Here is a 55,102-nt window from a genome sequence, read left to right on the forward strand (position 1 = left end):
GCAATCGTCCCGCAGGGCGGGACGGGTGGGCACACGGGACGGCGCCCTAAGCCGGGCCTAGGCTCCCGCGCCTGGACCCGCACACGCGGGACCCGCACGTGTCGGGACCCCGCACGCGACTGGACCCGCACGCGAAGGTGCGGGTCCAGGGGGAGGGCCTCAGCCCAGGTCGACACCCGACGCGCGGAGCATGTCCTCGCGCTCCACGATCTTCACCCGCTCACGCCCCTGCTCGGCACCGAGCGCCTTCTCGGCCGCGTCCAGCGCGTACCACCCCTCCCACGTGGTGTACGTGATGCCCTTGCCCTCGAGGAAGGACACGACCGCGTCCTGCTCCGGGGTCTCCGGGGTGAGGAGGCGACCGTTGGCGAAGTCGTCGAGGAGGTTCGCGACGGTCTCGTTGGCGTCGCCCTTGGTGTGGCCGATGAGGCCGACGGGGCCACGGCGGATCCAGCCGGTGCAGTAGGTGGAGGCCATGTGCGCGCCGGTCTCCTCGATGACGCGGCCGCCCTCGTCCGGGACGGTGCCGGAGACGGCGTCCCAGGGGAGCTTGGGCAGCTCGTCGGAGAGGTAGCCGACCGCGCGATAGACGGCCTGGACGTCCCAGTCGGTGGTGGCGCCGGTGCCCTTGACGTTGCCCGTGCCGTCGAGCTCCGTGCGCTCGGTGCGCAGGCCGACGACCTGACCGTCCTCGCCGAGGATCTCGACGGGGGACTCGAAGAAGTGGAGGAAGAGCTTGTGCGGGCGGTCGCCGATGTCGCGGATCGCCCAGTTCTCCAGCGTCTTGGCGACCATGTCGGTCTGCTTGTTCTTGCGGCGCTCGGCGATCGAGCCCTCGTCGTAGTCGATGTCCTCGGGGTTGACGATGACCTCGATGTTCGGCGAGTGGTCGAGCTCGCGCAGCTCCATGGGGCTGAACTTCGCCTGCGCCGGGCCGCGGCGGCCGAAGACGTGGACCTCCAGGGCCTTGTTGGCCTTGAGGCCCTCGTAGACGTTCGCCGGGATCTCGGTCGGGAGGAGCTCGTCCGCCGTCTTGGCGAGGATGCGGGCGATGTCGAGCGCCACGTTGCCGACGCCGAGGACGGCGACCTTCTCGGCCTTCAGGGGCCAGGTGCGCGGCACGTCCGGGTGGCCGTCGTACCAGGAGGCGAAGTCGGCGGCGCCGTACGAGCCGTCCAGCTCGACGCCGGGGATCTTCAGCTCGCGGTCGGCCATGGCGCCGGTCGAGAAGATCACCGCGTCGTAGAAGGCGCGCAGGTCGTCGAGGTGGACGTCGGTGCCGTAGTCGACGTTGCCGAAGAGGCGGACCTGCGGCTTGTCGAGGACCTGGTGGAGGGCGGTGATGATGCCCTTGATGCGCGGGTGGTCGGGGGCGACGCCGTAGCGGATCAGGCCGAAGGGCGCGGGCATCCGCTCGAAGAGGTCGATCGACACACCCGGCTCGGCGGCGGCGTCGGACTTCAGCAGCGCATCGGCGGCGTAGATTCCGGCGGGGCCGGCGCCGACGATCGCGACCCGGAGGGGGCGGGGCATGACGGGGTTTCCCTTCGCAAGCGACGTGGCGGCGAGGCCGCCGACACTTAGGCCACCCTAAATAACGCTTTGCGCGGAGTGGTACCCGCCCCCGGTCTATGACCTCATAAGGGGAACTTATGACTTCCCAAAGGGTGGCTAAGATCCGAAGGCGTCGGTCACCACGGCGACCAGCGCCGCCACGCCGCCGAGCCCGCAGAGGAAGAGGAACCACCCCAGCCAGATCGTGAGGCGCTGCCACAATCCCGGCGTCACGGTGAAGACGTCCGCCGGATCCTCCGGATCGTAGGCGACCTCGACGTACGGCCCGGAGGCGAAGCTGGACACGGTACGGGCCATCCCGGCCCTGTCGACGTACAAGTACATCCCCGGCAGGTTGGCCGGGCGGGCGAACTCCTTCACGCCGTGCCTGCGCACGCGCCGACGGTGGGCCCACGCCACCAGCTCCTGCCCGCCGAGCACGAGGCAGGCGCCCGTGAGGACCCCGATCGGGACGATCGCGACCGGGTAGACGGCGCCTCCCGCCATCCCGCCGATCACGGACAGCACGACGATCACCGCGAGGCAGCCCAGCGCCGCCCACTTCATCCGGCGCATGGCCGACCGTTCCCAGCGCGTCTTGAAGGTCCTCAGGACCACGAGGGTCCGGCCGTCGATCTCCTCGTCCGGCGCGATCAGCAGGGAGTTCACGCCGTCGGCGAAGGCGGTGGCGGTGAACGCGTCCACCCCCTCGATCCGGTGGGCCGCCGATGCGGCCCCGGCGGGAACCCGCAGCTCGACGACGACGGACCCCCCTTCGGCCCGCACCCGTGCCACGGCCTCGCCGGGGATCGAGAGCTCATCGTGACGGCTCCGCAGGAGCAGTCCCTCGGGGGAGACGGTCAGGTCGGTGCCGCCGTGGCCCTTGAGGACGGGTATGGACGAGATGATCGACATGGCCGAGATCGTAGGGGCCGATCCGGCTCAGAAGGAGGGGTTATGCGGAGCAGATGGACGCTGGACGACGAGAACCATGGGCAGTTGTGGTGGATGCCGCTGGTCGCCGTGGTGCTGGCCGCCGCGACCTGGGGCCTGCTCGGGCTCGTCGAGGGCGGCTGCCGGGTCGGCCCACGGGGGGGTTGCGTCGCCGCCGACGGCTACCGGGCGAACGGCTGGGTGCTCTTCCTCGCCGCGATGCCCACGCTGTTCGTCGTGGGCACCGGGCTCACCACGAAGCGTTGGCCGCCGGCGGTCGGTGTTACCGCCGGAGGCGCGGCGTGCGCGGTGTACGTGCTGACGCAGGGGCGCACGCCGGCGCACCTGACCACCGCGAGCGTGCTGCTCGTCCTCGCGGTGCTCGCACCGGTGTCGGTCTGGCGTCGCCGTGCGGAGGTCAGCCCTTCAGACCGCTGACGAACGCGGCCCAGGCGGCGGCCGGCACGACCAGGACGGGGCCGTCGGTGACCTTGCTGTCCCGGACGGGGACGATGCCGGGGACGTCGTCGAGGACCTCGACGCAGTTCCCGCCGTCGCCGTCGCTGTAGGAGCTCTTGCGCCAACGGGCGTTGCTCAGGTCGTACGCGTGCATCGTCTGAAGTCCTCCGCCGCCGACTCGATCAGGGACAGGGACGCCTCTGGCGACAGAGCGGCGGCCCTGAGCAGATCGTAGGTGGCCTGTGTTCGCTTCACCACCGCCGGATCGTCAAGCAGGTTGCCCGAATACACCGCCTCTGTATAGGCCGTTGGGGGAGCGTCCTCGAACTCCATGAGCTTCAACGGTTTGCCCATCTGGGGGTAGGCGCCTGCGGCGAATGGCAGTACCTGGATCAGAGCCACGCGGTTGCGCGCCTGTGTCACGAGGTGGCCCAGCTGTTCGGCCATGACGGCGGGGCCGCCCACGGGGATGCGCAGGGCGGTTTCGTGCAGGATCACCCAGTACATGGGCCGGGTGGCGTCCCGGAGGATCGCGGAGCGGTCGAGACGGCCCCTGACGGTCTCTTCGATGTAGTCGTCGGTGGCAAGCGGGTTGCTCGCGCGCACGACCGCCCTCGCGTAGGCGGGTGTCTGGAGCAGGCCCGGGATCGCGGTCGACTCGAACTCGCAGATCTTCGTGGCCATGTCCTCCAGCTCGGCGGCAGCCTGGAAATACGACGCGTACGGCGACTTGTTGATGAGCTTGCGCCACGTGCGTTCGAAAATACCGCCGGTTTGTAGGACTTCGTCGATTCGCTTCGCCACATCCAGCTGCGGCTTTCGAATTCCCTGCTCGAACAGGCCGATGTACGCCCCGGATACGAACACCCGTCTGCCCAGTTCGCCCTGGGAGAGGCCCGCCTCCTCGCGGCGTTCCTTCAGGAGCTCGCCGAAGAACTCCCACGCGTCCTGCTGCTTGCTTCTGGCCATGGATTAACTCCCCAACCCTACGCCGCAGTTGTACGGCCTGCGCGTCTGCCGATTCTACGGATCTGCCCGCACCCTGGAGAGGCGAAGCGGGAAATGGATTCAGAAAGGCATACGTTGGTGAAGGAAGAACACATGAAGACGACCACGGGTGCGATCGGGACCGCACAAGAGGCGGTGGCGGAATTGCGCGAGGCCCTCGCGAGGGCGGGAATCACGCTCCCCTCGCTCGGGCTCGACGTCGTCACGCTCGCCGCGGAGCCCCCGCGACCGCTCGTGGAATTGGGATGCTGCACGGTGGAAACGGCCCGGCTCCTCGCCGCCGCCGTACTGCCGAGGGAGGAGGGTCGCTCATGACGCTGCCCATCGGGTCGTACGTCGTCGAGATCCGCACCGGACGGGTCGGGACACTCATGGGGCGCGAGGGCCCGTACGTCCAGATCCGTCCGCTGGGCGGCGGGCGGGAGTGGGACGTGGAGCCGGAGGGGGTGCGGGAGGCCACCTCGGCGGAGCGGCTGAGCGCGGCCACGGCGCACGTCAACGCCCGGAGCCGGGGCGAGGTTCCGTGAGCCCGCGCGGGTGAAACGCCGTTTCGGAGGCCCGTTGGTCCATCCGCCGCGCCCGCGCTGCACGCGCCTCGCCGCACCGGTTACGTGGTTGCCGCGAACCAGTTCGTGTTCGTCGACCACGAAAGGAGACGAGGTGTTCGGCATGGCGGGACGAGGGCGGGTCGCGAGACCGGCGTACCGGCTGGCGGCGGTGTCCGCGGCGGCAGGAGCGTTGCTGGCGGGGGGACTTACCGGGGCGCGGGCCGCCGAGCCGGAGGGGCGGTACGTGATCGTCCTGAAGGACTCGGAACGGGGCCGGCTCGACGAGGTCGTACAGGCGCACGGGCGGGACCACGGGGTGCGGGCGGGCTTCCGGTACAGCCATGCGCTGGTCGGGTACTCGGCGGTGGTGCCGGAGTCCCAGGTGGCCGCGCTGCGGGAGGACCCGAACGTGCTGTCGGTGGCGCCCGACCGGCCCGTGTACGCCACCCAGCAGGTGCTGCCGACCGGGGTGGACCGGATCCAGGCCGACGTGAGCAGTACGGCCGCCGGGAACGGGGCCGGTTCCGTCAACGCGGCGGTGGCGATCATCGACACCGGGATCGACACCGGGCACCGCGATCTCAACGTGGCCGGCGGGTACAACTGCATGAACCCCTTCCTGCCCAACGCCTACCGGGACAACAACGGCCACGGCACCCATGTGGCCGGTACGGTCGCCGCCCGGGACAACGGCGACGACGTCGTCGGGGTCGCGCCCGGCGCCCGGCTGTACGCGGTGAAGGTGCTCGGCGCGAACGGCAGCGGATCCACCTCCAACGTCGTCTGCGGGCTCGACTGGGTGGCGCGGAACGCCGCCCGGCTCGGCATCAAGGTCGCGAACATGAGCCTCGGCGGCGACGGCGCCGACGACGGCAACTGCGGCCTCGGCAACAACGACGCCGAGCACCAGGCGATCTGCCGCGTGGTGAAGCAGGCCGGCGTCACCATGGTGGTCGCGGCCGGGAACAGCACCGACGACCTGGCCCGCCACATCCCCGCCGCCTACGACGAGGTCCTCACCGTGACCGCCGCGGCCGACTTCAACGGGCAGCCCGGCGGCGGCGCCGCCGCGACCTGCCGGAGCGACGTCGACGACACCGCGGCGGATTTCTCCAGCTTCGCGGTCGGCGCCGCGGACGTCGCCCACACCATCGCCGGTCCGGGCGTGTGCATCCAGTCCACGCGCAACGGCGGCGGCACGACCGTCCTCTCCGGCACCTCCATGGCCACGCCGCACGTGACCGGCACGGCCGCGCTGTGCCTCGCCGCCGGGCCGTGCGCCGGCATGACCCCCGCGCAGGTGGCCGCCAAGCTCCGCGCCGACGCCGCGGCCCAGCCCGCCTCGTACGGCTTCGCGGGCGACCCGAACGCTCCCGTCGCCGGGCGCTACTACGGACACCTCGTCCACGCCGGCGGTTACTGAGCCGCACCCCGCCCAGGAACGGAGCCCCGGGTACCGGCCCGGGGCTCCGGCGGCGTACGAGAGAATGGGGGCATGAGTCTGTTCCGCGACGACGGCATCGTGCTGCGCACCCAGAAGCTGGGCGAAGCGGACCGCATCATCACGATCCTCACGCGCGGTCACGGCCGCGTACGCGCCGTCGCGCGCGGCGTACGCCGGACGAAGTCGAAGTTCGGGGCGCGCCTCGAACCCTTCTCGCACGTGGACGTGCAGTTCTTCGCCCGGGGGAGTGAGCTGGTCGGACGCGGGCTGCCGCTGTGCACGCAGAGCGAGACCATCGCCGCGTACGGCAGCGGGATCGTCACCGACTACGCCCGGTACACCGCGGGCACGGCCATGCTGGAGACGGCGGAGCGGTTCACCGATCACGAGGGCGAGCCCGCCGTGCAGCAGTATCTGCTGCTCGTCGGCGGCCTGCGGACGCTCGCCCGGGGCGAGCACGCGCCCCACCTCATCCTGGACGCCTTCCTCCTCCGCTCCCTCGCCGTGAACGGCTACGCACCCAGCTTCGAGGACTGTGCGAAATGTGGACTCCACGGGCCCAACCGGTTCTTTTCGGTCGCAGCCGGCGGGGTCATATGCGGCGACTGCCGGGTGCCCGGAAGCGTCGTACCCTCTGCGGAGGCCATCGGCCTGCTCAGCGCGCTGCTCACCGGCGACTGGGCGACGGCGGACGCGTGCGAGCCGCGTCACGTCAGGGAGGGCAGCGGACTCGTGTCCGCCTATCTGCACTGGCACCTGGAGCGCGGCCTGCGCTCCCTGCGTTATGTAGAGAACAGCTAGGAGAGACCACTCATGGCCATCGCACGACTCCTCGGGCGCCAGCGTCGGGAGTACAGGACCCCCGAGCCGCACCCGTCCGGCGCCCGCCCGCCGAAGCTCCAGACCGAGCTGGTGCCGGAGCACGTCGCGATCGTCATGGACGGCAACGGCCGCTGGGCCAAGGAGCGCGGCCTGCCGCGCACCGAGGGCCACAAGGTCGGCGCCGAGCAGGTCCTCGACGTGCTCCAGGGCGCGATCGAGATGGGCGTGGGGGCGATCTCGCTGTACGCCTTCTCCACCGAGAACTGGAAGCGCTCGCCCGAGGAGGTGCGCTTCCTGATGAACTTCAACCGCGACTTCATCCGCAAGACCCGCGACCAGCTCGACGAGCTCGGCATCCGGGTCCGCTGGGTCGGCCGGATGCCCAAGCTGTGGAAGTCCGTCGCCAAGGAGCTCCAGGTCGCGCAGGAGCAGACCAAGGACAACACCAAGCTCACGCTGTACTTCTGCATGAACTACGGCGGCCGCGCGGAGCTCACGGACGCGGCGCAGGCGATGGCCGAGGACGTGAAGGCGGGCCGCCTCGAACCGTCGAAGATCACCGAGAAGACCATCCAGAAGTACCTCTACTACCCGGACATGCCGGACGTGGACCTCTTCCTTCGGCCCAGCGGTGAGCAGCGCACCTCCAACTACCTGATCTGGCAGAGCGCGTACGCCGAGATGGTCTTCCAGGACGTGCTGTGGCCCGACTTCGACCGCCGCGACCTGTGGCGGGCCTGCGTCGAGTACGCCCAGCGCGACCGCCGCTTCGGCGGCGTCGACCCGGCGGACCTCGCCGTCCTCGACAAGGCCTGAGCCGGCCGTGGGGGAGGGGATGGAGCTCGTCTACACGCCGACGCGCGGTGACGTGGCCGATGCCGTGGGCGTCCAGATGAGGCACGGCTGGTTCCGGTGGGTGCTGCGGGCGTCGCGGATCGTCGCGGTCCTGGCGGCCCTGGTGGTGGTCCTGGAGCTCTTCGGGCCCGGTGGTCCGAAGCCGGCCGGGGCCGCCCGCCTGGCGGGGCTCGCGCTCCTGCTCGTGGTCCTCGGGCCGCTCGCGCGGTGGCTCACCACCCGGCAGATGTACGCCCTGGTGGGGCGGCAGGGGGAGTTCCGGGCCCGCGTGGACGAGGACAGCGTCCGCTGGACCACCCGCGACAGCGAGATCGTCCAGCGCTGGCGGCTCCTGAACCGGTACGCCGAGACGCCCACGCAGTTCGTGCTGCTCTCCGCCGACAAGGGCCGTGTCGGAGTGGGGGCCCTGCCCAAGCGCGGCTTCGCCGACCCCGCCGACGTCGACCGGCTCCGCGAGGTCCTGGACCGGAACCTCACCCGTCTGTGACCTGACATACGAAGGGCCCGCACCGAATCATCTCGGTGCGGGCCCTTCGTATGTCAGGTCACTTCCCGGCGCAGTCCGCGCAGGTGCCGAAGATCTCGACCGTGTGCGCCACGTTCACGAAGCCGTGCTCCGACGCGATCGTCTCGGCCCACTGCTCCACCATCGGGCCCTCCACCTCCACGGCCTTGCCGCAGACGCGGCAGACCAGATGGTGGTGGTGGTCACCGGTGGAGCAGCGGCGGTAGACCGTCTCGCCTTCGCTGGTGCGCAGCGCGTCGACCTCGCCCGCGTCCGCGAGGGACTGGAGCGTGCGGTAGACGGTGGTGAGGCCGACGGAGTCGCCGCGGTGCTTGAGCATGTCGTGCAGCTCCTGGGCGCTGCGGAACTCGTCCACCTCGCTCAGCGCCGCCGACACTGCGGCCCGCTGCTTGGTGGAGCGGCCGCGTACGGGGGGTCCTGCCGTCGCCACGGGGGCCTCCTTGAATGCTTGTCTGCCCCGCCATTCTGCCAGTCCGCCCTGCCCCCGGGATCAGTCGTGGATCAGACCTTCACATCGTCCGTCGGCCGCCGGCTGGCCGGAACCTGCGCGTCGCAGTCCCTCGTGGCCGCCTCGGCCGCGCGGGCCCGCCGCTTGGCCAGCGGGGTGGCGAGGACGGTGAGCGCGATGAAGACGGCGATGGCGAGGAGGACGATCGTCGCGCCGGGCGGGGCGTCGACGTAGTACGTGGTGACGGTGCCCGAGAGGGTGACGCCGATGCCGATGACGACGGCGAGCACGAAGGTCGTACGGAAGGACCGGGACAGCTGCTGGGCGGCGGCCACCGGGACCACCATCAGGGCGCTGACCAGGAGCAGGCCGACGACGCGCATGGCGACCGTGACGGTCACGGCGGCGGTGATCGCGACGAGCAGGTTGAGGAACCGCACCGGCAGGCCGGTGACGCGGGCGAAGTCCTCGTCCTGACTGACGGCGAAGAGCTGACGGCGCAGGCCGACGGTGACGAGGACGACGAAGGCGGCGAGGATGACGATCGCCGTGACGTCGGCGGGGGAGACCGTCGCGAGGGAGCCGAAGAGGTACGAGACCAGGTTGGCGTTGGAGCCGGTCGGCGACAGGTTCATCAGCAGGACGCCGCCGGCCATGCCGCCGTAGAAGAGGAGCGCGAGGGCGAGGTCGCCGCGGGTCTTGCCGTACGCCCGGATGAGCTCCATGGCGACCGAGCCGACGACGGCGACGGCGGTGGCCATCCAGACGGGGCTGGCGTTCAGGAGGAAGCCGAGGCCGACGCCGGTCATGGCGACGTGGCCGATGCCGTCGCCCATGAGGGCCTGGCGGCGCTGCACGAGGTAGACGCCGACGGCGGGGGCGGTGATGCCGACCAGCACGGCCGCGATGAGTGCCCGCTGCATGGCGGGGGAGGCGAGGAAGTCCATGGTCAGGTCAGCAGTCCCGTACGGAGCGGCTCGTCGGCCGCGTGGGGGTGGACGTGGTCGTGGCCGGGCAGCGCGTGCTGGCCGACGGCCTCCGGCGGCGGGCCGTCGTGGACGACGCAGCCGTCGCGGAGCACGACCGCGCGGTCGATGAGGGGCTCCAGGGGGCCCAGCTCGTGCAGGACGAGGAGGACGGAGGTGCCGAGGGCGACCTGCTCGCGCAGGGTCGCGGCGAGGATCTCCTGGCTGGCGAGGTCCACGCCGGCCATCGGCTCGTCCATGATCAGCAGTTCGGGCTCGGAGGCGAGCGCGCGGGCGATGAGCACGCGCTGGTGCTGGCCGCCGGAGAGCGCCGAGACGGAGTCCTTCGCGCGGTCGGCGAGGCCGACGAGCGCGATGGCGCGGTCGACGGCGGCCCGGTCGACGTTGCTGAGCCAGCCGAACTTCCGGCGGGCGAGCCGGCCGGAGGTGACGACCTCGCGGATGGTGGCGGGGACGCCACCGGCGGCGGTGGTGCGCTGCGGCACGTATCCGACGCGGGCCCAGTCGCGGAACCGCTTGCGCGGGGTGCCGAACAGTTCGATCGTGCCGCCGGTCAGCGGGACCTGGCCGATGATCGAGCGGACGGCGGTGGACTTGCCGGAGCCGTTCGCGCCGAGCAGCGCGACGACCTCGCCGCGGCCGACGGTGAGGTCGACGCCGCGCAGGACGGGGCGGGCACCGAGGGCGGCGGTGGCGCCGCGGACGGAGATGACGGGCTGGTCGTCGCTCACGGGGGGCCTCCTACTTGGCGCCGAGCGCGGTCTTGAGGGCGGCCAGGTTGGACCGCATGACCTCGATGTAGTCGTGGCCCTTGGACGTGGCCGTGATCCCCTCCAGCGGGTCGAGCACGTCGGTCTTCAGGCCGGCGTCGCCCGCGAGGGTCTTCGCGGTCTTGTCGCTCGCGAGGGTCTCGAAGAAGACGGTGGAGACCTTGTCCTTCTCCGCGACGTCCTGGAGCTGCTTGATGCGGGCGGGGCTCGGCTCGGACTCGGGGTCGACGCCGGAGATGCCCTCCTGCTCCAGGCCGTAGCGCTCGGCGAGGTAGCCGAAGGCGGAGTGGGTGGTGATGAAGGTCTTGGTGGCGGTGTTCTTCAGGCCCGTCTCGAACTCGGTGTCCAGGTCGCCGAGCTTCTTCACCAGGGCTTCGGTGTTCTTCTCGTAGTCGGCGGCGTGGGCCGGGTCGGCCTTCTGGAAGGCGGTGCCCACGCCCTTGGCGACCTCGGCGTACTTCACGGGGTCGAGCCAGATGTGCGGGTCGGCGCCGGCCTCGGACGCGTGGTCGTGACCCTCGTGGCCCGCCTCCTCGGCGGCGTGGTCGTGGCCGCCGGCCTCGGTGCCGTGCTCTTCCATCGTGGTGAGGGTCGAGGCGTCGACGGTGTTCTTCACGCCGGACTGCGCGATGGCCTCGTCGACGGCGGGCTGCAGCCCCTTGAGGTAGAGGATCACGTCGGCCGTGCCGAGGTCGACGACCTGCCGCGGCCTGAGCTCCAGGTCGTGCGGCTCGACGCCCGGCTTGGTCAGCGTGTCGACGGAGACGTGGCCGCCGCCTATCTGCTCGGCCAGGAACTGCATCGGATAGAACGACGCCACGACGCCCAGCTTGCCGTCCCCGTTCCGGTCGGCCGCGTCCGAGCTTCCGCCGCAGGCGGAGAGGGTGACGAGCCCGAGCGCGACGGCTCCGGCGACGGCGGTCGGGGGTATCAGTCGGCGTACGTTCATGACAGTCATTTTCAACAAAGATGGAAACGGTTGTCAATTGCCGATGGTCGGGGGCGGTCGACGCGGAACCGATTTGATACGGGGCCCGTGCGCGCCGGTAACCTGTGGCATTCGCACTTCGTCGTCGTAATGAAGAGAGCACCGTGGCCGCCGACAAGATCGACACCATCGTCAGCCTGAGCAAGCGCCGTGGCTTCGTCTACCCGTGCAGCGAGATCTACGGCGGCCAGCGTGCCGCCTGGGACTACGGACCGCTGGGTGTCGAGCTGAAGGAGAACCTGAAGCGCCAGTGGTGGCGTTACATGGTCACCGCGCGCGAGGACGTCGTCGGCATCGACTCGTCCGTCATCCTGGCCACCGAGGTGTGGGAGGCGTCCGGTCACGTCGCGACCTTCACCGACCCGCTGACCGAGTGCACCTCCTGCCACAAGCGCTTCCGCGCCGACCACCTGGAGGAGGCGTACGAGGAGAAGCACGGCCGTCTCCCCGAGAGCCTCACCGACCTCAACTGCCCGAACTGCGGCAACAAGGGCACCTTCACCGAGCCCAAGCAGTTCTCCGGCCTGCTCTCCACGCACCTCGGCCCGACCCAGGACACCGGCTCCGTCGCGTACCTGCGTCCCGAGACCGCCCAGGGCATCTTCACCAACTTCTCCCAGGTGCTGACCACCTCGCGCAAGAAGCCCCCGTTCGGCATCGCGCAGATGGGCAAGTCCTTCCGGAACGAGATCACTCCGGGCAACTTCATCTTCCGCACGCGCGAGTTCGAGCAGATGGAGATGGAGTTCTTCGTCAAGCCGGGCGAGGACGAGCAGTGGCAGGAGTACTGGATGCAGCAGCGCTGGAACTGGTACACCGGCCTGGGTCTCCGTGAGGAGAACATGCGCTGGTACGAGCACCCGCAGGAGAAGCTCTCCCACTACTCGAAGCGCACCGCCGACATCGAGTACCGCTTCCAGTTCGGCGGCAGCGAGTGGGGCGAGCTCGAGGGCGTCGCCAACCGCACCGACTACGACCTCAACGCGCACTCCAAGGCCTCCGGCGCCAACCTGACGTTCCTGGAGCAGGAGAGCGGCGAGCGTTACACGCCGTACGTCATCGAGCCCGCCGCCGGTGTCGGCCGCGCGATGCTGGCCTTCCTGCTCGACGCGTACATCGAGGACGAGGCCCCGAACGCCAAGGGCGTCATGGAGAAGCGCACCGTGCTGCGCCTCGACCACCGCCTGGCCCCGATCAAGGTCGCGGTCCTCCCGCTCTCCCGCAACGCGCAGCTCTCCCCGAAGGCCAAGGGCCTCGCGGCGGACCTGCGCCAGAACTGGAACATCGAGTTCGACGACGCCGGCGCCATCGGCCGCCGCTACCGCCGTCAGGACGAGATCGGCACCCCGTACTGCGTCACCGTCGACTTCGACACCCTCGAGGACAACGCGGTGACCGTGCGCGAGCGCGACACCATGAAGCAGGAGCGCGTCTCCCTCGACCAGATCCAGGGCTACCTGGGCAGCCGTCTGCTGGGCTGCTGAATCTGATCGCCCGTACGGGAAAGCCCCCGGTTCCGACATCGGAACCGGGGGCTTTCCCGTCTGTGCTCCAGCTGCCCTAGGCGTTCGCGGCGGCAGCGGCAGCGGCGGCGACGGCGGCCGCCTCCGCCTCGGCCGCGCGCCGGGCGCCCTCGGCCGCGCGGCGCTTGCCGAACCAGGTCGTCCAGAGGCCGAGGGCGCCCAGGACTCCGTAGATCATGATCGGGCTGATCGTGACCATGGTCTTGGTCGGCAGCACGTACGCGAGGGCGATACGGACGAGCGCCTCGGCCACGTACGCCACGCCCCACACCAGCGTCATCGTGCGCATCGTGGAGCGGAAGCCGTCGAACTGCCACATGCCGTTCCACCAGGCCGTGCTCGCCGGGGTGCCGTCGGTCGCGAACTTGCGGCCGAAGTAGAACATCAGCGGGCGCGGGGCGAGCAGCGTCCCCAGGCAGAGCAGGCCGAACAGGCCCGTGATCGACGAGTCCTTGATGAGGAGCGCGCGGGCGGTGTGCGCGCCGACCAGCGAGACGACGGCCGTGATCACCAGGAAGACCAGGGTGACGATCGCGAACTCGTCGATCTTGCGGCGCCAGGCCGCCATGATCGCCGTGTCGAGGACCGGCCAGGCGCTGCTGAGGAGCAGGGCGGAGAACTCGGACCAGCCGTGGTCCTCCGTGAGCGTGTTGTACGTGAGGATCGGCGCGACGACGTTGAGGCCGATGGTGAGGACCCACCCGATGGCGGCGGCCCCGCGTGATCGGGCCGGCTTGGCGAATTCGGGTGCGGGTGCGGGCGTGGACATGGTTCCCCCTGGGTGGTTCTGCGGCCTTGCGGCCACGGTGCGGGGGAAGGCTAGTCATGCACCGGACAGGGAAGGGGAAACTCCACGCCAAATGATCTTCAAATGGGTTTTCAGGCCCGCAGCGCGCGTTGTACGAGGGACACGACCCCGTCGAACGCGTCCTCGACGTCCGGGGCCGACCAGTCGGCCGCGTGCGCCGGGTTGTGGAAGCGGTCCGTGGCGTGGAAGACCGCACGGGCCGTCGCCGTGAAGTCCCGCTCCGGCGCCGCGAACACGCCCTCGCGGTGGCCGTCCTCCAGGATCCGGGCGATCTGCTCGACGAGGTGCTCCTCGTGCCGGTCGACCACCGCGCTGTTCTCGCCGATCAGCACCTGGAAGGTGGCCATCAGCTCCGGATCGCCGCCCGCCTTGCTGCGCTTGAACCGGAAGAGGGCGGTGAGCCAGCCGGTGAGCCGCTCGTCGGCGGGCTCGTCACCCTCGACGTACGGCGACAGGGAGACGATCGTCCGCTGCAGCCACTGCTCGGTGACCGCCTCGCGCAGCGCCGCCTTCGTGCGGAAGTGGCGGTACACGCTGCCATGGCTCACACCGAGGACCCGCGCCACGTCGACGACCGTCGCCTTCGCCGGGCCGTAGCGCCGGAGCACCTCCTCGGTCGCTTCGAGGATGCGCTCGGCGGTCAGGGTCTCCGTGGTGGCCATGGAATGACATTACCCGTCAGTGCTCACTGTCCAGGTGGGCCATCTGGGACTCCGGGTAGCGGTCGCCGGCCGCCGCGCCCGCCGGGACGGCCTGCTCGATCGCGGCCAGGTCGGCGGCGTCGAGCGTGACGTCCAGGGCGCCGAGGGCCTCGGCGAGCCGGTCGCGGCGGCGGGCGCCGACCAGCGGGACGATGTCTGCGCCGTGACGAGGTCCTTGGGCCAGCACCCAGGCGATCGCGGTCTGGGCGACCGTGACGCCCTTGGCCTCGGCGACCGCGCGCAGCCGGTCCACCAGGTCCAGGTTCCGGTCGAGGTTCTCGCCCTGGAAGCGCGGGCTGAAGCCGCGGAAGTCGCCCGGGGTCAGCTCGCGGTCCCGGGTGAAGTGTCCGCTGATCAGGCCGCGGGAGAGCACTCCGTACGCGGTGATGCCGATGCCGAGTTCGCGGGCGGTCGGCAGGATCTTGTCCTCGATGCCCCGGGAGATCAGCGAGTACTCGATCTGGAGGTCCGCGATCGGGGCGACGGCCGCCGCTCGGCGCAGGGTGTCCGCGCCGACCTCGGAGAGGCCGATGTGCCGGACGTGCCCGGCCTCGACCAGCTCGGCGATGGCGCCGACGGTCTCCTCGATCGGGACCTCCGGGTCGACGCGGGCGATCCGGTAGACGTCGATGTGGTCGGTGCCGAGGCGCTGGAGCGAGTACGCGAGGAAGTTCTTCACCGCGGCCGGGCGGCCGTCGATCCCGCTGAAGCCGCCCTCCATCGTGCGCAGGGCGCCGAACTTCACGCTGGTCAGCGCCCGCTCGCGGGCGGCGGCCGGCGCGGTCCGCAGCGCCTCGTCGATCAGCAGCTCGTTGTGGCCCATCCCGTAGAAGTCGCCCGTGTCGAGGAGGGTGATCCCGGCGTCCAGGGCGGCGTGGATGGTCGCGATCGACTCGGCGCGGTCGCTCTCGCCGTACAGCGCGGACATGCCCATGCAGCCGAGGCCGAGCGCGGAGACGGTGGGGCCGGTGGTGCCGAGGGGGCGGGTGGGGACGGAGGTCTTCGTGTGTGTCGTCATGCAACAACCATGACATGACCGATGACAGATTTCAATATCTGTCACTCCATCCTCCACTCCGCCCTCTACTTCACCGTGCGGGGCAGACGCAGGCTCAGCAGCAGCGTCAGCACCACCACACCCAGCTGGACCAGGAGCGTCGTCCGCAGCGCCGTCCCCATCTCCGCCGGCGAGGAGGCCAGCGAGAGGAAGAGCGAACCGAGCGTCGCCACGCCCAGCGTCAGCGCCGACTGCTGCGTCGTCACCATCACCCCGCTGCCCACGCCCGCCCGCTCCGACGGCACCTCGGAGAGCACCACCCGGAAGAGCACCGGCAGCTGGAGCCCCTGACCGAGACCCGCCACCGCCATGCCCGGCACCAGGTCCCAGACCGAGAGCCCCTGCCAGTCGCTCCCCACCGACCAGGCGACGGCGGCGACGCCGAGCCCCTGGAGCACGGCACCCACCGGCACCACCCGGGTGCCCCAGCGCCGTACCAGCCGCGGCCCCGCCAGCGAGGCGCCGAAGAACGCGAGCGCCATCGGCACGAACGCCAGACCCGAGGCCACCGCGCCCATCTCCAGACCCTGCTGGAGCGCCACCGCGACCACGAACATGAAGCCGCTGAAGCCCAGCGAGAGCGGCAGCACCACCATCAGGCCGCGCCGCAGCGGGACCAGGGCGAGCAGGCTCGGCGGCACCAGCGGCACGGCGCCCCGGCGGTCCGCCCGCCGCTCCACCCACCAGAACGCCCCCGCCGCGAACGGGAACACCACCAGCGACGCCCAGGTCCACAGCGGCCAGCCCGCCGCCCGGCCCTCCGTCAGCGGCGCGAGCAGGGAGAGCAGCGCCAGCGCCAGGAGCAGCGTGCCCGGCACGTCCACCGGCGCCGGCCGGTCCGAGCGGGTCTCCGGCACGGTACGGAGGGCGAGGGCCAGGCCCGCCACCGCGACCGGCACGTTCACCAGGAACACGGCACGCCAGCCGGAGCCCGCGATGTCGGCGGTCACGAGGACCCCGCCCAGGATCTGGCCGCCCGCCATCGCGAGACCGGCGGTCGCCCCGTACAGGCTGAGCGCCCTCGCCCGGCGCGGCCCCTCCGTCGAGGAGTGGATGGTCGCGAGCACCTGCGGCAGCATCAGCGCCGCGGCCGCGCCCTGCGCCACCCGCGCGGCGACCAGGCTCCAGGCGTCCGGGGCGAGCCCGCAGGCCAGCGAGGTCAGTCCGAAGGCGGCCATGCCGGCGAGGAAGAGCCGCCGGCGGCCGAAGAGGTCGCCGAGCCGCCCGCCGAGGACGAGCAGCACCGCGTACGAGAGGCCGTACCCGGCGACGACCAGCTCCAGGAGCGCGGGTCCCGCGGCCAGGTCACGGTCGATGGACGGCAGGGCGACGTTGACGATGAAGAAGTCGATGAGGGGGAGCGCGGCGCCGAGGAGGACGGTGAACAGGCCGAGCGCGCCGAGGGCCGTGGGCGGCGCCTGGCGGCCGGACGGGGCCGCGGTACGGACGGAAGGGGAGGTCGTAGTCACGGGACCGAGCCTCCGCCTCCACTCAGCCTGGTACCAGAGTGTCTTTATCCTGGTACAAGCACTACCTGGAAACCGGCTGAAGGCCCCGGCACCCTGGAGGCATGACCGTCATGGCGATGAGCGCACCCGGACAGGACGTACGACGGCACGAGCTCGCCGCCTTCCTGCGCAGCCGGCGCGAGCGCATCACCCCCGAGCAGGTCGGCCTGCCCCGGGGCCGGCGCCGCCGCACCCCCGGACTGCGCCGCGAGGAGGTCGCGCACCTCTCCGCCGTCGGCGTCACCTGGTACACCTGGCTCGAACAGGCCCGCGACATCCAGGTCTCCCCGCAGGTCCTGGACGCCCTCGCCGAAGCCCTGCTCCTCGACCCGACCGAGCGCAGCCACCTCTTCGCCCTCGCCGGCGCGACCGACCCGCACCCCGAGGCGCCCTGCTCCGTCGTCACGCCCACGCTGCGCCGGCTGCTCGACCAGCTGGAGCCCGTCCCGGCCGCCATCCAGAACAGCCGCTACGACTTCCTCGCCCACAACCGCACCTTCGGGCAGCTCTTCTGCGACCTCGACGCGCTGCCCCGCGAGGACCGCAACTCCCTCTGGCTGGCCTTCACGAACGAGGAGTTCCGGGCCTCGGTCACCGACCTCCCCGAGGTCATGCGCGCCCTCGCCGGGAAGCTCCGCGCCGCCATGGCCGAGCACCTGGCCGAACCCGCCTGGAAAGAGCTCGTACGCCGCCTCGAAGAGGCCTCGCCCGAGTTCCGGGAACTGTGGGCGCGGCACGAGGTGGTCGCCCCCGGCGGCCGCGTGAAGATGATCCGCAACGCCCGCGTCGGGCTGCTCGGCTTCGAGCACACCAACCTCTGGCTCGGCCCGAACGCCGGGACCCACCTCGTCACGTACGTCCCCGTCGACGACGCCACCCAGGCGGGCGTCGCCCGGCTCCTCGACCTGGTGGTCCGCGAGAGGCAGGGTCAGGTCGAGGGGGCCTTGGCCATCGCCTGAGGCCCACCCTCCGCAGAACCCTCCGTCGCCAGGCACCGCGCCGTCCGCTCCGCCGTGCGCCGCGCCCACTGGCCGCTGGTCAGCGCCCCGACCGCCAGGACGGCGAGACCGCAGCCCGTGATGACCCAGTAGCCGGGGCGGGCCGCCGCCACGAACGCGTCCGCGTGCGGCGTCGCGCCCAGGCCCGCCGCCAGGACCGTGCCGATCACCGCGACGCCCAGCGTCTGTCCGACCTGGCGGCTCGTCGAGGCGACGGCCGCCGCCACCCCGGCCTGCGCGCGGGGCATCCCGGAGACGGCGGTGTTCGTGATCGGGGCGTTCACCAGGCCGAAGCCGATGCCGAAGACCACGTACCCGGTGAGGAGCAGCCAGTCGCTCGTCTCGGCCGCGAAGGCCGCGAAGAGCAGCGGCCCGGCCGCCATCGCCGTCCCCGCGAGGAGCAGCGAGAGGCGCGGCCCGCGTGCGGCCGTGAGGCGGCCCGACAGCGGGGCGAAGACGAACGTCATGCCGGCCATCGGCAGCATCCAGAGCCCGGCGGACAGCGGGGAGAGCCCGCGCACGTCCTGGAGGTAGAGCGTGTTCAGGAAGAGGAAGCCGCCGAGCGAGGCGAAGGCGCAGACCGCGATGACGGTGGCCCCGCTGAACGGCGCGCTGCGGAAGAACCGCAGGTCGATGAGGGGTTCACGACGCCTGGGCTCGTAGAACAGGAGCCCCGCGAGCGCGACGCCCGCGAGCCCCGCGAAGAGCGGGTCGGTCTCGATGATCGCGTACGTGAGGGAGCCGAGGAGCACCGTCACCAGGAGCTGCCCGACGGGATCGGGGCGCCGGGGCCGGGGCGCGCGGGACTCGGGGACGTACCGCAGCGTCAGGAGGAGGGCGGCGAGGGCGACCGGCAGGTTCACCCAGAAGATCGCCCGCCAGTCGACCGACTGGACGAGCACACCGCCCACGAGGGGTCCTGCGGCCATCGAGACGCCGACGACCCCGCCCCAGACGCCGATGGCACGCGCGCGTTCCGCCGGTTCCGTGAAGGTGTTGGTGATGATCGACATGGCGACCGGGTTCAGCATCGAGCCGCCCACGGCCTGGACGGCCCGGAAGGCGATCAAGGCCTCCAGGTTCGGCGCGAGGGAGCAGAGCAGGGAGCCGAGCGCGAAGACGGCCAGGCCGGTGACGAAGACCTTGCGGCGGCCGATCCGGTCGGCGGTGGAGCCCGCGAGCATCAGCAGGGAGGCGAGGACCAGGGTGTAGGCGTCGATGACCCACTGCATGCCGGCGACGGTGGCGCCGAGATCGCGGCGCATGGCGGGCAGGGCGACGTTGAGCGCGGTGTTGTCCAGGCTGACGATCAGCAGGCTCATGCAGCAGATCGCGAGGACGACGAGGCGGCGACCGCGTGTGAGCTCGGGCATGTGCGGATCGTATGGCTGTCTAAGAAACTCCGCAGTGCGGGACAATGGCCGAATGACCGCGTTCACCCCTCTCGCCATCGGGCCGCACATCGTGCAGCCGCCGGTGGTGCTCGCCCCCATGGCCGGCATCACCAACGCCCCCTTCCGTACCCTCTGCCGTGAGTACAGCGGCGGCAAGGGGCTGTTCGTGAGCGAGATGATCACGACGCGTGCCCTGGTCGAGCGCAACGAGAAGACGATGCAGCTCATCCGCTTCGACGAGACGGAGAAGCCGCGCTCGATCCAGCTGTACGGCGTGGACCCGGTGACGGTCGGCAAGGCCGTGCGGATGATCGTCGACGAGGACCTGGCCGACCACATCGACCTGAACTTCGGCTGCCCGGTCCCCAAGGTGACGCGGAAGGGCGGCGGCTCGGCCCTGCCCTACAAGCGGCCGCTGCTGCGGGCGATCCTCCACGAGGCCGTGACGAACGCGGGCGACCTGCCGGTCACGATGAAGATGCGCAAGGGCATCGACGACGACCACATCACCTACCTCGACGCGGGCCGGATCGCGGTCGAGGAGGGCGTCACGGCGATCGCCCTGCACGGGCGGACGGCGGCGCAGCACTACGGCGGCACGGCCGACTGGGACGCGATCGCACGGCTCAAGGAGCACGTGCCGGAGATCCCGGTGCTCGGCAACGGCGACATCTGGTCGGCCGACGACGCCCTGCGGATGATGCGCGAGACCGGTTGCGACGGCGTCGTCGTGGGCCGCGGCTGCCTGGGCCGCCCGTGGCTCTTCGGGGACCTGGTGGCGGGCTTCGAGGGCACGGGGGCGTACGCGCAGCCGGGGCTCCGGGAGGTCGCGGACGCGATGGTGCGGCACGCGCGGCTGCTCGGCGAGTGGCTCGGCGACGAGGCACGCGGTGTCATCGACTTCCGCAAGCATGTCGCCTGGTACCTGAAGGGCTTCTCGGTGGGCTCCGAGATGCGCAAGAAGCTCGCCATCACGTCGTCCCTGGACGAACTGCGCGCTCAGTTGAGCGAGCTCGACCTGGACCAGCCGTGGCCGGTGGGTGCGGACGGCCCTCGGGGTCGTACGTCCGGAAACAACCGAGTTGTCCTGCCGGATGGCTGGTTGAAGGACCCATATGACTGTGCCGGAGTGAGTGAGGACGCCGAGCTGGACACGTCCGGCGGCTGAGATCAGGCCCCTTCCGGGGGAGTGATCCTCGCCACCCTTGAGGGGGGTGGTGCTCAGATGAGCATGTTAAGGGTGGCTGTAAAAACTGAAGGGGTGGCACTGAGTGCCACCCCTTTTGCATTCAAGACTTGAACGCAAGTGAGGTGTTTAGGCGCTCAGATGAGCGAATCGGGCCCGATTTGGGCCAGCTGGCCTTCGGGGTGTGAAACCGGAATGTTCGGCTCGGTAACTTTCGAAGTGCTGGCGGATGGGTGGTTAAGACCGGGTGTCCGGCAGGCGTACCTCCCCAGAAGCCTTCGATCTGGGTATGTTCCTCGCCGTCAGGGCAGCCAACCGAGTCGTCGAGGAGTCGAGACCCGTGTCGGGAAACATTGATCAGAAGTTCGTGTACGACTTCACCGAGGGCAACAGGGACCTGAAGGACCTGCTCGGTGGCAAGGGCGCCAACCTCGCCGAGATGACCAATCTCGGCCTGCCGGTGCCTCCGGGCTTCACGATCACCACCGAGGCGTGCAAGGTCTACCTCGAGAGCGGCTCCGAGCCGGTCGAGCTCCGCGACGAGGTCACCGCGCACCTGGACGCCCTCGAGCGCCAGATGGGCAAGAAGCTCGGCCAGGCCGACGACCCGCTGCTCGTCTCCGTCCGCTCGGGCGCCAAGTTCTCCATGCCGGGCATGATGGACACCGTCCTCAACATCGGCCTCTCCGACGAGTCGGTGACCGGTCTCGCCCGCCAGGCCGACAACGACCGCTTCGCGTGGGACTCGTACCGCCGGCTCATCCAGATGTTCGGCAAGACCGTCCTCGGCGTCGACGGCGAGCTCTTCGAGGAGGCCCTCGACGAGGCCAAGGCCGCGAAGAAGGTCGCCAGCGACACCGACCTCGACGCCGCCGACCTCAAGAAGGTCGTCAAGCACTTCAAGAAGATCGTGAAGGCCCAGACCGGCCGCGACTTCCCGCAGGACCCGCGCGAGCAGATGGACCTCGCCATCGAGGCCGTCTTCAACTCCTGGAACACGGACCGCGCCAAGCTGTACCGCCGCCAGGAGCGCATCCCGGGCGACCTCGGCACCGCCGTCAACATCTGCTCGATGGTCTTCGGCAACCTCGGCCCCGACTCCGGCACCGGCGTCGCCTTCACCCGCGACCCCGCCTCCGGCCACCAGGGCGTCTACGGCGACTACCTGCAGAACGCGCAGGGCGAGGACGTCGTCGCCGGTATCCGCAACACCGTGCCGCTGGCCGACCTCGAGTCGATCGACAAGAAGTCGTACGACCAGCTCATGCACATCATGAACACGCTGGAGACCCACTACAAGGATCTCTGCGACATCGAGTTCACCATCGAGCGCGGCCAGCTCTGGATGCTCCAGACCCGTGTCGGCAAGCGCACCGCCGGTGCCGCCTTCCGCATCGCCACGCAGCTCGTGGACCAGGGCCTGATCGACGAGGCCGAGGCGCTCCAGCGCGTCAACGGTGCCCAGCTCGCCCAGCTGATGTTCCCCAAGTTCGACGAGAACGCCAAGGTCGAGCAGGTCGGCCGCGGCATCGCCGCCTCCCCGGGCGCGGCCGTCGGCAAGGCCGTCTTCGACTCGTACACGGCCGTCAAGTGGTCCCGCTCCGGCGAGAAGGTCATCCTGATCCGCCGCGAGACCAACCCGGACGACCTGGACGGCATGATCGCCGCCGAGGGCATCCTCACCTCCCGCGGCGGCAAGACCTCGCACGCCGCCGTCGTCGCCCGCGGCATGGGCAAGACCTGTGTCTGCGGCGCCGAGGAGCTGGAGGTCGACACCAAGCGCCGCCGGATGACCACGGCCGACGGCCAGGTCGTCGAGGAGGGCGACGTCGTCTCCATCGACGGCTCCACCGGCAAGGTCTACCTCGGCGAGGTACCCGTCGTGCCGTCCCCGGTCGTCGAGTACTTCGAGGGCCGCATGCACGCCGGCGCCGACGACGCCGACGAGCTCGTCGCCGCCGTCCACCGGATCATGGCCTACGCCGACCGCGTCCGCCGCCTCCGCGTCCGCGCCAACGCCGACAATGCCGAGGACGCCTCGCGCGCCCGCCGCTTCGGCGCCCAGGGCATCGGTCTGTGCCGCACCGAGCACATGTTCCTCGGCGAGCGCCGCCAGTACGTCGAGCGGCTCATCCTCGCCGACACGGACGCCGAGCGCGAGGAGTCGCTGAAGGCGCTGCTCCCGCTGCAGAAGCAGGACTTCATCGAGCTCTTCGAGGCCATGGACGGGCTGCCCGTCACGGTCCGCCTGCTCGACCCGCCGCTGCACGAGTTCCTGCCCGACATCACCGAGCTGTCGGTGCGCGTCGCCCTCGCCGAGTCCCGCAAGGAGCCGCACGAGAACGACCTGCGCCTGCTCCAGGCCGTGCACCGCCTGCACGAGCAGAACCCGATGCTGGGTCTGCGCGGCGTCCGCCTCGGCCTGGTCATCCCCGGCCTGTTCACCATGCAGGTCCGGGCGATCGCGGAGGCCGCCGCCCACCGCATCGACGCCAAGGGCGACCCGCGCGCCGAGATCATGATCCCGCTCGTCGGCACCGTCCAGGAGCTGGAGATCGTCCGCGAGGAGGCCGAGCAGGTCATCGCCGAGGTCCGGGCGCAGACCGGCGTCGAGCTGAAGCTCGCGCTCGGCACCATGATCGAGCTGCCGCGCGCCGCCGTGACCGCCGGTCAGATCGCCGAGGCCGCGGAGTTCTTCTCCTTCGGCACCAACGACCTGACGCAGACGGTCTGGGGCTTCTCCCGCGACGACGTGGAGGCCTCGTTCTTCACCGCGTACCTGGAGAAGGGCATCTTCGGCGTCAGCCCCTTCGAGACCATCGACAAGGACGGCGTGGGCGCCCTGGTCCGCAGCGCCGTCCAGGCCGGCCGCGCCACCCGCCCCGACATCAAGCTCGGTGTCTGCGGCGAGCACGGCGGCGACCCGGAGTCGGTGCACTTCTTCCACGAGGTCGGCCTCGACTACGTCTCCTGCTCGCCCTTCCGGATCCCGGTGGCGCGCCTGGAGGCCGGCCGCGCCGCCTCGGGTGCGAAGGGCAGCGACAGCCGCTGAGTCCACCGGGGCCGCCGTCGGTCACGCTCTGACCCTCACCGACGGGCGGCGGCTCCGGATTCACAGAAAAACAGACGGGACGGACACCTTTTGTGCGGAGGTGTCCGTCCCGTTTGTTTGGTTGCTTGTCGAGCTGGTGTGAGTCAATGTTCAATTGCGGCGGATTGAATTATTGGGCATTGAACATCCCGGATTGAACGACCTGGATTCTTCAGCGCAAAGAACGGGGCGGGCGCGACCCCCGGATCCCCACCCGGAGGCCGCGCCCTTTACCGATGCCGGACAGGTGAGCCACAACCTCGCCGACCGCCGCCGGACGGGCAAAGCCCCCCACGGTCTTCGCCACGTCACCTCGGTCCTGAAGGTTTCCTGCCCGACCCGTACAGCTTTTCGGTTCCCCCCTGATTGCCGCGATGCCTTTCAACTGTGGCTGAAACACCCTGGTAACGTGCAGTGATGCTGTGCATACTCGTCGTCGGGGGTGGTTGCGAGTGCACAGGTGGGGACGTTCATGCTGCGGATTCATTTCACCGGGAACGATTTGGCGGGGGTGCGGACGGCCGCCCGGCCGGATGTTCTGTGGGAAACGATTCTGAGCTTTCACCGTTTAAGAGACCGGCGCGGCTCCGTCGTCTACGGGGAATGGCGCTCGGACGCGAGGGTCCGGCTCGGCGGTGAGACCCGGCTCCTCGCCGCGCTCGTTCCCAGCCGCGGTTATTTCCCCGACTTCCTGACGCCCGCCGAAGGCGTCCACGGCCTCGACGAAGGCCTCCAGGCGATCCGCGCCACCGATCCGGACCGGCTGCTCGGCGAACTCTCGCTGCTCGCCGCCGACCGTTCCGGCGGCCGGACCGTGCCCCACTCGCTGCGCGCCCTCGCCGACGGCGGCGCCGAGCCCTTCGACCGGCTCGTCGGGGCCCTGCGCAGCTACCACCGCGCCGCCGTCGAACCGTACTGGCCGCACATCAGGGCCCGCGTCGAGGCCGACCGGGCCCGCCGCGGCCGGGCCCTCCTGGACGGCGGCGCCGAGGAACTGCTCGCCTCGCTGCCGCCCATGCTGCGCTGGCGCGCGCCTGTCCTGGAGGCGGACTACCCGGTCGACCGGGACGTCCACCTCGACGGGCGGGGGCTGCTGCTCCAGCCCTCGTTCTTCTGCCGGGGCACCCCGGTCGTGCTGCGCGACCCCGCGCTGCCGCCGGTCCTCGTCTACCCCGTCACGCACGGCGAGGCGCCGACCGTCCGCGCGCCGGGCGGCTCCTCGCTGGCGAAGCTCGTCGGCCAGACCCGCTCGGCCGTCCTGCACGCCATCGGGGACGGCGGCACGACCAGCGAGCTGGCCCGCAGGGCCGGGGTGTCGCTCGCCTCGGCCAGCCAGCACGCGGGCGTGCTCCGCGAGGCCGGACTCATCGCGACCCTCCGCCACGGCAACGCGGTCCTGCACACGCTGACGCCCCTGGGCGCCGCCCTGCTGGGCGGCGCCGGGCAGCCGGTGGACCTGCGGTGCTACACGACGAGCTACGCGCGTAGGGGGCCGGTCGCGTCGTAGGGGAGGCGTCGCTGTCGGTGCCGGGCGCCAGGTTCCCGCCATGTCGTGCACGCACAGCAGAGCGGTTCCGTACGGGCCGTCGGCGTGGACGGCACGACCCTGTGGGAGTACCGGCACCCGTGCCGGGGACCCGAGCTCGGCCACGCGCGCACCGGGAACGAGCAGCAGGTCTGCAACGGCTCCGAGCACGACTCGGTCCGGGTCTCCGGCGACGGCCGGTTCGTCTGAGGGCGGGGACCTTCGGCACTTGGGGGAGCGGGCGGCGGTCGGCAGACTGGGGGCATGCGTGCCACCCCGGACATCGGCGACCGCCACGACCTCGACGTGCTGCTGCGCCGCTTCTACGGCGCCGCCTTCGCCGACCCGCTGATCGGGCCCTTCTTCACCGAGATCGCCGGGACCGACCTGGAGGTCCACCTGCCGCACATCGCGGACTTCTGGGAGCGCGCCCTCCTCCGTACGGCCGACTACGGGCGCGACCCCTTCGCCCCGCACGCCGCCCTGCACGGCGCCCGGCCGCTCACCGCCGCCCACTTCGGCCGCTGGGTGCAGCTCTGGCACGCGAGCGTCGACGGGCTCCACGCCGGGCCCCGGGCCGAGCGGGCCAAGGCACAGGGCGAGCGGATCGCCCTCGCCATGCTGCGCCGGCTCGCCGGACCCGGGGCGGCCACCGAGGGCACGGGAGGCGGGTTCGTCCCGCTGGCGGCTCTCGAACTGCGCTCGGTCGCCTGAGCGAAAAGACTCTTCGGGACAGCGATGAGTTCCGAGGGGCCGGCACGTCCACCCCTCGACAGCGCCGCACGACGGAAGAGAGAGCGCCATGGCCCCGCAGATGATCTTCGTGAACCTGCCCGTCAAGGACGTCGACGCCAGCAAGGCCTTCTTCGAGAAGCTCGGCTTCTCCTCGAACCCGCAGTTCAGCGACGAGACCACCGCCTGTGTGGTCATCAGCGACACGATCTTCGCGATGCTCCTCGAAGAGCCCAAGTTCAAGTCCTTCATGGCCCCCGGCAAGGAGGTCTCCGACGCGACCAAGAGCACCGAGGTCCTCGTCACCCTGAGCGCCGAGAGCCGCGAGAAGGTCGACCAGCTGGCCGACCGCGCCCTCGCCGCCGGCGGCAGCCCGGCGAAGGACCCGCTGGAGATGGACTTCATGTACGGCCGTTCCTTCGCCGACCTGGACGGCCACCACTGGGAGGTCTTCTGGATGGACCCGGCGGCCGTCCAGGGCTGAGCCTCCAAGGCCGGGTCAGGCCGAGACGCCGCCGTCGATCACCAGGTCCGCGCCGACGGCGGAGCCCGCGTCGTCCGACGCGAGGTACAGCACCGCCGCCGCCACCTCGGCCGCGGACGAGATGCGGCCGAGCGGCGACTCCGCCTTCATCCGGACCTCCCGCTCGGCCTCCGTCTCGCCGGGCCGCAGCGACATCGTGGACTCCGCTGCTCCGGGGCTGACCGCGTTGATCCGGACCCCGTCGCCGATGTGGTCCAGGGCCGCGGCCCTGGTGAGCGCCGAGACGGCCGCCTTGGAGACCTGGTAGCCGAAGACCCCGGGGATCCGGACGTGCGGGCCCAGGTTGGACGCGATGTTCACGATGGCCCCGCCACCGTTCGCCCGCATGTGGGCGACCTCGGCCTGGAGGGCGTGCAGCACCCCCGTGACGTTGATGTCGAGCAGCGCCTGCCAGTCCTCCAGGGGGAAGTCGGCGGCGCTGTGGCCGCCGCCCCGGAAGACCCCCGCGTTGTTCACGGCGACGTCCAGGCCGCCGTACAGCTCGACCGTGCGCCGGACCAGCTCCCTGGTGGACTCGGCGCTGGACACGTCGGCGGCGACCGCGGCGGCGGTGCCCCCGGCGGCCTCGATCAGGGCGACCGTCCCGTCGAGGGACTCCGTCGTACGGCCGGCGACGACGACCTTCGCGCCCTCGGCGGCGAAGGCGAGCGCGATGGCCCGGCCGAGACCGGAACCGGCGCCGGTGACGAGGACGGCGCGGTCGGTGAAGCGTGCGGACATGGTGGGCCTTTCCGGTACAGGAGAGTGAAGAGTGAACTTGACCGTACGTTCCAATATGAGGTCCGAAGAAAGGGCGCCCCCCGTGGGCGCCCGTTCCTCGGTCTCCTCAGTCCAGCAATGCCAGGGCCTGCTCCGCCGCGTCCCTGACCAGGCCCGGCTCGCCCGACACCTTGCCGACCACCCGGATCCCCTGGAGCAGGACGAGCAGCATCCGGGCCAGGGCCCGCGGGTCCCGGTCGGCCGGGAGCTCGCCCCCGGCCCGCGCCCGGGCGAGCGCCCCGTGCAGGAGCGTCTCGATCTGCTCCCAGCTGAGCTCCACCCGCCGGGCGACCATCGCGTCGTGCGGTCCCAGCTCCGCCGCCGAGTTGGTGACGAAACAGCCGTTCAGGCGCTCCCCATCCACCGCCGCCTCGGCGGCGAAGCGGCGGACCAGGGCCCGCACGGCGGGCAGGGCCGGGCCCGGCGCGGACAGCTCCTCGACGATCTGCGGGTCGCGGGTCTCCAGGTAGCGGTCCATCGCCTTCAGGTACAGCTCGTGCTTGTTGCCGAAGGTCGCGTAGATGCTGGCGCGGCCGATGCCGAGGCGCTCCACGAGGTCCGACATCGTCGTCGCCTCGTAGCCGCGCGCCCAGAACAGTTCGAGCGCTGCCTGGAGCGCGGCCTCGGGGTCGAATTCCTTGGTCCTGGCCACGAGATGACCGTACGACTGTCTGGAACGACCGGTCAAGTTACTTCAGGCGGACCGGATACACCGCCACCGTCACCTCGTCGTCGTCCAGGCACCGGCCCGTCTCCAGGTCGAAGCGCTGCTTCAGGAGCGGCGAGGCCACGAACGCCCGCCCGCCCGCCGAGCCGACGAGCCCCCGGGACAGCACCTGCGCACCCGTGAACGGATCGCGGTTGTCGATCGCGTACGTCCGCCCCGACCGGTCCCGGAAGAGCGCCGCCTGCCGGCCGTCCGGAAGGAGCGCCGCCACGCCCCGGCCCGGGGTCAGCCGGGCCTCCTCGCAGACGGCCATCCAGGAGTCGGGGGAGAGGGAGAGTTCGAGTGTGGTCGTCATCGGGAGGTGGCCCCTTCCAGCGTTCCGATCGTGAGAATCGTGAGGTCCGGCTTGATCTGGTCGCGCTCCGGCACGAACCGGACCGACGGGTCCGGCGCCCCCGGCGCGTTCACGAAGGAGACGAAGCGCCGCAGCCGCTCCGGGTCGTCCAGCGTCTCGGCCCACTCGTCGCGGTAGTCGGCGACGTGCGCGGCCATCAGCGCCTCCAGCTCCTCGCAGAGCCCGAGCGAGTCGTGCACCACCACGTCCCTGAGGTGGTCGAGCCCACCCTCCAGGCGCTCCAGCCAGGTCGACGTCCGCTCAAGACGGTCCGCCGTCCGGATGTAGAACATCAGGAACCGGTCGATGAGGCGGATCAGTTCGGCGTCCGAGAGGTCCTGGGCGAGCAGGTCCGCGTGGCGCGGGGTCGCACCGCCGTTCCCGCCGACGTACAGGTTCCAGCCGTTGGCCGTCGCGATGATCCCGAAGTCCTTCGACTGCGCCTCCGCGCACTCGCGGGCGCAGCCCGAGACCGCCGACTTCAGCTTGTGCGGGGCGCGCAGGCCGCGGTAGCGCAGCTCCAGCCGGATCGCCGTCTTCACGGAGTCCTGGACGCCGTAGCGGCACCAGGTCTGCCCGACGCAGGACTTCACCGTGCGCAGCGCCTTGCCGTACGCGTGCCCCGACTCGAAACCCGCGTCGACCAACCTGGTCCAGATCGAGGGGAGTTGGTCCACCCGGGCGCCGAAGAGGTCGATCCGCTGACCTCCGGTGATCTTCGTGTAGAGCCCGAAGTCGCGGGCCACCTCGCCGATCACGATCAGCTTGTCCGGGGTGATCTCGCCGCCGGGGATGCGCGGCACCACCGAATAGGAGCCGTTGCGCTGCATGTTGGCGAGGAAGTGGTCGTTGGTGTCCTGGAGGGAGGCCTGCTCGCCGTCGAGGATGTAGCCGCCAATGCCGAGTGCCGGGGCGAGGGAGGCCAGGATGGAGCCGACGGTCGGCTTGCAGACCTCGCAGCCCTCGCCGCCCCGCGCCTCCTCCCGGCCGTGCGAGTCGAGCAGCGCGGCGAAGGAGGTGAGGCGGAGGGTGCGGGCGATCTCGTACAGCTCGCTCCGGGTGTACGAGAAGCAGCCGCAGAGCCCCTTGTCCGTGGCGGCCGGCAGCAGCTTCTCGATCACCTTCACGCAACTGCCGCAGCCCGTACCGGCCTTGGTGCACTTCTTCACCTCGGGCAGGCTCGTGCACTGGCCGATCTCGTGCTTGGTCACGTTGTGGCAGGAGCAGATGACGGCGTCGTCCGGCAGCGCGGACGGGCCGAGCGCGACCGGGGCACCCGCGCCCGCCGGGAGCACCAGCTGCTCGGGCGAGACCGGTGGCACGGTGCCGGTGAGCGGGCGGAGCAGTCCGTACTGCTCGGCGTCGCCGACCAGGACACCGCCGAGCAGCACGCCGTCGGCGGAGACCACCAGCTTCTTGTAGACGCCCGAACGCGAGTCGGAGTACACGACGTCGAGACAGTCCCCGGCCGTCCCGTGCGCGTCGCCGAACGAGGCCACGTCCACACCGAGCAGCTTCAGCTTGGTCGACATGTCGGCGCCCGTGAAGCCGTCCCCGGCCTCCTCGTCGGCGATCGCGGCCGCCGCCGTCTGCGCCATCTCGTAGCCCGGCGCGACCAGGCCGTACACCCGGCCGTCCGAGGCCAGCGCGCACTCGCCGATCGCGAAGACCGCGGGGTCGGAGGTCCGGCACAGTTCGTCCACGGCGATGCCGCCGCGCTCGCCGACGTCCAGGCCGCAGTCGCGGGCCAGCTGGTCCCGGGGCCGTACGCCCGCCGAGAAGACGACCATGTCCGTGGCCAGTTCGGAACCGTCCGACAGCTTCATGGCCGTCACGGCGCCGTCCGCCGTCACGACCTCCTGCGTGCCCGTGCCCGTGTGGACGGTCAGACCCATCTTCTCGATCGTGCGGAGCAGGGCCGCGCCGCCGCCCTCGTCGACCTGCACCGGCATCAGACGCGGCGCGAACTCCACGACGTGCGTGTCGAGTCCCAGGCCCTTCAGGGCGCCCGCCGCCTCCAGACCGAGCAGACCGCCGCCGACGACCGCACCGGTCTTCGCCGTCTTCGCGTACTCCTCGATCGCGAGGAGGTCCTCGATCGTCCGGTAGACGAAACAGCCCTCGGCGTCCCTGCCGGGGACGGGAGGCACGAAGGGGTACGAGCCGGTGGCGAGGACGAGCGTGTCGTACGCGAAGACCCGCCCGGAGCGGGCGGTGACGGTCCGTGCCTCCCGGTCGATCGTCTCGGCCGGGTCGCCGACGTACAGCTCGATGCCGTGCTTCTCCATGAACCCGGCCTCGACCATCGACAGGTCGTCCGGGGTCTTCCCCGAGAAGTACGAGGTCAGCTGCACGCGGTCGTAGGCCGGGCGCGGCTCCTCGCAGAGGACCACGATCCTGGCCCGCTCGGTGACGCCACGGTCGGCGAGCGCCTCCAGGAACCGCTGGCCGACCATTCCGTGGCCGACCAGGACGATGGTGGGAGTGGTCATGAGGAGCCTCCGTCGTGGGTGAGCAGGTGGAGCAGGGGGGCCTCGTCGGGCAGGGCCTCGTCGCCCTCCCAGGCCCTTGCGAGCGCGCCGACCGCGGCCAGGTCGCCGAGGAGAACGCCCCCGACGAGCCGGTCCCCGCGGACGACGACCTTCCGGTACGCGCTCCGGGTCGCGTCGGCGAGCTGCACGACGTCGTCACCGGGGCGGGCGGTGACCTCACCGAACGCGGCGAGGTCCAGGGGCCTGGAGCCGCGGAGGGTGAGGCGGGTGAGGGCGCGGGTGCCGGTGTAGCGGACGTCGGCGGCCGCCTCGGCGAGAAGCGCGTCCGCCAGGACGTCCGCCTGTTCCAGTGCCGGGCCCGCCAGGCCGTACACCCGCCCCGCATGCTCCGCGCAGTCGCCGATCGCGTGGATGTACGGGTCCGAGGTGCGGAGGGAGTCGTCGACGACGATGCCCGTCGCGACGTCCAGGCCCGCCTCGCGGGCCAGGGCGACCCGGGGGCGGACCCCGCACGCGAGGACGACGACCTGGGCGTCGAGGACGAAGCCGTCGGCGAGTTCGACCGCCGTGACGGCGCCGTCCCGCTGCCGCAGGCCGCTGACCCGGCACTCGGTGTGCACCTCGACCCCGAGGGCCTCGACGTGCTCCCGGAGCAGCGCCGAGGCGTGCTCGTCGAGCTGGCGTTCCATCAGGCGTTCGCCCTGCTGGGTGAGGACGACGTCCGCGCCGCGTTCGGCGAGGGCCCGCGCGGCGGAGACGCCGAGGAGTCCGCCGCCGATGACGACGGCCCGTACCCCGGGCCGTACGAGCGCGTCGAGCGACAGGCAGTCGTCGAGGGTGCGGAAGGGGTGGACCCCGGCCGGGAGCGCCGCGCCGCGCAGTCCGCGCAGCGGTGGGAGGACCGGGTTGGAGCCGGTGGCGAGGACGAGCCGGTCGTACGCGACGAGCGTGCCGTCCGCGCACGTGACCGTCCGTGCCGCCCGGTCGATGCGCACCGCCCGCGCCCCGAGCCGTACCGGCTCGCGGGTCCCGGGCAGGGCGATCACCTCGGGGGCGTACCGTCCGGCGAGGACGTCGGCGAGCAGCACCCTGTTGTACGGGGCGTGCGGCTCCTCGCCGAGGAGGGTGACGGGCAGGCGCTGGGCGAGCCGGGCGCCCGCCGTTCCGCCCCCGACCACCACGATCCGTGTACTCATACCGGAAGGGTGCGGGGCCGGTGTTACCCGTCGGGATCCCGACTGTTTCCCGCACGGAACGCTGATCTCCGCCGGGGGCGGGGCGCGCTGTGAGGCCGGTCGGGAGCCGTGTGAGGCCCGGTGTGTGGCCGCACGAGACCGGGCGCGGGGCGCTGTGAGGCCGGGGTCGGGTGCCGCGTGAGCCCCGGGGCCGGTCCCTTGAGGCCCGGCCGGGACCCGCGCGAGACGCGGGGCGGACCCGTGTGAGCCCGGTGCGGGACCCGCGTGAGTCCCAGGGTCTGAACCCCCCTTCACCCCGCCGGGATTAACGCGCGGTCAGTCTCGGCTCAAGCCCGGCTTAAGGATCCCGGGTACGGGCCGGAGCGGGGCGTTCCCGCATACGGGGCGCCCTAGGGTGCCGGTCGTGACCACCGAGGCCCGCCATCACCCGCTCCCCGCCGCCCCGCGGCTCGCCCCCGACCGGCTGCGGGACGCGATCGTCGCGGGTGCCGGCGCGGTCACCTTCCTGTGGGGCGTCCAGGCCCGCCCGTCCGCCCGGCTCGACGCGTTCTGCGCGACCGGCGCCCATCTCACCGGCCTCCTCGCCGGGTACGGCGTTCTCGTCCTGCTGCTGCTCATGGCCCGCGTCCCGGCCGTCGAGCACGGCGTCGGCGCGGACCGGCTGGCCCGCTGGCACGCCCTCGGCGGGCGGTACGTCCTCGGCCTGATCGGCGCCCACGCCGTCCTCGCCCTCTGCGGTTACGCCGCGTACACCCGTACCGACCTCGTCACCGCCACCGGGGACCTCCTCGCGTACGGGGCGATCGCCGCCGCCACCGCCGGCACCGTCCTGTTCGTCGCCGTCGGCGTCACCTCGGCCCGGGCCGTCCGCCGCCGGGTCCGGCACGAGACCTGGCGGGCGGTCCACCTCGGTGCCCTCCTGGCCGCCGCGCTCGGCTTCGTCCACCAGCTCGCCGGCCCCGACCTCGCCGGCGGTCTCCTCACCCGCTGGCTCTGGGCGATGGCGCACGGCACCGTCGCCGTCCTCCTCGTCTGGTACCGGATCGTCGTCCCCGTCCGTGCCGCGCTCCGCCACGAGCTGCGGGTCGCCGAGGTCCGCGAGGAGGGCCCCGGGGTCGTCTCCGTCCTCGTCCGGGGCAGGGGAGTGGCGCTCCTCGGCGCCGAGCCCGGCCAGTTCTTCCGCTGGCGCTTCCTCCACCCCGGGCTCTGGTCGACCGCCCTCCCGTTCTCCCTCTCCGCGCCCGTCCGCGACGACACCCTGCGGATCACCGTGAAGGCCCTCGGCGACCACACCCGCCGCATCCGCCGCCTCCGCCCCGGCACCCGCGTCCTCGCCTCCGGCCCCTTCGGCGCGCTCACCGCGCACCGCCGCACCCGCCGCAAGGTCCTGCTGCTCGCCGGCGGGGTCGGCATCACCCCGCTGCGCGCCCTCTTCGAGACCCTGCCCGGCGGGCCCGGCGACGTGACCCTCCTCTACCGGGCCTCGGACGCGACCGGTCTCGTCCTGCGCGCCGAGCTGGAGTCCATCGCCCGCGAGCGGCGGGCCGCCCTGCACTTCCTGCTCGGCCCCTCGGACAGCGCCTTCGACCCCCTCGCGCCGCGCGCCCTGCGCCACCTCGTGCCGGGGCTCGCCGGTCATGACGTGTACCTGTGCGGGCCGCCCGCGATGGCCCGCGCCGCGACCGCCTCCCTGCTCAGGGCCGGGGTGCCGGCCTCCCGTATCCACAGCGAGGACTTCGACCATGCCTAGACACGGCGCGCCCGGCCCCTCCACGCCCAGACACGGCGCGCCCCGCCCCTCCGTGGCGCTCGCCCGGCGGCGGCTCGCCGCCGCCCTGCTCGGCACGGGGGCGCTCGCCGCGACCCTCCTCACCGCCGTCGTCACCCCGGCGGCCCCGCCCGCCCCCGACCGCGACCCGGGCGCCGCAAGCTCAGAAGCAGCTCAACGATCAGGAGATTGATGGACGGGGCAACGATCCCGTCCCTAGGCTCACGGCCATGCCCGACATCTCGCTGACCACCCTTGTCCTGCTCTGTCTCGCCGCGCTCGTGGCCGGCTGGATCGACGCCGTGGTGGGCGGTGGCGGGCTGCTCCAGCTGCCCGCCCTGCTGCTCGGTCTCCCGCACGTCCCCGCCGCGCACATCCTCGGCACCAACAAGGCCGTCTCGATCGTGGGCACCACCGGAGCCGCCGTCACCTACCTCCGCAAGGCGCCCGTGCCGGTGTGGACGGCGGTACGGGTCGGGCTCGCCGCGCTCCTCGGCTCCATGGCCGGCGCCTTCTTCGCGGCCGGGATCAGCAGCGAGGTCCTGCGCCCGGTGATCATGGTGGTGCTGCTCGCCGTCGCGGCCTTCGTGATGCTGCGGCCCTCCTTCGGCGTGCGGCCCGAGGGGGAGGACCGGGCGCCGCTGACCCGGGCGCGGATCGTGACCGCGATCGTGGTCGTCGGCGGCGGGATCGGCTTCTACGACGGCCTGTTCGGGCCGGGCACCGGCACCTTCCTGGTCCTCGCGCTGACCGCGGTGCTCCACCTGGACCTGGTGACCGCCTCCGCCACCGCGAAGATCGTGAACGTCTGCACCAACGCGGGCGCGCTCGCGATGTTCGCGTACCAGGGCAGTGTGTACTGGCAGCTCGCGGCCGTCATGGCCGTGTTCAACCTCGTCGGCGGGACGATCGGGGCCCGGATGGCGCTGAGCAAGGGCGCCGAGTTCGTCCGCGGGGTGCTGCTCGTCGTGGTGCTCTCGCTGGTCGCGAAGCTGGCCTTCGACCAGTGGTCGTAGGGCCCTAACCCGCCGCGGACTTCGCCACGGGCCTCACGCCGATCAGGTGGCCGAAGGCGACCACGTTCCCCTGGTAGCCGTTCTTCTTCGAGAAGCCGCCGCCGCAGGTGATCACCCGGATCTCGGCCCGGTCGGCCTCGTCGTACACCTTCCGGTCCGGGAAGTTCTTGTTGTCGTACACCTCGATCGCGTCGACCGTGAAGACGGCGGTCCGCCCGTCCTCCCGGTCCACCTCGATCCGGTGGCCCTTCTTGAGCGCGCCGAGCGTGTAGAAGACGGCGGGCCCGTCGGCGTTGTCGACGTGGCCGGCCACGATCGCGGTGCCCTTGGCGCCGGGCGTCGTGCCGTCCCCGTACCAGCCGGCCATGTTCCGGTCCGAGGCCGGCGGCACGTCGAGCGCGCCGTTCTCCGCGAGGCCGAGCCGCATCACGGGGGCGTCCACGTCGGTCTCGGGGATCCGCAGCCGGACCGGCGCCGAGGGCGGCAGCGGGTCGGCGGCGGCGTCGGTGTGCACGCTCGGCCCGGCGGCGAAGGCCTGCGCGGCCGACGGCACGGGCGGGGTGACGTCCGCCGAGCCGTTGTGGACGAGCCAGAGTCCGACGCAGGCGGCCGCGGCTATGCCCCAGCCCTTGGTCCTGTTGCTCACCTGGGTTCCCTCGATCGCTTCGTGCGTGTGGCCCTGGGATGTGGCCCTGCCCCCGCCGGGCCGTGTACGGGCACGCGGCGGGGGCAGGACAGGCGGTGTTCTCAGTGGCTCCGCGCGCCGCTCGCCCGGCGCCGCAGGAGCCAGACACCGCCGACGGCAGCCGCGGCCAGCACCGCCGCGCCCGCCGTGATCTGGGCGGTGTCGGGGCCGACGCTGCCCCCGACACCGGTCTGGACGTGGCCGCTCGGCCCGCGGTGCTTGACCATCAGCTCACCGCGGGCGGTCTTGCCGTTGTCGCAGGCCACGCTGATCCCGTAGGAGCCGGCCTTGACGTGCTCCGGCACCTCGAACCGTCCGACCACGACCTCCTTGTGCGTGCTCGGGTTCAGCTGGAACTCGCCCGCGCCGAGCGAGTTCGCGTCCCCGACGCCGTGCCCGTGCTTGCCGCAGGCGAGCGTGTTCACGGTGACGGTCTCGCCCGGGGACGCGGACGACGGGAAGATCTCCAGCGACTCGTGACTGCCGCTGTTCGCGTACGAGCTCTCGCTGTTCGAGTTCCAGTCTTCGTTGCCGGCGTACGCCGCGGGGGCGGCGAACGCCCCGATCGCGGCGACCGTCAGCGCGGTACCGGTGAACAGGCGGGCAGTGGTGCGCATGGGGGTCCTCCGGGGCGCGCGAGCGGTCATGCAGGCTGGTCCTCCCGGGAGGGACATCCCGGAGCCGGACCTTCTGAGACCGAGATAAGAGCCACGCCGCGCCCCCCGCCTCCTGATGAGGCATCAGGATTGCTCCGTCCGATACGGAGTGTCGCCTGGATTCCGGACGTTTCCGCAGGTCAGAAGGGTGTGCGGGTCGTCACCTGGCGGCCCGTGCCGAACGGGTGATCACGCGAGGGGCCGGGGCACCCGACGGTGCCCCGGCCCCTCGCCGGCGCGTCAGCCGCGGTCCGCCCCGCAGCCGGAGTCCGGCGGCATGCAGCCGGTCGGCCGGCCGGTGGACCCCACCGCCGCGTGCCGACATCGCCGGCATTCGTGCAGGACCAGGACGAGACGCTCCCCGGCGCAGCCCACGGCGGGCGAGGTGTACGTCCGGTGCGGCGTCGCCACGGCGCACCTGGGGCAGTCGAGCATCCGCTCGTCACCGGCCGTCATCGCCCCGCCCTTCCGGCGCCGCCCCGGGTGCCGGACCCGAGGGCGGCGAGGGTGCCGAGGAGCAGCCACGCCTCCTCCGGGGTTCCCGCGCTCGTCGCGGGAGAGAGCACCAGGATGATGCCGAGGACGAGCGAGGCGAGGAACGCGGCGCTCTTGACCGGAAGGTCTACTCTGAGATCGACGAACACGGGATTCTCCCTTGTGCTTGGTCGGAAGGCCGCCCCTGCTCCTGCCGGATGCGAAGGGGCGGCCTCGGCCGTTTCTTCTGCGGGTGCGGTCGGTCAGGTCACATGCGACGTCCTCCTCTCCGCCCGGCCGCCCGTCGCGGGCCGGCTCGATGTGCCGAGTGTGGAACCGCCCGGAAGGCCGGACAATGGCTGGAAGACACGCGTAGACCTGTACGGACGCGGGGTGACGCCCTCCGAGGTCTGTCAACTTCTGTGAAGCTGAAGGAAAATGACGGACCATCGGAGACGACTCGGGAACGTCCTGCGACGCGAAGGGCACCGCTCATGACCAACACGTCCTCCTCGCCGCCCCCGCACGGCCCGCAGGCCCGCTTCGCCGCCGAGCTGCGTGAACTGCGCCGACAGAACCTCACCAAGCCGACGCTGGACGCGCTCGGGCGGTCGATGGGGTGTGCCCGCAGCAACGTGTCGCTGATCCTGAGCGGCCGGCGCTTCCCCTCGTGGGAGCACATGTGCGCGCTCGTCGAGGCCCTCGGTGGGAACCCGGCCGACTGGCGGGACCGCTGGCTCGGCGCCCGGCGCGAGATCGAGGAGGCCGGCCGGGCGGGCGATGCCGGGCCGGCCGCCCCGCCGCCCCTCCCGTTCGACCCGTCCGTGCTCGCGGGCGGGGAGGCGCTGCCCGGGATCCACTGGTACAAGGACAACCGCGAGTTCTACGAGGCCGCGGCCGAGCGGGTGAGGAGCGCCCGTTCGGAGATCCGGGTCACGTACACCCGCCGCTACCCGCCGGACCAGACGAGCACGAACGCCTCCCGCGAGTACTTCAGGTCGGTCCTGGACTGGGCCGCCGCCGACAGCGAGGACGAGCGCGCCGTGCGCCGGATCATCGGGCTGCCCGAGCGGGAAGGGGTCCCGGACAAGGACGTGCTGGCCTGGGTCCGGCGACATCACGAGGAGGCCGAGGGCATCCTCAACTACGAGGCCGCCGTGCTGCGGTGGACCGCTGCCGCCGACGGCCTCAACATGGCATTGATCGACGACAGCGTGGCCTTCCTGGCCTTCTCCGGCGGGTCCCGGCAGCGGCTCAACGGCTTCAGCGTCGAGCACCCCAGGTTCATGGGCTACTTCGCCGCCCACTTCGACCAGCTCTGGGTCGCGCTCCCGTCGCTCGCCCATTACCTGGAGGAACTCCCCGACGGGCAGCGCTGAGCCCGGGGTCCACTACGGCCGGATCTCGTCCCCCTCCACCGCCCCGTACGCCGCGAACACCCGCCCCATCAGGTCCTCGTCCACCGGGAACGTCACCTCGTCGATCGCCGTCACGGGGGCGATCGTCCGGGAGTTGGTCACGAAGGCGGCGCGGAAGCCGGGGAGGTCGGCCAGGGTGACCGGGCGGCGGGTCGAGTTCAGGCGCGGTTCCAGGAGGGCCATGGTGATGCCCGCGAGGCAGGGTGCCGACGGCCAGGTCACCGAAGTGCCGTCCCAGAAGGCGATGTTGGTGACGGCGCCCTCGGCGATCTCACCGTACGGGGAGGTCAGCAGGGCCTCGTCGTAGCCCGCCCGCCGGGCCGCCTCGCCGTGGTAGCGCTGGCCGAAGCCGCCCAGGTGCTTGATGTGCGGCGCGGGCCGCCAGTAGTCGACGGTGGTCAGGCGCTGCGGGGCGCCCGGGCCGTCCGGGGCCGGGTCGGCGACGGTCACGACGGTGCGGACGCCCGGGTAGACGTACACCCGGACCGAGGCGTCCCGCCGCCCGGCGTTCGCGAGGGCCCCGGCGACGAGCTCGCGGACCCGCTTGCCGTCCAGCTCCGTGCCGAAGAGCTCGCGGGTCGAGCGGTCGAGGCGGTCGAGGTGCAGGGCGAGGCCCTTCGTGCGCCCGTCCCGTACCTGCATCGCCGTGAAGTGGCCGTACCCGGTCAGGAGGGCGGCGAGGAGCCCCGGATCGGTCGCGGGCGTTCCGTCGATCTCGGTGTGCGGGAGAGGTGTCGTCATGCCCTCACCGTACGGCGCCCGGACGGCACTTGAGCCTGACGGAGCTTCGAGGATGCGCCTCTTGACCTCAAGCAAGCTTGAGGTATCACGATCATCCGCATGCTGTTCCGACTGCTCGCACCCCGCCTCCGGCCCTACCGCCCCCTCCTCGTCCTCCTCGTCGCCCTCCAGCTCGTCCAGACCCTCGCCTCCCTCGCCCTGCCCACCCTCAACGCCGGCGTCATCGACGAGGGCGTCCTGCGCGGGGACACCGGCCGCGTCCTCAGCGGCGGCGCCGCCATGATCGCCGTCACCCTCCTCCAGGCCGCCGCGGCCGCCGCCGCCACCTACACCGGCGCCAAGGCCGCCATGGGCGTCGCCCGCGACCTGCGCTCCGAGGTGTTCCGCCGGGTCCAGGACTTCTCCGCCCGGGAACGCGGACGCTTCGGCGCCGCGTCCCTCATCACCCGGACCACCAACGACGTCCAGCAGATCCAGACGTTCACCGTCCTCGTCCTCACCATGCTGGCCGCCGCCCCGCTGCTCTGCGCCGGCGGGCTCGTCATGGCCCTGCGCCAGGACGTGCCGCTCGCGCTGGTCCTGCTCCTCTTCGTGCCCGTGATGACCGGCGCGGTCGGCACCGTCGTCCTGCGCATGCGGCCCCTCTTCCGCGGCATGCAGGAGCGCGTCGACCGCGCCAACCGCGTGCTGCGCGAGCAGATCACCGGCGTCCGGGTCGTCCGCGCCTTCGTCCGCGACCGGCACGAGCGGGCACGGTTCGCCGGAGCCAACGACGAACTCCTCACCGTCGGCCTCAAGGCCGGCAGGCTCCAGGCCCTCATGTTCCCCACGGTCCTGATCGTCTGGCAGCTGACGACCGTCGCCCTCGTGTACGTCGGCGCCCACCGCATCGACGCCGGAGCCCTGCAGCCCGGCGGCCTCGTCGCCTTCCTCGGCTACCTCCTCCAGACCTCCATGTCCGTGATGATGGTCCTCTTCCTCCTCATGCACATGCCGCGCGCCGAAGCCGGCGCCGAACGCGTCCGCGAAGTCCTCGACACCCGCTCCTCCGTCACCCCGCCCGCCCAGCCCGTCCGGACCCTCCCCGGCCCCGGCCGCCTCGACCTCGCCGGCGTCGGCTTCCGCTACCCGGGCGCCGAGGAGTCCGTCCTCCACGACGTCGGACTCGTCGCCCGCCCCGGCGAGACCACCGCCGTCATCGGCTCCACCGGCAGCGGCAAGTCGACCCTCCTCGGCCTCGTCCCCCGGCTCTTCGACGCCACCGACGGCGAGGTCCTCGTCGACGGCGTCGACGTCCGCGCGCTCGACCCCGCCCTGACGGCGAGGACCGTCGGACTCGTCCCCCAGAAGCCGTACCTCTTCTCCGGGACGGTCGCCACCAACCTCCGGTACGGCAGGCCCGACGCCACCGACGAGGAGCTCTGGCACGCCCTGGAGGTCGCCCAGGCCGCCGACTTCGTACGCGAGCTCGACGACGGCCTCGACGCGCCCGTCTCCCAGGGCGGCACCAACTTCTCCGGCGGCCAGCGCCAGCGCCTCGCCATCGCCCGCGTGCTCGTCGCCCGCCCCCGCCTCTACCTCTTCGACGACTCCTTCTCCGCCCTCGACCCCCGCACCGACGCCCGGCTCCGCACCGCCCTGCGCGCGGAGACCGCCGACGCGACCGTCGTCATCGTCGCCCAGCGCGTCTCCACCATCCGGCACGCCGACCGGATCGTCGTCCTCGACCGCGGCCGCACCGTCGGCACCGGCACCCACACGTCCCTCATGCGGGACAACCCCACCTACCGGGAGATCGTCCTCTCCCAGCTCACCGAGGAGGAAGCCGCATGAGCACGGCGACCGCGACCCGCGCCCCGAGCCCCGCGAAGGCCCCCGCCCGCACCGGCCCCCCGCCGCAGCGCGGCCCCGGCCTCGCCACCCCCTCCCTCGAACGCTCCCTCTCCTTCCGCTCCTCCGGCCTCCGCCTGCTGCGCACCCTCGCCCCCGACCGGGCCCGGCTGCTCGCGGTCCTCGCCGCGGGCGCCGCCGCCGTCTCCCTCTCCGTCCTCGGCCCCCTCCTCCTCGGCCGCGCCACCGACCTCGTGATCACCGGAGCCACCGGCCCCGCCGGCGTCGACTTCGCCGCCGTCGGCCGGATCCTCGCCCTGTCCGTGGTCGTCGTCACCGGCTCCTCCGCCCTCACCTGGGTCCAGCTGCGGATCGCCACCACCGTCGTCCAGCGGGCCGGGCACCGGCTCCGCGCACAGGCCCAGCGCAAACTCGCCAGGCTGCCCCTCACCTACCTCGACGGGCAGCCGCGCGGCGAGGTCCTCTCCCGCACCACCAACGACATCGACAACATCACCCAGACCCTCCAGCAGGCCTTCAGCCAGATGACGCGCGCCCTGCTCACCCTGGCCGGGGTCCTCCTGATGATGTTCTGGATCTCCCCGCTGCTCGCCCTCGTCGCCCTCGCCACCGTGCCCGTCTCGGTCGCGGTCGCCGCCTTCGTCGGCAAGCGCGCCCAGCCGCAGTTCGTGAAGCAGTGGGCCGTCACCGGACGGCTCGGCAGCCACGTCGAGGAGATGATCACCGGTCACACCGAGGTCGTCGCCTTCGGCCGCCGCGCCGAGGCCGTGCGCCGCTTCGACGAGCTCGGCGAGGAGCTCTACCGGGCGAGTTTCCGCGCCCAGTTCGTCTCCGGCTTCATCCAGCCCGCCCTGACCTTCGTCGGCAACCTGAACTACGTGTTCGTCGCCGTCGCCGGCGGCCTGCGGGTGGCGAGCGGCACCCTGACCGTCGGCGACGTGCAGGCCTTCATCCAGTACTCGTACGACTTCAACGGCCCCATCACCCAGGTCGCCGCCATGGCCAACCTCCTCCAGTCCGGAGTGGCCTCCGCGGAGCGGGTCTTCGACCTCCTCGACGCCGAGGAGGAGTCCCCGGAGCCGGCGGAGCCCCGCAGGCCCGCCGAGCTGCGCGGCCGGGTCTCCTTCGAGCAGGTCGCCTTCCGCTACGAGGACGGCAGGCCGCTCATCGAGGACCTGTCGCTCACCGTGGAGCCGGGACGGACCGTCGCCATCGTCGGCCCCACCGGCGCCGGCAAGACGACCCTCGTCAACCTGCTGATGCGGTTCCACGAGGTGACGGGCGGCCGGATCACCCTCGACGGCGTCGACACCGCCGCGATGACCCGCGAGGAGCTGCGCTCCGCCACCGGCATGGTCCTCCAGGACACCTGGCTCTTCGGCGGCACCATCGCCGACAACATCGCCTACGGAGTGCCCGGAGAGGTCTCCCGCGAGCGGATCGTCGCCGCCGCGAAGGCCGCCCGCGCCGACCGCTTCGTCCGCACCCTGCCCGCCGGCTACGACACCGTCCTCGACGAGGACGGCGGCGGCCTCAGCGCCGGCGAGAAGCAGCTGGTCACCCTCGCCCGCGCCTTCCTCTCCGACCCGGTGATCCTCGTCCTCGACGAGGCCACCAGCTCCGTCGACACCCGCACCGAACTCCTCGTCCAGCAGGCCATGACCTCCCTGCGCGCCGGCCGCACCAGCTTCGTCGTCGCCCACCGGCTCTCCACGATCCGGGACGCCGACACGATCCTGGTGATGGAGAACGGCTCCATCGCCGAGCAGGGCGGCCACGAGGAGCTGCTCGCCGCCGGCGGAGCCTACGCCCGGCTGCACGCGGCGCAGTTCGCCCGTACGGTGGAGACGTGATCGTCACCGTCCGCACCACCACCGACGCGCGCGCCAAGGCAGACGCCCTGGCGCGCGGCGCCGTCGAGGCCCGGCTCGCCGCCTGCGCGCAGATCAAGGGGCCCGTCACCTCCGTCTACCACTGGCACGGGGCGATCGAGACCGCCGAGGAGTGGCAGGTGGAGTTCAAGACCACCGAGGCCCGCTACCAGGCCCTGGAGGCGCACCTCCTCGCCGCCCACGACTACGAGACGCCCGAGATCGTCGCCACCCGGGCGGCCCGCGTCGGCGAGGGGTACGCCCGCTGGGTCGAGGAGGAGACCGCGGGGGCCGCCGAGGTCGAGGCCCCGGTGGGCGACGAGCGGCCGTTCTTCGTGTACGGGACGCTGCGCCCCGGCGCGTACAACCACGACCGGTTCCTCGCAGGCCGGATCGGCACCGAGGCGGACGCCGTGCTGCACGGGGCGGTCCTGTACGACGGGCCCGGCTATCCGTACGTCGTCCCGGCGGCCGACGGCAAGGTGGTCGGCACGCTCCTCACGCCCTCGCCCGGCGACTACAGCGACCTGTTCGGACTGCTCGACCGCCTGGAGCTGCCCGTCGGCTACGAGCGGGTGGCGATGGACGTCGTACGGGTACGGGACGGGGCGCGGGTGTCCGCCTGGGTGTTCCTGGCGGCCCCGGACGCGCCCCTCGGCCCGGTCATCGAGAGCGGCGACTGGTTCATGCGCCCCTAGGGAGCGGCTCCAGGCGTACCGCGCACACCTTGAACTCGGGCATCCGCGAGACCGGGTCGAGCGCCGGGTTCACCAGCGTGTTCGCCCGCCCCTCCCCGTACCAGTGGAAGGGCATGAAGACGGTGTCCGGACGGATCGACGCCGTGATCCGCGCCGGGGCGACGGCCCGCCCGCGCCGCGACACCACCGCGAGGTCCTCGCCCTCGGCGACCCCGAGCCGCTCGGCGAGCCGGGGGTGGAGCTCCACGAACGGGCCGGGCGCCGCCGCGTTCAGCTCGTCGACCCGCCGGGTCTGCGCCCCCGACTGGTACTGGGACACGACCCGGCCGGTGGTCAGGACGACCGGATAGTCGGCGTCCGTCTCCTCGGCCGCCGCCCGGTGCACCACCGGCACGAACCGGGCCCGCCCGTCCGCCGTCGCGAACCGGTCGAGGAAGAGGCGCGGGGTGCCCGCGTGCTCCTCGTCCGGGCACGGCCAGAACACGCCCTTCTCCTCCTCGATGCGGCGGTAGCTGATGCCCGCGTAGTCGGCGGGTCCGCCCGCCGAGGCGCGGCGCAGCTCCTCGAAGACCTCCTCCGGGTCGGCCGGGAAGCCCTTCTCCCAGCCGAGCAGTCCGGCCAGCGCGTGCAGCACCTCCAGGTCGCTGCGCACGCCCGGCGGCGGGGTGAGGGCGCGGCGGCGCAGCAGCACCCTGCCCTCCAGGTTGGTCATGGTCCCGGTCTCCTCCGCCCACTGGGTCACGGGCAGGACGACGTCGGCGAGCGCGGCGGTCTCGGAGAGCACGACGTCGGCGACGGCGAGGAAGTCGAGCGACCGCAGCCGCCCCTCGACGTGCGCGGCGTGCGGGGCGGAGACCACCGGGTTGGAGCCCATGAGGAGCAGGGCCCTGACGTCCTGGCCGAGGGCGTCGAGGAGTTCGTACGCGCTGCGGCCCGGCCCCGGCAGGGAATCCGGCGCCACGCCCCACACCCCGGCGACGTGTTCCCGGGCGGCCGGGTCGTCGAGCTTGCGGTAGCCGGGCAGCTGGTCGGCCTTCTGGCCGTGCTCGCGGCCGCCCTGGCCGTTGCCCTGGCCGGTGAGGCAGCCGTAGCCGCTCAGCGGCCGGCCCGCCCTGCCGGTGGCGAGGCACAGGTTGATCCAGGCGCCGACGGTGTCGGTGCCCTTGGACTGCTGCTCGGGCCCGCGCGCGGTCAGCACCATGGAGCTGTCGGCGTCGCAGAACAGCGCGACGGCCTCCCGCAGCCGGGGCACGGACACGCCGGTGATCCGCTCGACCTGCTCGGGCCAGTGGGACATGGCCCCGGCGCGGGCGTCCGCCCAGCCGTCGGTGCGGGTGGCGACGAACTCCTCGTCCACCCGCCCCTCGGCCACCACCAGGTGCAGCAGGCCGAGGGCGAGCGCGAGGTCGGTGCCGGGGCGCGGCGCGAGGTGCAGATCGGCCTGCTCGGCGGTGCGGGTGCGGCGCGGGTCGACGACGATCAGCTTCCCGCCGTTCTCCCTCAGCTCCGTGAGGTAGCGCAGGGCGGGCGGCATGGTCTCGGCGAGGTTGGAGCCGACGAGGATCACGCAGCCGGTCCTCGGGATGTCCTCCAGCGGGAAGGGGAGTCCCCGGTCGAGGCCGAAGGCCCGCTGGTGGGCGGCCGCGGCGGAGGACATGCAGAAGCGGCCGTTGTAGTCGATCTGCGAGGTGCCGAGGACGAGCCGGGCGAACTTGCCGAGCGTGTACGCCTTCTCGTTGGTGAGACCGCCGCCGCCGAAGACCCCCACGGCATCGGGACCGTGGTCGGCGCGGGTCCGGCGCAGCCCGTCGGCGACGGCGGCGAGCGCCTCCTCCCAGGACGCGGGCTCCAGGGCCCCCGTGTCAGGGCGTCGGACGAGGGGCCCGACGAGCCGGACCCGGGAGGAGAGCACGGAGGGGGCGGTACGGCCCTTGCCGCACAGCGCGCCCCGGTTGACGGGGAAGTCGGTCCGCTCGACCACCTCGGCGGGCAGCTCCGGGGCGCCGGTGGGGCGGAGCGACATGCCGCACTGCAGGGCGCAGTAGGGGCAGTGGGTGGGGACGGTGGCGACGTCGGACATGCGGCCAGCATGGGTCGGACGTGTTACGCGGGGCGGCGCGGAGTATTACGGGCGGGGTGCGAGGCCCTCTGCGCGCGGCGGGCCGCGAGGTGAGGCCCGGTCTACTTCCGGGCCGACGCCAGCGCCTCCGTGACGCCCTTCTCCTTCGGGCCCAGGAAGTGCGGGTCGGGGCGCAGGCCGGCGTCGAGGGCGGCCTTGCCCGCCGCGAAGAGCTCGCGGGTCGTGCCGTAGTACCAGGTCCGGTCGTGGGGTTCGGCGACCCCGACGCCGTACGCGTCGACGCCGGCGCGGTCGCACAGGGCGACGGCCCGCTTGATGTGGAAGTCCTGGGTGACGAGGACGGCCCGGTCGACGCCGAAGACCTTCCGGGCGCGGACGCAGGAGTCCCAGGTGTCGAAGCCCGCGTAGTCGCTGACGATCCGGCCGTCCGGCACCCCGCGCGCGGTCAGGTAGGCGCGCATGGCGCTCGGCTCGTCGTACGCGGTCCGGCTGTTGTCGCCGGTGACGAGGAGGACCCGGACCTTGCCCGTGCGGTACAGCTCGGCGGCGGTGTCGAGCCGGTGCGCGAGGTACGGGGTCGGACGCCCGTTCCACAGGCCGGCGCCGAAGACGACGGCGACGTCCCGGGCGGGCACGTCGGCGACGGTACGGAGCTTCCCGGCGGCGGCGGTCTGCATCCAGGTGGCCGGGGCGAGCGCGAGGACGGCGCCCAGCATCACGGCCTGGACGGTGCGGCGGCGGGCCCGGGTGGTGCGGGGGATCAACCGGGTGAGCCGTGCCGGCATGCGGGAACCTCCGTGGTGGGGCTGCGTTCTGTCACCCCGTCCGACGCGCTTCGGCGGCGTTCGGTTCGCCGGACGCGCCGCCTGTTCCGTACAACACACCCGCGAGGCCCATCCCGAGCAGCATGCCGAGCAGCTGCGCGGCGGCGAACGCGGGCACGGACGCGGGGGCGATGCCGGTGAAGGAGTCGGAGAAGGAGCGGCCGAGGGTGGCGGCCGGATTGGCGAAGGAGCCGGAGGAGGTGAACCAGATGGCCGCGCCGATGTATCCGGCGACGGCGACCGGGGCGAGACCGGGGCGGCCGATGTGCCGCAGGCCCTGCACGACGAGGACGAGTCCGGCGGTGGCGACGGCCTCCCCGAGGAGCAGGTGGAGGGAGGAGCGCGGCTCGGTGGCCCAGGCGCCGGGCGCCCGCCCGAACATCGCCTCGGCGAGGAGGGCGCCGGTGACGGCCCCGGCGAGCTGGGCGGCGATGTAGGCGAGGACGTCGCGCCCCTTGCTCTCGTGGCGCCGGGACCACCACTCGGAGAGCGTGACGACGGGGTTGAAGTGGGCACCGGAGAGCGGGCCGATGAGGGCGATCAGCAGGCCGAGGCCGAGGGCGGACGCGGCGGCGTTGGCGAGCAGCCGGACGCCGGTGTCCTGGCTCAGGGAGTCGGCGCGGATGCCGGAGCCGACGACGACGGCGACGAGGGAGGCGGTGCCGATGAACTCGGCTGCGGCGCGCCGGGGGAGCGCGGGCGGGGACATTCTCATAACGGAAAAGATATTCCGTGATTCGGAAGGAAAAAAGAGGGGAGGGGAGGGGCGACACCCTCGTACGATCGCGCCCATGATCATCGATGACGTCCTCGGGGACGCGGTCCGCAACAACGCCGAGTGGTGCCAGGCCATGTGCCGCGCCCACGGCCTCACCGGAACCTTCGGTCCTCGCGCCTGGACCAGCGCCGTCCGCACCCCCCTGTACTACCCGGACGCGGTGACGCTGACCGAGGACGCGGGGGCGGCGGACCTCCTGAGCGGCATCGACCGCACGACCCCCGGCGCCTCGGTCAAGGACAGCCACGCGCGCGTGGACCTGACCGCCGAGGGCTTCCGCCTCCTCTTCGAGGCGAGCTGGATCCACCGTCCGGCCGGACTCGCGGTCCCCGCCGCCCCCGGCGACTGGCGCCCGGTCCGCACCCCGGAGGAGCTCGCGGCCTGGGCCATGGCCTGGAGCGGCGACGACGCCGAGGACGCGGAGCTCTTCCGCCCGGAGCTCCTCGCGGATCCGGCGACGACCGTCGTCGCGGGGTACGGGGACGACGGCCGGATCCTCGGCGGCGGCGTCCTCAGCGCGAGCGCCCGCGTCACGGGCGTCTCCAACCTGTTCGCCACGGACGGCACGGACCCGTCCGCCGTGTGGGCGGGCGTCCTCGCCTCGGCCCCCGGGGACCGCCCGGCCGTCGGCTACGAGTCGGGCGACGACCTGCCGCCGGCCCGCGAGGCGGGCTTCAGGGAGCTGGGACCGCTCCGGGTCTGGCTGGGCGTGTAGCAGGCACCGCTCCCGTGGCGGCGTCACGCCGCCACGGGAGCGAACCGGTGCAGCTCGTCGTTCCCCGGCTGGACGACGCCGTAGCTGTTCTCCGGCACCTCGTTCCACGCGCCGGGCAGGTCCCCGAGCGGCTCGGAGACGACGAGACGCGACTCGTCCGACACGTGCCGCAGGAACCCGATGTCCGGGTGGAGCCTGCGCAGGGCGTCCACCCGGCTGCTGTAGAACAGCGAACGGGAGGCGCGCGCACTGGAGTAGCGGAAGACCCAGACGCGCTCGCCGTCCGTGAGGGCGAGCGTCATCTGGAGCGGGAACTCCACCCCGTGGTCCCGGCCGACCCGCTCCACCACGCCCGCCATCCTGGCGACGGCGGCGGGCGGGTCCTGGTCGAGCCCGTACGTGAGCGCCAGGTAGAACATCACCTCGGAGTCCGTGGTGCCCTCGATGTCGGGGTACAGCCCCGGGTCGACGAGCATCGAGAGTTCACGGCGCATGCGGGGGAACCCCTCGACGGCGCCGTTGTGCATGAACATCCAGCGGCCGTGCCGGAAGGGATGGCAGTTCGACTGCTGCACGGCCGTCCCGGTCGACGCCCGGATGTGGGCGAAGAACAGCGGCGACCGGACGTGGTCGGCGAGCTCCCGCAGGTTCCAGTTGTTCCAGGCGGGGCCGACGTCCCGCAGCAGCGCGGGGGTGTCGTTGTGCGCCGAGTACCAGCCGACTCCGAACCCGTCGCCGTTGGTGGTCTCCACGCCCAGCTTGGAGTGCAGGCTCTGGTCGATCAGCGAGTGGGCCGGCTTGTACAGGATCGTGTCGAGCAGGACGGGCGTCCCCCAGTACGCGAGCCATCGGCACATGCGCGATCACCTGGTCCCTGCCGGATCCGCGGGCGCCGTCCGCACCCCGTCCGGCCCTCCCATTCTCGGCGCCCTCCGCGCGGGGTGCCACCGGCACACGCGCGGTCCGGCCGGCGTGAGGGGGGCGCCAAAGACACGTCACGCGTCCGAAACGGCCAGGCAACGCGGCCCCGCGACGATCGGCGCATGACGGACCCGGACAGCGCGTTCGCCCCCGCCGCGGGCCTGCTCGGCAGGATCGCCGGACGGCTCACGGCACGACTGGCCGAGGTGCGTCCGTACGGCCGCCGGCAGGAGAAGTACCAGAAGCCCGAGCAGCACCAGACGTCCGAAGAGGAGGCCCAGCGCCCATGACCGACGCCCCCGCCCTCGTCGCCGTGGGCCACGGCAGCCGTGACCCGCGGGCCCGGGCCACCCTCGCCCGGCTCCTCGACCGGGTCCGGGAGCTGCGCCCCGGGCTCGACGTGCGGCTCGCGCACATCGAGATCGACAGCCCCCGGGTCGAGGACGTCCTCGCCGCCGACGGGGACGTCGTCCTCGTCCCCCTCCTCCTCGCCCCCGGCCACCACGTCACCCACGACCTGCCGGCCGCCGCGGCAGGAGTGGGCGCCCGCGTCGCCGAACCCCTCGGCGCCCATCCCCTCCTCGTCGAGGCCCTGGTCGACCGGCTCGTCCAGGCGGGCTGGAGCGAGGGCGGAGGCGACGGCGTCGTCCTCGCCTCCGCCGGGTCCCGCGACCCCCGTTCCCGCGCCGTGATCCGGGAGATCGCCGCCCTCCTCGGCGAGCGTCTCGGCGGAGTGCCCGTCGTCCCCGCGTACGCCTCCGCCGCCGCCCCCACCGTCCCCGACGCCGTCCGCGCCCTCGAAGCCCGCGGTCGCCGCGTCGCCGTCGCGTCCTGCTTCACCGCCCCCGGCCTCTTCGCGGCCCGCGTCGCCGCCGACGCCCCCTGGATCGCCTCGGACCCGCTGGGCGCCCACCCGGCCCTCGCCCGGCTGGTCCTCCACCGCTACGACACCGCCCGCGTGAGGGAACTCGCCACCGTCTGAGCTCTTCTGTCGGTCCCTCCGGTTACCTTCGACGCATGGCAGGCATCGAGGACACCAAGGACAGCACGGACATCACCGACACCCCCGGCTACGACGAGACCGCGACCGCTCGCTGGGCCGCAGAGCCCGACAAGCGCCCCGGCCGCACCGCCTTCCAGCGCGACCGCGCCCGCGTGCTGCACTCCGCCGCGCTCCGCAGGCTCGCCGGCAAGACCCAGGTCGTCACGCCCGGCACGCGCAGCCAGGCCTGGGACGCCAGCCCCCGCACCCGGCTCACGCACTCCCTGGAGTGCGCCCAGGTGGGGCGGGAGCTGGGCGCCGCCCTCGGCTGCGATCCCGATCTCGTCGAGGCCGCCTGCCTCTCCCACGACATGGGCCACCCGCCGTTCGGGCACAACGGCGAGCAGGCGCTGAACGACGTCGCGAAGGACTGCGGCGGCTTCGAGGGGAACGCCCAGTCGCTCCGGCTCCTCACCCGCATCGAGCCGAAGCGCTTCGTCAAGGACGAGGAGGGCGAGCTCGTCAGCGTCGGCCTCAACCTCACCCGCGCCGCCCTCGACGCCGCCACCAAGTACCCGTGGCCGCGCGGCGGTCACCCCGAGGACCCCGGCTCGCCCAAGTTCGGCGTGTACGAGGACGACCTGCCGGTCTTCGAGTGGATCCGGCAGGGCGCCCCGGCCCACCGCAAGTGCTTCGAGGCGCAGGTCATGGACTGGTCGGACGACGTGGCCTACTCGGTGCACGACTTCGAGGACGGGCTGCACGCCGGGCACATCGACCCGAACATGCTCTTCGCGGAGCCCGAGCGCGCCGACATCGCCGCGGTCGCCATCGGCCGCTACGTACCGGAGGACACCGATCCGCACGAGCTCGCCGAGGCCCTCGACCGGCTCGTCGACCAGGAGTGGTGGCCGCACGGCTACGACGGCTCGGCCGTCGCCCAGGCCCGCCTCAAGGACGCCACGAGCCAGCTCATCGGCCGCTTCTGCCTCGCCGCCGAGGGCGCCACCCGGGAGAGGCACGGATCCGGCCGTCTGACCCGGTACGGCGCCGAGCTCGTCGTCCCCCGAGCCACCCGCAACGAGTGCGCGGTCCTCAAGGCCGTCGCCGACCGGTACGTGATGCAGCGCGCCGAGCAGGAGGCGCTCCGCGCCGACCAGCGGATCGTCGTCGCCGAGCTCGCCGAGGCGCTCGTCACCCGCGCCCCCGACGGACTCGAACCGCAGTTCCGGGCCGCGTTCGACACGGCCCGCGACGACCGGGCCCGCAAGCGCGTCATCGTCGACCAGATCGCCAACCTCACCGACGCCTCCGCCCGGGCCCTCCACGCCCGCCTCCGCGCCCCCCGGTAGGCGCCCCCGCCGGGGACCTACGGCCCTCTTCCGTCGCCTCCCTCCGTACGGGACCCTCGCAGGCACGGCCCGGGGAGGTACGACGGGACGAACGCCCGGGGGCGTAGGTTGGAACCGGTCGCAAAGAGGAGGAATCGACGTGGTCGACGCAGATCAGACCTTTGTCATCGTCGGCGGGGGCCTGGCAGGGGCCAAGGCGGCGGAGACCCTGCGCGAGGAGGGGTTCAACGGCCGGGTGATCCTCATCGGCGACGAACGCGAGCACCCCTACGAGCGCCCGCCCCTCTCCAAGGGCTTCCTGACCGGCAAGGAGGAGCGCGACTCCGTCTTCGTGCACGAGGCCGCCTGGTACGCCCAGCACGACATCGAGCTCCACCGCGGCCAGACCGTCACCGCCATCGACCGCGAGGCCCGCACCGTCCGCCTCGGCGACGGCACCGCCATCGCGTACGACAAGCTGCTCCTGGCCACCGGCGCCGAGCCGCGCCGCCTCGACATCCCCGGCACCGACCTCGCCGGCGTCCACCACCTGCGCCGGCTCGCCCACTCCGAGCGGCTCCGCCACGAACTCAGGAAGCTCGGCCGCGACAACGGCCACCTGGTCATCGCGGGCGCCGGCTGGATCGGCCTCGAGGTCGCCTCCGCGGCCCGCCAGTACGGCGCCGAGGTCACCATCGTCGAGGCCGACCCCACCCCGCTGCACCGGGTCCTCGGCCCCGAGCTCGGCCAGCTCTTCGCCGACCTGCACACCGACCACGGCGTCCGCTTCCACTTCGGCGCCCGGCTCACCGAGATCACCGGCCAGGACGGCATGGTCCTCGCCGTCCGCACCGACGACGGCGAGGAGCACCCCGCCCACGCCGTCCTGATCGCCATCGGCGCCGCCCCGCGCACCGCCCTCGCCGAGAACTCGGGCCTCGCCCTCGTCGACCGGGCCGACGGCGGCGGCGTCGCCGTCGACGAGTCCCTGCGCACCTCCGACCCCGACGTCTTCGCCGCCGGCGACATCGCCGCCGTCCACCACCCGCTCCTGCACACCCGGCTCCGCGTCGAGCACTGGGCCAACGCCCTCAACGGCGGCCCGGCCGCCGCCCGCGCCATGCTCGGGCAGCGCGTCTCGTACGACCGGGTGCCCTACTTCTTCACCGACCAGTACGACCTGGGCATGGAGTACTCGGGCTGGGCGCCGCCCGGCACGTACGACCAGGTCGTGGTCCGCGGCGACACCGGCAAGCGCGAATTCATCGCCTTCTGGCTCAAGGAGGGCCGGGTCCTCGCCGGGATGAACGTGAATGTGTGGGACGTCACAGAGCCCATCCAGAAGCTCATCCGCGCCCGTACGCCCGTGGACCCGGAGGCCCTCGCCGACCCCTCCGTACCCCTGGAGAGCCTGATCTGATCGCCCCCGCTCACCCGTAGACTTCATGCGTGGCAGGCAGGATCAACGATGACGACGTGAAGGCGGTACGGGACGCGGTCCCGATCGACGCCGTCGTGTCCGAGTACCTCCAGCTGCGCAACGCGGGCGGCGGCAACCTCAAGGGCCTCTGCCCCTTCCACGACGAGAAGTCGCCCTCCTTCCAGGTCAGCCCCAGCAAGGGACTCTTCCACTGCTTCGGCTGCCAGGAAGGCGGCGACACCATCGCCTTCGTGATGAAGATCGACCACCTCTCCTTCTCGGAGACGGTCGAGCGCCTCGCCGCGAAGGCGGGCATCACCCTGCGGTACGAGGAAGGCGGCTACAACCCGGGCCACCAGCGCGGGGAACGCATCCGCCTGATCGAGGCGCACAAGGTCGCCGCCCAGTTCTACGCCGACCAACTCGGTTCGCCCGAGGCCGAGATCGGCCGGAAGTTCCTCGCCGAGCGCGGCTTCGACCAGGCCGCCGCCGAGCACTTCGGCGTCGGCTACTCCCCGGCCGGCTGGGACCACCTCACCCGCTTCCTGCGCGGCAAGGGCTTCTCCGACAAGGAGCTGATCCTCTCCGGCCTCTCCCAGGACGGCCGCCGCGGCCCCATCGACCGCTTCCGCGGCCGCCTCATGTGGCCGATCAAGGACGTCGGCGGTGAGATCGTCGGCTTCGGCGCGCGCAAGCTCCGCGACGACGACAACGGGCCCAAGTACCTCAACACGCCCGAGACGCCGATCTACAAGAAGTCCCAGGTGCTCTACGGCATCGACCTGGCGAAGAAGGACATCGCCAAGGTCAGCCGCGCCGTCGTCGTCGAGGGCTACACCGACGTCATGGCCTGCCACCTCGCCGGCGTCACCACCGCCATCGCCACCTGCGGCACCGCCTTCGGCGGCGACCACATCAAGATCCTCCGCCGGCTCCTCATGGACAACGGCTCGGCCCGCGTCATCTTCACCTTCGACGGCGACGCCGCCGGCCAGAAGGCCGCCCTGCGGGCCTTCGAGGACGACCAGAAGTTCGCCGCCGAGACGTACATCGCGATCGCCCCCGACGGCATGGACCCCTGCGAGCTCCGCCTCGCCAAGGGCGACGAGGCCGTCGCCGAACTCGTCCAGCCGCGCACCCCGCTCTTCGAGTTCGCGCTCCGCCAGATCGTGACCAGGTACGACCTGGAGACCCCGGCGGGACGCGCCGCCGCGCTCGACGAGGCCGCGCCGATCGTCGCGAAGATCAAGAACATCGCCTCGCAGCACGAGGTCGCCGTCCAGCTCGCCGGCATGCTCGGCATCCTCGACACCCAGTTCGTGGTCCGGCGGGTCGCCCAGATCGCCCGCTGGCAGCGGCAGGGCGGCGAGCGGGCCCCCGACCGCCGGCAGCCCCAGCGGACGTACGACACCCCCGCCCCGGCCGCCGCCCCCTCGGGCCCCGCGCTCAACCTGCGCAGCCCCGCCCACCGCACCGAGCGGGAGCTCCTCAAGCTCGCCCTCCAGCGCCCCGAACTGGTCTCCCCGGCCTTCGACGCCTACGGGACCGACGAGTTCACCGCCCCGCCCTACGCGGCCGTCCGGCAGTGCGTCCAGGACGCGGGCGGCGCCACCGGCGCCCCCTCCGACTACCTCGACGCCGTCCGCGAGGCCGCGCCCAACGACTCGGTCCGGGCCCTCGTCACCGAACTCGCCGTCGAGACGATCTTCGCCAAGACCGTCGACGAGGCCTACGCCGGCGACCAGCTCGTCACCGTCCGTCTCCGCGCCGTCGACCGGCGCATCCGCGACGTCCAGGGCTCCCTCGCCCGGCTCGGCCCGAGCGGCGACCCCGCGCAGCTCGCCGCCGTGCAGAACGAGCTGTGGGTCCTCACCCAGTACGGGCAGTCCCTGAGGAACAACGGAGCCGCCGCCCTCTGACCCACCCTCGGTCACAGGGCGGTCTCAAAAAGTCACCGCACGCCCCTCGTGGCGGCGATGTGTCGTACCCCACACTGGGTGACGGTGCCGTTCCGCCCCTCCTGGAGGTCGCCCGCCGTGCAGACCGAGATCCAGACCACCCGAACGGACGAGCAGGCCGAACTCCCCGAGATACCCGTCCAGCGCCGCCGTACCGGCGACCTCGGCGGCAACGGCCCCTCCTCCGACCTCTTCCGCCAGTACCTCCGCGAGATCGGCCGCATCCCGCTGCTCAGCGCCGAGGAGGAGGTGGAGCTCGCCCGCCGCGTCGAGGCCGGGCTCTTCGCCGAGGAGAAGCTCGCCAACACCCCCGACCCGGACACGCAGTTGGCGTACGACCTGGACCGGATCGTCGTCCTCGGCCGGATCGCCAAGCGCAAGCTCATCGAGGCCAACCTCCGCCTCGTCGTCTCCGTCGCCAAACGGTACGTGGGCCGCGGCCTCACCATGCTCGACCTCGTCCAGGAGGGAAACCTCGGCCTCATCAGGGCCGTCGAGAAGTTCGACTACGCGCGCGGCTACAAGTTCTCCACGTACGCCACCTGGTGGATCCGCCAGGCGATGTCCCGGGCCCTCGCCGACCAGGCCCGGACCATCCGCGTCCCCGTGCACGTCGTCGAACTCATCAACCGGGTCATCCGCGTCCAGCGCCGCATGCTCCAGGAGCGCGGCTACGAGCCCACCGCCGAGGAGGTCGCCGCCCAGCTGGACCTGGCCCCCGAGCGCGTCGGCGAGGTCCTCCGCCTCGCCCAGGAACCGGTCTCCCTGCACGCCCCCGTCGGCGAGGAGGAGGACGTCGCCCTCGGCGACCTCATCGAGGACGGCGACGCCGCCTCGCCCGTCGAGTCCGCCGCCTTCCTGCTGCTCCGCCGCCACCTGGAGGACGTCCTCTCCACCCTCGGCGAACGCGAACGGAAGGTCGTCCAGCTCCGCTACGGCCTGGACGACGGCAGGCCCCGCACCCTGGAGGAGATAGGCCGCATCTTCGGCGTGACGCGC

Annotated in this window: 56 protein-coding genes and 1 pseudogene (2 of these 57 cut by a window edge); 30 read left to right on the forward strand and 27 right to left on the reverse strand. The window is 72.2% G+C overall.

Annotated features, from left to right (window positions below; translation table 11 throughout):
- Positions 1-50: pseudogene (locus ACFYX3_RS13195) on the forward strand (response regulator transcription factor); its annotated part reaches 295 nt to the left of the window's first position; the annotation flags it as partial.
- Between the two features lie 109 nt (positions 51-159).
- Here the strand turns inward: ACFYX3_RS13195 and ACFYX3_RS13200 are convergent.
- Both ACFYX3_RS13200 and ACFYX3_RS13205 read right to left on the reverse strand, forming a co-directional pair.
- Positions 160-1,533 (reverse strand): FAD-dependent oxidoreductase, encoded by a 1,374-nt coding sequence (locus tag ACFYX3_RS13200; protein WP_376590425.1) that lies wholly within the window; start codon positions 1,531-1,533, stop codon positions 160-162.
- Positions 1,534-1,671: 138 nt separating this feature from the next.
- Entirely contained in the window at positions 1,672-2,469 is a 798-nt protein-coding gene (locus tag ACFYX3_RS13205; RefSeq protein WP_389012023.1) for a hypothetical protein, read from the reverse strand.
- A 42-nt stretch (positions 2,470-2,511) separates the two neighbouring features.
- On the opposite strand from ACFYX3_RS13205, the gene ACFYX3_RS13210 reads away from it, so the two are divergent.
- On the forward strand, positions 2,512-2,925 hold the full coding sequence (locus ACFYX3_RS13210; RefSeq protein WP_389012026.1) for a hypothetical protein: 414 nt from the start codon (positions 2,512-2,514) through the stop codon (positions 2,923-2,925).
- Here ACFYX3_RS13210 and ACFYX3_RS13215 read toward each other — a convergent pair.
- Positions 2,906-3,100, reverse strand: a complete 195-nt coding sequence (locus tag ACFYX3_RS13215) for a DUF397 domain-containing protein (protein ID WP_389012029.1) — start codon at positions 3,098-3,100, stop codon at positions 2,906-2,908. The genes ACFYX3_RS13210 and ACFYX3_RS13215 overlap by 20 nt on opposite strands.
- Positions 3,082-3,915 (reverse strand): Scr1 family TA system antitoxin-like transcriptional regulator, encoded by an 834-nt coding sequence (locus tag ACFYX3_RS13220; RefSeq protein ID WP_389012032.1) that lies wholly within the window; start codon positions 3,913-3,915, stop codon positions 3,082-3,084. The genes ACFYX3_RS13215 and ACFYX3_RS13220 overlap by 19 nt, the downstream gene beginning before the upstream one ends.
- Positions 3,916-4,047: 132 nt before the next feature.
- Between ACFYX3_RS13220 and ACFYX3_RS13225 the strand changes: the two genes are divergently transcribed.
- The 6 genes from ACFYX3_RS13225 to ACFYX3_RS13250 all read left to right on the forward strand — a co-directional run bounded on the left by ACFYX3_RS13225 (position 4,048) and on the right by ACFYX3_RS13250 (position 8,110).
- On the forward strand, positions 4,048-4,269 hold the full coding sequence (locus tag ACFYX3_RS13225) for a hypothetical protein (RefSeq protein WP_376590415.1): 222 nt from the start codon (positions 4,048-4,050) through the stop codon (positions 4,267-4,269).
- The gene (locus tag ACFYX3_RS13230; protein WP_376590413.1) at positions 4,266-4,481 is read left to right on the forward strand and encodes a hypothetical protein; all 216 of its coding nucleotides are present in this window, start codon (positions 4,266-4,268) and stop codon (positions 4,479-4,481) included. The genes ACFYX3_RS13225 and ACFYX3_RS13230 overlap by 4 nt, the downstream gene beginning before the upstream one ends.
- Positions 4,482-4,746: 265 nt before the next feature.
- Complete coding sequence (locus tag ACFYX3_RS13235; RefSeq protein WP_389012036.1) at positions 4,747-5,925, forward strand: S8 family serine peptidase; 1,179 nt, start codon at positions 4,747-4,749, stop codon at positions 5,923-5,925.
- Between the two features lie 72 nt (positions 5,926-5,997).
- On the forward strand, positions 5,998-6,747 hold the full coding sequence (recO, locus tag ACFYX3_RS13240) for a DNA repair protein RecO (RefSeq protein WP_116161089.1): 750 nt from the start codon (positions 5,998-6,000) through the stop codon (positions 6,745-6,747).
- A gap of 12 nt (positions 6,748-6,759) precedes the next feature.
- The gene (locus tag ACFYX3_RS13245) at positions 6,760-7,584 is read left to right on the forward strand and encodes an isoprenyl transferase (protein WP_389012039.1); all 825 of its coding nucleotides are present in this window, start codon (positions 6,760-6,762) and stop codon (positions 7,582-7,584) included.
- A 19-nt stretch (positions 7,585-7,603) separates the two neighbouring features.
- On the forward strand, positions 7,604-8,110 hold the full coding sequence (locus tag ACFYX3_RS13250; protein WP_382661298.1) for a YcxB family protein: 507 nt from the start codon (positions 7,604-7,606) through the stop codon (positions 8,108-8,110).
- A gap of 58 nt (positions 8,111-8,168) precedes the next feature.
- On the opposite strand, the gene ACFYX3_RS13255 is transcribed toward ACFYX3_RS13250, so the two are convergent.
- The 4 genes from ACFYX3_RS13255 to ACFYX3_RS13270 all read right to left on the reverse strand — a co-directional run bounded on the left by ACFYX3_RS13255 (position 8,169) and on the right by ACFYX3_RS13270 (position 11,302).
- Positions 8,169-8,579 carry a Fur family transcriptional regulator gene (locus tag ACFYX3_RS13255; RefSeq protein WP_116161092.1) on the reverse strand — a complete coding sequence of 137 codons (411 nt, stop codon included), beginning with the start codon at positions 8,577-8,579 and terminating at the stop codon, positions 8,169-8,171.
- Positions 8,580-8,650: 71 nt separating this feature from the next.
- Positions 8,651-9,544, reverse strand: coding sequence for a metal ABC transporter permease (locus ACFYX3_RS13260; RefSeq protein WP_389012044.1), 894 nt, complete (start codon positions 9,542-9,544; stop codon positions 8,651-8,653).
- Positions 9,545-9,546: 2 nt separating this feature from the next.
- A complete protein-coding gene (locus ACFYX3_RS13265) occupies positions 9,547-10,314 on the reverse strand; it encodes a metal ABC transporter ATP-binding protein (RefSeq protein WP_352024978.1) in 768 nt (255 codons plus the stop codon).
- Positions 10,315-10,324: 10 nt separating this feature from the next.
- Entirely contained in the window at positions 10,325-11,302 is a 978-nt protein-coding gene (locus ACFYX3_RS13270) for a metal ABC transporter substrate-binding protein (protein WP_389012048.1), read from the reverse strand.
- Between the two features lie 143 nt (positions 11,303-11,445).
- On the opposite strand from ACFYX3_RS13270, the gene ACFYX3_RS13275 reads away from it, so the two are divergent.
- A complete protein-coding gene (locus tag ACFYX3_RS13275) occupies positions 11,446-12,825 on the forward strand; it encodes a glycine--tRNA ligase (RefSeq protein WP_116161096.1) in 1,380 nt (459 codons plus the stop codon).
- 76 nt (positions 12,826-12,901) lie between these two features.
- On the opposite strand, the gene ACFYX3_RS13280 is transcribed toward ACFYX3_RS13275, so the two are convergent.
- The 4 genes from ACFYX3_RS13280 to ACFYX3_RS13295 form a co-directional block, all read right to left on the reverse strand.
- Positions 12,902-13,633: a VC0807 family protein gene (locus tag ACFYX3_RS13280; protein WP_389012052.1), complete on the reverse strand. Its 732-nt coding sequence runs from the start codon at positions 13,631-13,633 to the stop codon at positions 12,902-12,904.
- Between the two features lie 110 nt (positions 13,634-13,743).
- Complete coding sequence (locus ACFYX3_RS13285) at positions 13,744-14,334, reverse strand: TetR family transcriptional regulator (RefSeq protein WP_376594618.1); 591 nt, start codon at positions 14,332-14,334, stop codon at positions 13,744-13,746.
- A gap of 16 nt (positions 14,335-14,350) precedes the next feature.
- On the reverse strand, positions 14,351-15,391 hold the full coding sequence (locus ACFYX3_RS13290; protein WP_389012056.1) for an aldo/keto reductase: 1,041 nt from the start codon (positions 15,389-15,391) through the stop codon (positions 14,351-14,353).
- Positions 15,392-15,456: 65 nt separating this feature from the next.
- Positions 15,457-16,899, reverse strand: coding sequence for an MFS transporter (locus ACFYX3_RS13295; protein WP_389012059.1), 1,443 nt, complete (start codon positions 16,897-16,899; stop codon positions 15,457-15,459).
- 101 nt (positions 16,900-17,000) lie between these two features.
- Here ACFYX3_RS13295 and ACFYX3_RS13300 point away from each other — a divergent pair, with 101 nt between their 5' ends.
- Positions 17,001-17,897 carry a helix-turn-helix domain-containing protein gene (locus tag ACFYX3_RS13300; protein ID WP_359515383.1) on the forward strand — a complete coding sequence of 299 codons (897 nt, stop codon included), beginning with the start codon at positions 17,001-17,003 and terminating at the stop codon, positions 17,895-17,897.
- On the opposite strand, the gene ACFYX3_RS13305 is transcribed toward ACFYX3_RS13300, so the two are convergent.
- Positions 17,867-19,309, reverse strand: a complete 1,443-nt coding sequence (locus ACFYX3_RS13305) for an MFS transporter (RefSeq protein ID WP_389012063.1) — start codon at positions 19,307-19,309, stop codon at positions 17,867-17,869. The genes ACFYX3_RS13300 and ACFYX3_RS13305 overlap by 31 nt on opposite strands.
- Positions 19,310-19,361: 52 nt before the next feature.
- Between ACFYX3_RS13305 and dusB the strand changes: the two genes are divergently transcribed.
- The 6 genes from dusB (at position 19,362) to ACFYX3_RS13335 (ending at position 26,348) form a co-directional block, all read left to right on the forward strand.
- Complete coding sequence (gene dusB / locus ACFYX3_RS13310) at positions 19,362-20,498, forward strand: tRNA dihydrouridine synthase DusB (RefSeq protein WP_116161102.1); 1,137 nt, start codon at positions 19,362-19,364, stop codon at positions 20,496-20,498.
- A 358-nt stretch (positions 20,499-20,856) separates the two neighbouring features.
- Positions 20,857-23,568 carry a pyruvate, phosphate dikinase gene (gene ppdK, locus ACFYX3_RS13315; protein ID WP_389012067.1) on the forward strand — a complete coding sequence of 904 codons (2,712 nt, stop codon included), beginning with the start codon at positions 20,857-20,859 and terminating at the stop codon, positions 23,566-23,568.
- Between the two features lie 511 nt (positions 23,569-24,079).
- Positions 24,080-25,114, forward strand: coding sequence for a helix-turn-helix domain-containing protein (locus ACFYX3_RS13320; protein ID WP_382661292.1), 1,035 nt, complete (start codon positions 24,080-24,082; stop codon positions 25,112-25,114).
- Between the two features lie 45 nt (positions 25,115-25,159).
- Complete coding sequence (locus ACFYX3_RS13325; RefSeq protein WP_389012072.1) at positions 25,160-25,342, forward strand: hypothetical protein; 183 nt, start codon at positions 25,160-25,162, stop codon at positions 25,340-25,342.
- Positions 25,343-25,396: 54 nt separating this feature from the next.
- Positions 25,397-25,846 (forward strand): group III truncated hemoglobin, encoded by a 450-nt coding sequence (locus ACFYX3_RS13330; protein WP_389012075.1) that lies wholly within the window; start codon positions 25,397-25,399, stop codon positions 25,844-25,846.
- Between the two features lie 88 nt (positions 25,847-25,934).
- On the forward strand, positions 25,935-26,348 hold the full coding sequence (locus ACFYX3_RS13335) for a VOC family protein (RefSeq protein WP_359515370.1): 414 nt from the start codon (positions 25,935-25,937) through the stop codon (positions 26,346-26,348).
- A gap of 15 nt (positions 26,349-26,363) precedes the next feature.
- Here ACFYX3_RS13335 and ACFYX3_RS13340 read toward each other — a convergent pair whose 3' ends face one another.
- From ACFYX3_RS13340 to ACFYX3_RS13360, 5 genes are all read right to left on the reverse strand, one after another.
- Positions 26,364-27,128, reverse strand: coding sequence for an SDR family NAD(P)-dependent oxidoreductase (locus ACFYX3_RS13340; RefSeq protein WP_389012079.1), 765 nt, complete (start codon positions 27,126-27,128; stop codon positions 26,364-26,366).
- A gap of 106 nt (positions 27,129-27,234) precedes the next feature.
- Positions 27,235-27,819, reverse strand: a complete 585-nt coding sequence (locus ACFYX3_RS13345) for a TetR/AcrR family transcriptional regulator (protein ID WP_389012082.1) — start codon at positions 27,817-27,819, stop codon at positions 27,235-27,237.
- A 37-nt stretch (positions 27,820-27,856) separates the two neighbouring features.
- On the reverse strand, positions 27,857-28,189 hold the full coding sequence (gene nirD / locus ACFYX3_RS13350; RefSeq protein ID WP_389012085.1) for a nitrite reductase small subunit NirD: 333 nt from the start codon (positions 28,187-28,189) through the stop codon (positions 27,857-27,859).
- Positions 28,186-30,720, reverse strand: a complete 2,535-nt coding sequence (gene nirB, locus ACFYX3_RS13355) for a nitrite reductase large subunit NirB (RefSeq protein WP_389012088.1) — start codon at positions 30,718-30,720, stop codon at positions 28,186-28,188. The genes nirD and nirB overlap by 4 nt, the downstream gene beginning before the upstream one ends.
- On the reverse strand, positions 30,717-31,916 hold the full coding sequence (locus ACFYX3_RS13360; protein WP_385661762.1) for an NAD(P)/FAD-dependent oxidoreductase: 1,200 nt from the start codon (positions 31,914-31,916) through the stop codon (positions 30,717-30,719). Before ACFYX3_RS13360 ends, nirB begins: the two co-directional genes overlap by 4 nt.
- A gap of 403 nt (positions 31,917-32,319) precedes the next feature.
- Between ACFYX3_RS13360 and ACFYX3_RS13365 the strand changes: the two genes are divergently transcribed.
- From ACFYX3_RS13365 to ACFYX3_RS13375, 3 genes are read left to right on the forward strand one after another with little or no spacing between them, the layout of a single operon-like run.
- Positions 32,320-33,666, forward strand: a complete 1,347-nt coding sequence (locus tag ACFYX3_RS13365) for a ferric reductase-like transmembrane domain-containing protein (RefSeq protein WP_389012092.1) — start codon at positions 32,320-32,322, stop codon at positions 33,664-33,666.
- On the forward strand, positions 33,659-33,877 hold the full coding sequence (locus tag ACFYX3_RS13370) for a hypothetical protein (RefSeq protein WP_389012095.1): 219 nt from the start codon (positions 33,659-33,661) through the stop codon (positions 33,875-33,877). The genes ACFYX3_RS13365 and ACFYX3_RS13370 overlap by 8 nt, the downstream gene beginning before the upstream one ends.
- A 37-nt stretch (positions 33,878-33,914) precedes the next feature.
- Positions 33,915-34,700 carry a sulfite exporter TauE/SafE family protein gene (locus tag ACFYX3_RS13375; protein ID WP_389012098.1) on the forward strand — a complete coding sequence of 262 codons (786 nt, stop codon included), beginning with the start codon at positions 33,915-33,917 and terminating at the stop codon, positions 34,698-34,700.
- A 4-nt stretch (positions 34,701-34,704) separates the two neighbouring features.
- On the opposite strand, the gene ACFYX3_RS13380 is transcribed toward ACFYX3_RS13375, so the two are convergent.
- From ACFYX3_RS13380 to ACFYX3_RS13395, 4 genes are all read right to left on the reverse strand, one after another.
- Positions 34,705-35,346, reverse strand: coding sequence for a class F sortase (locus ACFYX3_RS13380; RefSeq protein ID WP_382661284.1), 642 nt, complete (start codon positions 35,344-35,346; stop codon positions 34,705-34,707).
- A gap of 101 nt (positions 35,347-35,447) precedes the next feature.
- A complete protein-coding gene (locus tag ACFYX3_RS13385; RefSeq protein WP_389012101.1) occupies positions 35,448-36,002 on the reverse strand; it encodes a hypothetical protein in 555 nt (184 codons plus the stop codon).
- Between the two features lie 279 nt (positions 36,003-36,281).
- Positions 36,282-36,497 (reverse strand): hypothetical protein, encoded by a 216-nt coding sequence (locus ACFYX3_RS13390; RefSeq protein WP_389012104.1) that lies wholly within the window; start codon positions 36,495-36,497, stop codon positions 36,282-36,284.
- Complete coding sequence (locus tag ACFYX3_RS13395) at positions 36,494-36,685, reverse strand: hypothetical protein (protein WP_359515346.1); 192 nt, start codon at positions 36,683-36,685, stop codon at positions 36,494-36,496. Before ACFYX3_RS13395 ends, ACFYX3_RS13390 begins: the two co-directional genes overlap by 4 nt.
- Before the next feature lie 324 nt (positions 36,686-37,009).
- Between ACFYX3_RS13395 and ACFYX3_RS13400 the strand changes: the two genes are divergently transcribed.
- Positions 37,010-37,894, forward strand: coding sequence for a helix-turn-helix domain-containing protein (locus ACFYX3_RS13400; RefSeq protein WP_389012108.1), 885 nt, complete (start codon positions 37,010-37,012; stop codon positions 37,892-37,894).
- 12 nt (positions 37,895-37,906) lie between these two features.
- On the opposite strand, the gene ACFYX3_RS13405 is transcribed toward ACFYX3_RS13400, so the two are convergent.
- Entirely contained in the window at positions 37,907-38,674 is a 768-nt protein-coding gene (locus tag ACFYX3_RS13405) for an aminotransferase class IV (protein ID WP_389012111.1), read from the reverse strand.
- A gap of 99 nt (positions 38,675-38,773) precedes the next feature.
- Between ACFYX3_RS13405 and ACFYX3_RS13410 the strand changes: the two genes are divergently transcribed.
- The 3 genes from ACFYX3_RS13410 to cutA are packed head-to-tail and all read left to right on the forward strand — an operon-like array spanning position 38,774 to position 43,094.
- Complete coding sequence (locus ACFYX3_RS13410) at positions 38,774-40,507, forward strand: ABC transporter ATP-binding protein (RefSeq protein ID WP_389012114.1); 1,734 nt, start codon at positions 38,774-38,776, stop codon at positions 40,505-40,507.
- Positions 40,504-42,378: an ABC transporter ATP-binding protein gene (locus tag ACFYX3_RS13415; protein ID WP_389012117.1), complete on the forward strand. Its 1,875-nt coding sequence runs from the start codon at positions 40,504-40,506 to the stop codon at positions 42,376-42,378. The genes ACFYX3_RS13410 and ACFYX3_RS13415 overlap by 4 nt, the downstream gene beginning before the upstream one ends.
- Complete coding sequence (gene cutA, locus ACFYX3_RS13420) at positions 42,375-43,094, forward strand: divalent cation tolerance protein CutA (RefSeq protein ID WP_389012120.1); 720 nt, start codon at positions 42,375-42,377, stop codon at positions 43,092-43,094. The genes ACFYX3_RS13415 and cutA overlap by 4 nt, the downstream gene beginning before the upstream one ends.
- On the opposite strand, the gene ACFYX3_RS13425 is transcribed toward cutA, so the two are convergent.
- The 3 genes from ACFYX3_RS13425 to ACFYX3_RS13435 all read right to left on the reverse strand — a co-directional run bounded on the left by ACFYX3_RS13425 (position 43,081) and on the right by ACFYX3_RS13435 (position 46,713).
- A complete protein-coding gene (locus tag ACFYX3_RS13425; protein ID WP_389012123.1) occupies positions 43,081-45,174 on the reverse strand; it encodes a molybdopterin oxidoreductase family protein in 2,094 nt (697 codons plus the stop codon). The two genes, cutA and ACFYX3_RS13425, sit on opposite strands and share 14 nt — an antisense overlap.
- Positions 45,175-45,275: 101 nt before the next feature.
- The gene (locus ACFYX3_RS13430) at positions 45,276-45,959 is read right to left on the reverse strand and encodes a vancomycin high temperature exclusion protein (RefSeq protein ID WP_376593716.1); all 684 of its coding nucleotides are present in this window, start codon (positions 45,957-45,959) and stop codon (positions 45,276-45,278) included.
- A gap of 31 nt (positions 45,960-45,990) precedes the next feature.
- On the reverse strand, positions 45,991-46,713 hold the full coding sequence (locus ACFYX3_RS13435; protein ID WP_389012126.1) for an aquaporin: 723 nt from the start codon (positions 46,711-46,713) through the stop codon (positions 45,991-45,993).
- A 76-nt stretch (positions 46,714-46,789) separates the two neighbouring features.
- Between ACFYX3_RS13435 and ACFYX3_RS13440 the strand changes: the two genes are divergently transcribed.
- Entirely contained in the window at positions 46,790-47,491 is a 702-nt protein-coding gene (locus ACFYX3_RS13440) for a hypothetical protein (RefSeq protein WP_389012129.1), read from the forward strand.
- Between the two features lie 23 nt (positions 47,492-47,514).
- Here ACFYX3_RS13440 and ACFYX3_RS13445 read toward each other — a convergent pair whose 3' ends face one another.
- Positions 47,515-48,348 carry a class II glutamine amidotransferase gene (locus tag ACFYX3_RS13445; RefSeq protein ID WP_389012132.1) on the reverse strand — a complete coding sequence of 278 codons (834 nt, stop codon included), beginning with the start codon at positions 48,346-48,348 and terminating at the stop codon, positions 47,515-47,517.
- Between the two features lie 186 nt (positions 48,349-48,534).
- Here ACFYX3_RS13445 and ACFYX3_RS13450 point away from each other — a divergent pair, with 186 nt between their 5' ends.
- The 6 genes from ACFYX3_RS13450 to ACFYX3_RS13475 form a co-directional block, all read left to right on the forward strand.
- Positions 48,535-48,702, forward strand: coding sequence for a hypothetical protein (locus tag ACFYX3_RS13450; RefSeq protein ID WP_389012135.1), 168 nt, complete (start codon positions 48,535-48,537; stop codon positions 48,700-48,702).
- Positions 48,699-49,394 carry a sirohydrochlorin chelatase gene (locus ACFYX3_RS13455; protein ID WP_389012138.1) on the forward strand — a complete coding sequence of 232 codons (696 nt, stop codon included), beginning with the start codon at positions 48,699-48,701 and terminating at the stop codon, positions 49,392-49,394. Before ACFYX3_RS13450 ends, ACFYX3_RS13455 begins: the two co-directional genes overlap by 4 nt.
- Positions 49,395-49,429: 35 nt before the next feature.
- Complete coding sequence (locus tag ACFYX3_RS13460) at positions 49,430-50,746, forward strand: deoxyguanosinetriphosphate triphosphohydrolase (RefSeq protein WP_376593707.1); 1,317 nt, start codon at positions 49,430-49,432, stop codon at positions 50,744-50,746.
- 139 nt (positions 50,747-50,885) lie between these two features.
- Complete coding sequence (locus ACFYX3_RS13465; protein ID WP_389012142.1) at positions 50,886-52,145, forward strand: NAD(P)/FAD-dependent oxidoreductase; 1,260 nt, start codon at positions 50,886-50,888, stop codon at positions 52,143-52,145.
- Between the two features lie 29 nt (positions 52,146-52,174).
- Positions 52,175-54,064, forward strand: coding sequence for a DNA primase (dnaG, locus tag ACFYX3_RS13470; protein WP_389012145.1), 1,890 nt, complete (start codon positions 52,175-52,177; stop codon positions 54,062-54,064).
- A gap of 117 nt (positions 54,065-54,181) precedes the next feature.
- A protein-coding gene (locus ACFYX3_RS13475) for an RNA polymerase sigma factor (protein WP_389012148.1) crosses the window boundary here: on the forward strand, positions 54,182-55,102 show its 5' portion. The gene runs 87 nt beyond the window's last position; 921 of the gene's 1,008 nt are visible here — the first part of the coding sequence; it begins with the start codon at positions 54,182-54,184; its stop codon lies off the right edge, out of view.

Origin of the sequence: Streptomyces sp. NPDC002463 (assembly GCF_042889835.1) — a bacterium.
Classification (GTDB): domain Bacteria; phylum Actinomycetota; class Actinomycetes; order Streptomycetales; family Streptomycetaceae; genus Streptomyces; species Streptomyces nymphaeiformis.

Coding starts and splice junctions, on each gene's coding strand:
- ACFYX3_RS13440 (WP_389012129.1), top strand. CDS start 46,790: ATGATCATCGATGACGTCCTCGGGGACGCGGTCCGCAACAACGCCGAG.
- ACFYX3_RS13300 (WP_359515383.1), top strand. CDS start 17,001: ATGACCGTCATGGCGATGAGCGCACCCGGACAGGACGTACGACGGCAC.
- ACFYX3_RS13460 (WP_376593707.1), top strand. CDS start 49,430: ATGGCAGGCATCGAGGACACCAAGGACAGCACGGACATCACCGACACC.
- ACFYX3_RS13270 (WP_389012048.1), bottom strand. CDS start 11,302: ATGAACGTACGCCGACTGATACCCCCGACCGCCGTCGCCGGAGCCGTC.
- ACFYX3_RS13445 (WP_389012132.1), bottom strand. CDS start 48,348: ATGTGCCGATGGCTCGCGTACTGGGGGACGCCCGTCCTGCTCGACACG.
- ACFYX3_RS13340 (WP_389012079.1), bottom strand. CDS start 27,128: ATGTCCGCACGCTTCACCGACCGCGCCGTCCTCGTCACCGGCGCCGGT.
- ACFYX3_RS13205 (WP_389012023.1), bottom strand. CDS start 2,469: ATGTCGATCATCTCGTCCATACCCGTCCTCAAGGGCCACGGCGGCACC.
- nirD (WP_389012085.1), bottom strand. CDS start 28,189: ATGACGACCACACTCGAACTCTCCCTCTCCCCCGACTCCTGGATGGCC.
- recO (WP_116161089.1), top strand. CDS start 5,998: ATGAGTCTGTTCCGCGACGACGGCATCGTGCTGCGCACCCAGAAGCTG.
- ACFYX3_RS13330 (WP_389012075.1), top strand. CDS start 25,397: ATGCGTGCCACCCCGGACATCGGCGACCGCCACGACCTCGACGTGCTG.
- ACFYX3_RS13200 (WP_376590425.1), bottom strand. CDS start 1,533: ATGCCCCGCCCCCTCCGGGTCGCGATCGTCGGCGCCGGCCCCGCCGGA.
- ACFYX3_RS13335 (WP_359515370.1), top strand. CDS start 25,935: ATGGCCCCGCAGATGATCTTCGTGAACCTGCCCGTCAAGGACGTCGAC.
- ACFYX3_RS13320 (WP_382661292.1), top strand. CDS start 24,080: ATGCTGCGGATTCATTTCACCGGGAACGATTTGGCGGGGGTGCGGACG.
- dusB (WP_116161102.1), top strand. CDS start 19,362: ATGACCGCGTTCACCCCTCTCGCCATCGGGCCGCACATCGTGCAGCCG.
- ACFYX3_RS13450 (WP_389012135.1), top strand. CDS start 48,535: ATGACGGACCCGGACAGCGCGTTCGCCCCCGCCGCGGGCCTGCTCGGC.
- ACFYX3_RS13260 (WP_389012044.1), bottom strand. CDS start 9,544: ATGGACTTCCTCGCCTCCCCCGCCATGCAGCGGGCACTCATCGCGGCC.
- ACFYX3_RS13430 (WP_376593716.1), bottom strand. CDS start 45,959: ATGCCGGCACGGCTCACCCGGTTGATCCCCCGCACCACCCGGGCCCGC.
- nirB (WP_389012088.1), bottom strand. CDS start 30,720: ATGACCACTCCCACCATCGTCCTGGTCGGCCACGGAATGGTCGGCCAG.
- ACFYX3_RS13385 (WP_389012101.1), bottom strand. CDS start 36,002: ATGCGCACCACTGCCCGCCTGTTCACCGGTACCGCGCTGACGGTCGCC.
- ACFYX3_RS13210 (WP_389012026.1), top strand. CDS start 2,512: ATGCGGAGCAGATGGACGCTGGACGACGAGAACCATGGGCAGTTGTGG.
- ACFYX3_RS13305 (WP_389012063.1), bottom strand. CDS start 19,309: ATGCCCGAGCTCACACGCGGTCGCCGCCTCGTCGTCCTCGCGATCTGC.
- ACFYX3_RS13250 (WP_382661298.1), top strand. CDS start 7,604: ATGGAGCTCGTCTACACGCCGACGCGCGGTGACGTGGCCGATGCCGTG.
- ACFYX3_RS13220 (WP_389012032.1), bottom strand. CDS start 3,915: ATGGCCAGAAGCAAGCAGCAGGACGCGTGGGAGTTCTTCGGCGAGCTC.
- ACFYX3_RS13455 (WP_389012138.1), top strand. CDS start 48,699: ATGACCGACGCCCCCGCCCTCGTCGCCGTGGGCCACGGCAGCCGTGAC.
- ACFYX3_RS13435 (WP_389012126.1), bottom strand. CDS start 46,713: ATGAGAATGTCCCCGCCCGCGCTCCCCCGGCGCGCCGCAGCCGAGTTC.
- ACFYX3_RS13415 (WP_389012117.1), top strand. CDS start 40,504: ATGAGCACGGCGACCGCGACCCGCGCCCCGAGCCCCGCGAAGGCCCCC.
- ACFYX3_RS13410 (WP_389012114.1), top strand. CDS start 38,774: ATGCTGTTCCGACTGCTCGCACCCCGCCTCCGGCCCTACCGCCCCCTC.
- ACFYX3_RS13285 (WP_376594618.1), bottom strand. CDS start 14,334: ATGGCCACCACGGAGACCCTGACCGCCGAGCGCATCCTCGAAGCGACC.
- ACFYX3_RS13215 (WP_389012029.1), bottom strand. CDS start 3,100: ATGCACGCGTACGACCTGAGCAACGCCCGTTGGCGCAAGAGCTCCTAC.
- ACFYX3_RS13375 (WP_389012098.1), top strand. CDS start 33,915: ATGCCCGACATCTCGCTGACCACCCTTGTCCTGCTCTGTCTCGCCGCG.
- ACFYX3_RS13225 (WP_376590415.1), top strand. CDS start 4,048: ATGAAGACGACCACGGGTGCGATCGGGACCGCACAAGAGGCGGTGGCG.
- ACFYX3_RS13370 (WP_389012095.1), top strand. CDS start 33,659: ATGCCTAGACACGGCGCGCCCGGCCCCTCCACGCCCAGACACGGCGCG.
- ACFYX3_RS13245 (WP_389012039.1), top strand. CDS start 6,760: ATGGCCATCGCACGACTCCTCGGGCGCCAGCGTCGGGAGTACAGGACC.
- ACFYX3_RS13280 (WP_389012052.1), bottom strand. CDS start 13,633: ATGTCCACGCCCGCACCCGCACCCGAATTCGCCAAGCCGGCCCGATCA.
- ACFYX3_RS13390 (WP_389012104.1), bottom strand. CDS start 36,497: ATGACGGCCGGTGACGAGCGGATGCTCGACTGCCCCAGGTGCGCCGTG.
- ACFYX3_RS13290 (WP_389012056.1), bottom strand. CDS start 15,391: ATGACGACACACACGAAGACCTCCGTCCCCACCCGCCCCCTCGGCACC.
- ACFYX3_RS13360 (WP_385661762.1), bottom strand. CDS start 31,916: ATGAGTACACGGATCGTGGTGGTCGGGGGCGGAACGGCGGGCGCCCGG.
- ACFYX3_RS13230 (WP_376590413.1), top strand. CDS start 4,266: ATGACGCTGCCCATCGGGTCGTACGTCGTCGAGATCCGCACCGGACGG.
- ACFYX3_RS13400 (WP_389012108.1), top strand. CDS start 37,010: ATGACCAACACGTCCTCCTCGCCGCCCCCGCACGGCCCGCAGGCCCGC.
- ACFYX3_RS13425 (WP_389012123.1), bottom strand. CDS start 45,174: ATGTCCGACGTCGCCACCGTCCCCACCCACTGCCCCTACTGCGCCCTG.
- ACFYX3_RS13405 (WP_389012111.1), bottom strand. CDS start 38,674: ATGACGACACCTCTCCCGCACACCGAGATCGACGGAACGCCCGCGACC.